This is a genomic window from Vibrio renipiscarius (assembly GCF_000827885.1).
Taxonomy (GTDB): Bacteria; Pseudomonadota; Gammaproteobacteria; order Enterobacterales; family Vibrionaceae; genus Vibrio; species Vibrio renipiscarius.
In genome coordinates this window covers 57,672-115,342 of record NZ_JTKH01000025.1, presented here as the reverse complement: position 1 = coordinate 115,342, position 57,671 = coordinate 57,672, and the positions used below count along the sequence as shown (strand labels likewise).

The 57,671-nt window shown below is 43.4% G+C and carries 43 protein-coding genes and 2 pseudogenes (1 of these 45 only partly in view); 16 read left to right on the top strand and 29 right to left on the bottom strand.

What is annotated here, in order from left to right; genetic code table 11:
• Positions 1 to 280: 280 nt before the first annotated feature.
• Positions 281 to 2,398: an alpha-galactosidase gene (locus tag OJ16_RS18785; protein WP_040992926.1), complete on the bottom strand. Its 2,118-nt coding sequence runs from the start codon at positions 2,396 to 2,398 to the stop codon at positions 281 to 283.
• Positions 2,399 to 2,959: 561 nt separating this feature from the next.
• Here OJ16_RS18785 and OJ16_RS18780 point away from each other — a divergent pair.
• Together OJ16_RS18780 and OJ16_RS18775 are read left to right on the top strand one after the other, a co-directional pair.
• Entirely contained in the window at positions 2,960 to 6,058 is a 3,099-nt protein-coding gene (locus OJ16_RS18780; RefSeq protein WP_040992924.1) for a beta-galactosidase, read from the top strand.
• Between the two features lie 350 nt (positions 6,059 to 6,408).
• Positions 6,409 to 7,419 (top strand): substrate-binding domain-containing protein, encoded by a 1,011-nt coding sequence (locus OJ16_RS18775; protein WP_040992922.1) that lies wholly within the window; start codon positions 6,409 to 6,411, stop codon positions 7,417 to 7,419.
• A gap of 117 nt (positions 7,420 to 7,536) precedes the next feature.
• On the opposite strand, the gene OJ16_RS18770 is transcribed toward OJ16_RS18775, so the two are convergent.
• Positions 7,537 to 9,258, bottom strand: coding sequence for a solute:sodium symporter family transporter (locus OJ16_RS18770; RefSeq protein WP_040992920.1), 1,722 nt, complete (start codon positions 9,256 to 9,258; stop codon positions 7,537 to 7,539).
• A 132-nt stretch (positions 9,259 to 9,390) separates the two neighbouring features.
• The gene (locus OJ16_RS18765) at positions 9,391 to 11,493 is read right to left on the bottom strand and encodes an alpha-galactosidase (protein WP_040992918.1); all 2,103 of its coding nucleotides are present in this window, start codon (positions 11,491 to 11,493) and stop codon (positions 9,391 to 9,393) included.
• A 232-nt stretch (positions 11,494 to 11,725) separates the two neighbouring features.
• Between OJ16_RS18765 and OJ16_RS18760 the strand changes: the two genes are divergently transcribed.
• The gene (locus OJ16_RS18760; RefSeq protein WP_040992916.1) at positions 11,726 to 12,787 is read left to right on the top strand and encodes a LacI family DNA-binding transcriptional regulator; all 1,062 of its coding nucleotides are present in this window, start codon (positions 11,726 to 11,728) and stop codon (positions 12,785 to 12,787) included.
• A 248-nt stretch (positions 12,788 to 13,035) separates the two neighbouring features.
• Here the strand turns inward: OJ16_RS18760 and OJ16_RS20090 are convergent, their stop codons facing one another.
• Entirely contained in the window at positions 13,036 to 13,191 is a 156-nt protein-coding gene (locus tag OJ16_RS20090) for a hypothetical protein (protein ID WP_160289876.1), read from the bottom strand.
• A gap of 313 nt (positions 13,192 to 13,504) precedes the next feature.
• On the opposite strand from OJ16_RS20090, the gene OJ16_RS18755 reads away from it, so the two are divergent.
• Entirely contained in the window at positions 13,505 to 14,824 is a 1,320-nt protein-coding gene (locus OJ16_RS18755; RefSeq protein WP_040992914.1) for an ABC1 kinase family protein, read from the top strand.
• 46 nt (positions 14,825 to 14,870) lie between these two features.
• On the opposite strand, the pseudogene OJ16_RS20160 reads toward OJ16_RS18755, so the two are convergent.
• The 3 genes and pseudogenes from OJ16_RS20160 to OJ16_RS18745 all read right to left on the bottom strand — a co-directional run.
• Positions 14,871 to 15,064, bottom strand: a pseudogene (locus tag OJ16_RS20160) (IS3-like element ISVisp1 family transposase); the annotation flags it as partial.
• A gap of 426 nt (positions 15,065 to 15,490) precedes the next feature.
• A complete protein-coding gene (locus OJ16_RS18750; RefSeq protein ID WP_040992912.1) occupies positions 15,491 to 16,018 on the bottom strand; it encodes a hypothetical protein in 528 nt (175 codons plus the stop codon).
• 143 nt (positions 16,019 to 16,161) lie between these two features.
• Positions 16,162 to 17,922 carry a hypothetical protein gene (locus OJ16_RS18745; protein ID WP_040992910.1) on the bottom strand — a complete coding sequence of 587 codons (1,761 nt, stop codon included), beginning with the start codon at positions 17,920 to 17,922 and terminating at the stop codon, positions 16,162 to 16,164.
• Positions 17,923 to 18,044: 122 nt separating this feature from the next.
• On the opposite strand from OJ16_RS18745, the gene OJ16_RS18740 reads away from it, so the two are divergent.
• Complete coding sequence (locus OJ16_RS18740; protein WP_040992908.1) at positions 18,045 to 19,070, top strand: IS110 family RNA-guided transposase; 1,026 nt, start codon at positions 18,045 to 18,047, stop codon at positions 19,068 to 19,070.
• A gap of 353 nt (positions 19,071 to 19,423) precedes the next feature.
• Here OJ16_RS18740 and OJ16_RS18735 read toward each other — a convergent pair whose 3' ends face one another.
• Complete coding sequence (locus OJ16_RS18735; protein WP_040992906.1) at positions 19,424 to 19,693, bottom strand: DUF6966 domain-containing protein; 270 nt, start codon at positions 19,691 to 19,693, stop codon at positions 19,424 to 19,426.
• A gap of 132 nt (positions 19,694 to 19,825) precedes the next feature.
• Positions 19,826 to 20,107, bottom strand: coding sequence for a hypothetical protein (locus tag OJ16_RS18730; RefSeq protein WP_152613882.1), 282 nt, complete (start codon positions 20,105 to 20,107; stop codon positions 19,826 to 19,828).
• Between the two features lie 238 nt (positions 20,108 to 20,345).
• On the opposite strand from OJ16_RS18730, the gene OJ16_RS18725 reads away from it, so the two are divergent.
• Positions 20,346 to 21,149: a hypothetical protein gene (locus OJ16_RS18725; protein WP_152613881.1), complete on the top strand. Its 804-nt coding sequence runs from the start codon at positions 20,346 to 20,348 to the stop codon at positions 21,147 to 21,149.
• Between the two features lie 297 nt (positions 21,150 to 21,446).
• Positions 21,447 to 24,428 (top strand): tyrosine-type recombinase/integrase, encoded by a 2,982-nt coding sequence (locus OJ16_RS18720; protein ID WP_052810356.1) that lies wholly within the window; start codon positions 21,447 to 21,449, stop codon positions 24,426 to 24,428.
• 98 nt (positions 24,429 to 24,526) lie between these two features.
• Here OJ16_RS18720 and OJ16_RS20020 read toward each other — a convergent pair.
• From OJ16_RS20020 to OJ16_RS18700, 5 genes and pseudogenes are all read right to left on the bottom strand, one after another.
• A pseudogene (locus OJ16_RS20020) lies at positions 24,527 to 24,616 on the bottom strand (IS200/IS605 family transposase); the annotation flags it as partial.
• Between the two features lie 174 nt (positions 24,617 to 24,790).
• Positions 24,791 to 25,711, bottom strand: a complete 921-nt coding sequence (locus OJ16_RS18715; RefSeq protein WP_040992900.1) for an aminoimidazole riboside kinase — start codon at positions 25,709 to 25,711, stop codon at positions 24,791 to 24,793.
• 72 nt (positions 25,712 to 25,783) lie between these two features.
• Positions 25,784 to 26,989 carry a hypothetical protein gene (locus tag OJ16_RS18710; protein ID WP_040992898.1) on the bottom strand — a complete coding sequence of 402 codons (1,206 nt, stop codon included), beginning with the start codon at positions 26,987 to 26,989 and terminating at the stop codon, positions 25,784 to 25,786.
• Between the two features lie 10 nt (positions 26,990 to 26,999).
• Complete coding sequence (locus tag OJ16_RS18705; RefSeq protein ID WP_040992896.1) at positions 27,000 to 28,103, bottom strand: OmpG porin family protein; 1,104 nt, start codon at positions 28,101 to 28,103, stop codon at positions 27,000 to 27,002.
• A gap of 17 nt (positions 28,104 to 28,120) precedes the next feature.
• Entirely contained in the window at positions 28,121 to 30,955 is a 2,835-nt protein-coding gene (locus OJ16_RS18700) for a GH32 C-terminal domain-containing protein (protein ID WP_052810355.1), read from the bottom strand.
• A 275-nt stretch (positions 30,956 to 31,230) separates the two neighbouring features.
• On the opposite strand from OJ16_RS18700, the gene OJ16_RS18695 reads away from it, so the two are divergent.
• The 7 genes from OJ16_RS18695 (at position 31,231) to OJ16_RS18665 (ending at position 38,602) form a co-directional block, all read left to right on the top strand.
• Positions 31,231 to 32,481 carry an extracellular solute-binding protein gene (locus tag OJ16_RS18695; protein WP_040992894.1) on the top strand — a complete coding sequence of 417 codons (1,251 nt, stop codon included), beginning with the start codon at positions 31,231 to 31,233 and terminating at the stop codon, positions 32,479 to 32,481.
• Positions 32,482 to 32,493: 12 nt separating this feature from the next.
• Positions 32,494 to 33,615, top strand: coding sequence for a carbohydrate ABC transporter permease (locus OJ16_RS18690; RefSeq protein ID WP_040992891.1), 1,122 nt, complete (start codon positions 32,494 to 32,496; stop codon positions 33,613 to 33,615).
• Positions 33,615 to 34,508, top strand: a complete 894-nt coding sequence (locus OJ16_RS18685) for a carbohydrate ABC transporter permease (protein ID WP_052810353.1) — start codon at positions 33,615 to 33,617, stop codon at positions 34,506 to 34,508. The genes OJ16_RS18690 and OJ16_RS18685 overlap by 1 nt, the downstream gene beginning before the upstream one ends.
• A gap of 16 nt (positions 34,509 to 34,524) precedes the next feature.
• Positions 34,525 to 36,009, top strand: coding sequence for a glycoside hydrolase family 32 protein (locus OJ16_RS18680; RefSeq protein ID WP_052810352.1), 1,485 nt, complete (start codon positions 34,525 to 34,527; stop codon positions 36,007 to 36,009).
• Between the two features lie 9 nt (positions 36,010 to 36,018).
• Positions 36,019 to 37,098: an ABC transporter ATP-binding protein gene (locus OJ16_RS18675; RefSeq protein ID WP_040992889.1), complete on the top strand. Its 1,080-nt coding sequence runs from the start codon at positions 36,019 to 36,021 to the stop codon at positions 37,096 to 37,098.
• 58 nt (positions 37,099 to 37,156) lie between these two features.
• Entirely contained in the window at positions 37,157 to 38,152 is a 996-nt protein-coding gene (locus OJ16_RS18670; RefSeq protein ID WP_040992888.1) for a LacI family DNA-binding transcriptional regulator, read from the top strand.
• Between the two features lie 234 nt (positions 38,153 to 38,386).
• Entirely contained in the window at positions 38,387 to 38,602 is a 216-nt protein-coding gene (locus tag OJ16_RS18665; RefSeq protein WP_040992886.1) for a helix-turn-helix domain-containing protein, read from the top strand.
• Between the two features lie 542 nt (positions 38,603 to 39,144).
• Here OJ16_RS18665 and OJ16_RS18660 read toward each other — a convergent pair.
• The 13 genes from OJ16_RS18660 to OJ16_RS18600 all read right to left on the bottom strand — a co-directional run bounded on the left by OJ16_RS18660 (position 39,145) and on the right by OJ16_RS18600 (position 52,390).
• Positions 39,145 to 39,381, bottom strand: coding sequence for a hypothetical protein (locus OJ16_RS18660; protein ID WP_040992884.1), 237 nt, complete (start codon positions 39,379 to 39,381; stop codon positions 39,145 to 39,147).
• Between the two features lie 495 nt (positions 39,382 to 39,876).
• Complete coding sequence (locus tag OJ16_RS18655) at positions 39,877 to 40,227, bottom strand: hypothetical protein (RefSeq protein ID WP_040992882.1); 351 nt, start codon at positions 40,225 to 40,227, stop codon at positions 39,877 to 39,879.
• Between the two features lie 32 nt (positions 40,228 to 40,259).
• Positions 40,260 to 41,867: a cellulase family glycosylhydrolase gene (locus OJ16_RS18650; RefSeq protein ID WP_040992880.1), complete on the bottom strand. Its 1,608-nt coding sequence runs from the start codon at positions 41,865 to 41,867 to the stop codon at positions 40,260 to 40,262.
• A 68-nt stretch (positions 41,868 to 41,935) separates the two neighbouring features.
• Complete coding sequence (locus OJ16_RS18645) at positions 41,936 to 43,102, bottom strand: glycoside hydrolase family 26 protein (RefSeq protein WP_160289875.1); 1,167 nt, start codon at positions 43,100 to 43,102, stop codon at positions 41,936 to 41,938.
• Positions 43,103 to 43,232: 130 nt separating this feature from the next.
• A complete protein-coding gene (locus OJ16_RS19650; protein ID WP_052810350.1) occupies positions 43,233 to 44,531 on the bottom strand; it encodes a carbohydrate porin in 1,299 nt (432 codons plus the stop codon).
• A gap of 316 nt (positions 44,532 to 44,847) precedes the next feature.
• On the bottom strand, positions 44,848 to 46,245 hold the full coding sequence (locus OJ16_RS18635; protein ID WP_040992879.1) for a glycoside hydrolase family 1 protein: 1,398 nt from the start codon (positions 46,243 to 46,245) through the stop codon (positions 44,848 to 44,850).
• Positions 46,246 to 47,142 carry an ROK family protein gene (locus OJ16_RS18630; RefSeq protein ID WP_040992877.1) on the bottom strand — a complete coding sequence of 299 codons (897 nt, stop codon included), beginning with the start codon at positions 47,140 to 47,142 and terminating at the stop codon, positions 46,246 to 46,248.
• 60 nt (positions 47,143 to 47,202) lie between these two features.
• Positions 47,203 to 48,111 (bottom strand): ROK family protein, encoded by a 909-nt coding sequence (locus OJ16_RS18625; protein WP_040992875.1) that lies wholly within the window; start codon positions 48,109 to 48,111, stop codon positions 47,203 to 47,205.
• A 1-nt stretch (position 48,112) separates the two neighbouring features.
• Positions 48,113 to 48,736 (bottom strand): polysaccharide deacetylase family protein, encoded by a 624-nt coding sequence (locus OJ16_RS18620; protein WP_040992873.1) that lies wholly within the window; start codon positions 48,734 to 48,736, stop codon positions 48,113 to 48,115.
• Between the two features lie 27 nt (positions 48,737 to 48,763).
• Complete coding sequence (locus OJ16_RS18615; protein ID WP_040992871.1) at positions 48,764 to 50,146, bottom strand: glycoside hydrolase family 1 protein; 1,383 nt, start codon at positions 50,144 to 50,146, stop codon at positions 48,764 to 48,766.
• A 47-nt stretch (positions 50,147 to 50,193) separates the two neighbouring features.
• Positions 50,194 to 50,556: a PTS lactose/cellobiose transporter subunit IIA gene (locus tag OJ16_RS18610; RefSeq protein ID WP_040992869.1), complete on the bottom strand. Its 363-nt coding sequence runs from the start codon at positions 50,554 to 50,556 to the stop codon at positions 50,194 to 50,196.
• Between the two features lie 135 nt (positions 50,557 to 50,691).
• Positions 50,692 to 52,029 (bottom strand): PTS sugar transporter subunit IIC, encoded by a 1,338-nt coding sequence (locus OJ16_RS18605; RefSeq protein WP_040992867.1) that lies wholly within the window; start codon positions 52,027 to 52,029, stop codon positions 50,692 to 50,694.
• Positions 52,030 to 52,087: 58 nt separating this feature from the next.
• Positions 52,088 to 52,390, bottom strand: coding sequence for a PTS sugar transporter subunit IIB (locus OJ16_RS18600; RefSeq protein WP_040992865.1), 303 nt, complete (start codon positions 52,388 to 52,390; stop codon positions 52,088 to 52,090).
• A 357-nt stretch (positions 52,391 to 52,747) separates the two neighbouring features.
• Here OJ16_RS18600 and OJ16_RS18595 point away from each other — a divergent pair, with 357 nt between their 5' ends.
• Both OJ16_RS18595 and manA read left to right on the top strand, forming a co-directional pair.
• A complete protein-coding gene (locus tag OJ16_RS18595) occupies positions 52,748 to 53,452 on the top strand; it encodes a GntR family transcriptional regulator (protein ID WP_040992863.1) in 705 nt (234 codons plus the stop codon).
• Positions 53,453 to 53,543: 91 nt separating this feature from the next.
• Entirely contained in the window at positions 53,544 to 54,743 is a 1,200-nt protein-coding gene (manA, locus tag OJ16_RS18590; RefSeq protein ID WP_408063511.1) for a mannose-6-phosphate isomerase, class I, read from the top strand.
• Between the two features lie 189 nt (positions 54,744 to 54,932).
• On the opposite strand, the gene OJ16_RS18585 is transcribed toward manA, so the two are convergent.
• Both OJ16_RS18585 and OJ16_RS18580 read right to left on the bottom strand, forming a co-directional pair.
• Positions 54,933 to 56,342: a sulfatase family protein gene (locus OJ16_RS18585; RefSeq protein WP_160289874.1), complete on the bottom strand. Its 1,410-nt coding sequence runs from the start codon at positions 56,340 to 56,342 to the stop codon at positions 54,933 to 54,935.
• A gap of 7 nt (positions 56,343 to 56,349) precedes the next feature.
• Positions 56,350 to 57,671 carry the 3' portion of a PTS sugar transporter subunit IIC gene (locus OJ16_RS18580; protein ID WP_040992857.1) on the bottom strand. 10 nt of this gene lie beyond the right edge of the window, so only the last 1,322 of its 1,332 coding nucleotides appear in the window; its start codon lies off the right edge, out of view — the gene reads right to left on this strand; the stop codon is at positions 56,350 to 56,352.

Genomic DNA, 57,671 nt, shown 5'->3' with positions numbered 1-57,671 from the left:
TATTTCGATGCTCATGCTACTCACACACTGGATGGCTTACTGTGATCAATTACCGCTTTATGGAAACGTTTACATCAAAACACTCAAAATGAGACATCAAGCAATGTAAACCCCTCTAACCATGAATTATCACCACAAATAATCACTACATATCAACAACTTAATAAATAACACCTATGGTAACGCTTTCAGTTTTGACCATCAAAGCACGCAAAAAACCGTACAAACAATGCGCTTGTACGGTAGATTAAAATACAATGATTTTTGCCGATAAGGCTCGCTAACGAATCCTTTCGAATGTCACCAACATCGCGCTTTCCGCATCAAGAATGGGCATGGTTAAACCCACGTCTTTACACCATGTGCCCGACAGCTCACAACCAGACTCCGTCCAAGGCGGTTGGTAGTTAACGATGTCATCGTAATTCGACGGCTTGTCGAGTACCGAAACACGATACAGGCCGTTTGGATCTAAGCCTGGCACTCGCAAGTGACCACTTAATGAATTAGTCGGCATGGCCAATTGTGCGATTAAGACCACCGCTTCGGATTGATCATTGGCAACCACCGCATGTATTTGATGCGCGCAATCGTCTGCTGTCACCCGCCATGTTCTACCGCTATGCAGCAATGGGCGCAACTTTTTATGCAGCTGAATATAACGCTCAAAGCCTTGCTTTTCTGCCTGCGCTTCTTTAACCGGATCCAACTCTATTCCCATATGGCCAAATAACGCCGTCAATCCACGAAATTCAATACTGTGGCGACGGCGCGTGCTGTGGCAATGACTCGCCCCAATATGACTGCCCATCACTTCTGGTGGAAAGAAGTAACTCATACCCCGTTGAATCGTTTGGCGTTCTAATGCGTCATTATTATCCGAAGCCCAGAATCGATGAGTGCGTTTTAGTACTTCAAAATCAATGCGACCACCGCCTGCCGCACACGATTCAATGTCAACTTTTGGGTGCTTTTCGCGGACTTTATCCACCAGCTGATAATAACGATGAGTTTGATTATGTGCAGCGGCTTGGCCTTGATGGGCAGGCTGAACGACTTCTCGGTTCATATCCCATTTGATATAGGCGATATTGTAAGTCGACAAGAAATGATCCAATCGCTCAAACAAGAAGTTAAACGCTTCATCGTTTTGCAGATTGATGACATATTGATTGCGACCTGTCGGTTGATTGTAACCATCGACCGCCAGTAGCCATTCAGGGTGAGCGCGGAACAAATCAGAGTCTTTATTGATCATCTCGGGCTCGAACCACAAGCCAAACTCCATCCCCAATTTGTTTACGTGTTCAACAACCGGCTGCAAACCATTTGGGTACTTGGTTTCACAAAGGAACCAATCGCCTAACCCGGCTTTGTCACCATTGCGCCCTTTAAACCAACCATCATCAATAATAAAGCGCTCAACGCCCATCTCCGCTGACTGGGTTGCCATCGACATGATGTATTCAGGATCGTGGTCGAAATAGATACCTTCCCATGTATTTAAATGAATAGGACGAGGCTTATCTTTAAAATCGCTCGGCAAAATCGTGTCACGCACATGAGAATGGAAGTGATGGCTCATGCCATTCAAACCGCTATTGCTGTGGCTCGCGTACAACCAAGGCGTCGCTACACTCTCCCCTTCTTTAAGGGCGACTTCGCCGGGAAGATAAATCACTTCCGCTTGCATATATCGGCGGCCATCGGCTTTTACATCCACACGTAATCGGTGATTTCCACTCCAGGCAAAATGAAAGCCCCAAACATCGCCACTCATTTCATCAAAATGCGCCGTCCCTGCAACTAATGCTGGGTAATGTTCATGAGACGTTCGTCCACGGCGATTCTCTTGCTGGTATCCCCCTTGATATAAGGGTTGACGCACGGTTTGGAACTCATAAACCCATCGTCCATAATATGTCATCAGCTCATTAGCGCGAGCAGGTAAAGGCAATGTGTTGGCAAGGCGATTGACTTGATAAACACCGTCTTTAATATTGGTGAGGGTGTGACGGGTTTTAATCACATCATTCTTATCAAGCTTAAGTTCCGTTTTCAAGCGCAAGCCGGCAATCACGTCTTCACTCTCAATCACGACCCCCTCTTCGTGGAGCTCTTGATGAGTAATAACAAAGACGGGCGCCCAATCTTGACCATCGCGGTGGCCTTCCACGCCAGGACTACTGAAAACACCACGACCAAGCTCAGGATGCAATGTCATTGATACGTCGTTATCTAAACGGCCGTAGGGCACAGGGCGATGCAAAGCCATCCGAAATCCCTCAAGATCGCCACTGACTTTTTGTCCCCAATGTAGGATCTCTGCATATTCGCCTAATTCGACAATCATTTGAGTTTGCTGACCGCTTAGCTCAATCAGTGTTTTATCCGTCATCTTGCCTTACCTTGAAACTGGAAATTACGCCGCATCATAATAGAAATGACAGAATAATCTGTGAGCCACACCAAACTTAATGGAAACGTTTCCATTCAAATTATTGCTACTATTAAAAATTGTGCCACCGACCACATTTTATTGCGCCTCACGTCGCCCCTGCAAAGCCACCCCACTAAATACGCTATAAAATCTTGATTACATCGTAAGAATGAACAACCTCTGCGCCACATCAACCGGCATATAACGCTTTCGCTCAACCTATGGCTGCGTGTCGCCGCGTGAACGACTGAATACGTCGGTTTCAACCTTCACCGACATAAAGGCTGTCAGCCACCCTGCAAAGAGAGCGAAATCACATAAAACAATGACAATTGTATTATTAGCTTAAAATGCCAACCTCATCATGGAAACGTTTCCATGAATTATCTATATTGCTACCAAAGCAAAGGCGCTACGCCACCAATGCCAGCACGAGTGGGAACTAAAACGATGTCGTTCAATCTCTCGCAGCATTGGTCCATAACATTAAATAAGCAACGAACGTTAAGTAGGACAACCATGACGGCATTTTCAGAAATTATCCAAAGACGCGACTGGGAAAACCCGCAATCTGTGAACATTCATTGCCTTAAGGCTCACAGCCCTCTTTCCAGCTTCCGCGATATTGACCATGCCCGCGACGATATTCAGGCCCAACGTCAGTCATTGAACGGGCAATGGAAATTCAAACTGTATGATGCACCAGAGCAAATCGACGGCGAGTTCGTCGAAGCGCCGTTTAATGATACCGATTGGGATGACATTGCCGTACCTTCAAACTGGCAATTACAGGGTTACGACAAACCGATTTATGCCAACGTAAAGTATCCATTTGAAGTGAATCCACCGTTTGTGCCTCGCGATAACCCAACGGGTTGTTACCGTACTACCGTGTCACTTACGCAAGACGATTTAGCCAATACGCAGCGCATTATCTTTGATGGCGTGAACTCCGCGTTCCACCTTTGGTGCAACGGCACTTGGGTTGGTTACAGCCAAGACAGTCGCCTACCTTCTGAATTCGATCTGACGCCTTATCTTATTGCGGGTGAAAACAGCTTAGCGGTAATGGTGATTCGCTGGTGTGACGGCAGTTACTTGGAAGACCAAGATATGTGGTGGCTAAGCGGTATTTTCCGCGACGTTACTTTGCTATCAAAGCCACAACACTGCATTGAAGATGTGTTCATCACACCCGATTTAGATGCCTGTTACCGTGATGGTTCACTATCGATTGTGACGCATATTTCTGCACCAGATACCTATCAGGTCCAAGTACAACTGTTTGATGGTGAGCAAGCGGTGACAGAACCTCGCATCGACCGCCCACACAACCGTCGCATCGACGAACGTGGCACTTGGGACGATGTGGTGTTCCAAACGTTGCACGTGCGCGAGCCAAACAAATGGACGGCCGAAACACCCAACCTTTATCGCTTAGTCGTGTCATTGTTGGATGAAAACGGCATACACCTAGAAAGCGAAGCGTATCAAGTGGGTTTCCGTAAAGTTGAAATCACCGATGGTCAATTGAAGTTAAACGGTAAGCCTTTGCTGCTCCGCGGCGTGAACCGCCACGAACATCACCCAGAGCTTGGTCATGTGATGACAGAAGAAGACATGATCCGCGATATCTGTTTGATGAAGCAATACAACTTCAACGCGGTACGCACTGCGCACTACCCGAACCACCCTCGTTGGTACCAACTGTGCGACCAATACGGCTTATATGTGTGCGATGAAGCAAACATCGAAACCCATGGCATGCAACCAATGAATCGCCTATCGAGCGATCCACAATGGGCGCACGCTTACATGAGTCGCTACACCCAAATGGTGATGCGCGATAAAAACCACCCTTCGATCATCATCTGGTCTTTAGGTAACGAATCCGGTCACGGCAGCACTCACAATGCGATGTACGCTTGGTCGAAAAACTTTGATCCTTCTCGTCCAGTGCAATACGAAGGTGGTGGCGCAAACACCACGGCAACCGATATCATCGCACCAATGTACGCACGCGTGAATACCGACATCGAAGACGAAGCAGTGCCTAAATGGGCGATCAAAAAATGGGTTTCATTACCGAATGAAACGCGTCCTTTGATCTTGTGTGAATACGCCCATGCAATGGGGAATAGTTTGGGCAGTTTTAATGACTACTGGGATGCGTTCCGTGACTACCCTCGCCTACAAGGCGGCTTTATCTGGGATTGGGTTGACCAAGGCTTGAGCCAATGGGATGAAAACGGTCAGCATTTCTGGGCTTATGGCGGCGACTTTGGCGATGAAATCAACGATCGTCAGTTCTGCATCAACGGTTTGATCTTCCCTGATCGCACCGTGCATCCAACTCTGGAAGAAGCAAAACACTGCCAACGTATGATCACGGTGTCACTGCAAGAACAAACCAAACAGGCGTGTCAATTAATCGTAACCAACGAGAACTTGTTCCGCGCAACCGACAACGAGCAATTAAACTGGTCACTGTTGGAAAATGGCCAAGTGATTCAATCGGGTTCGCTCGCACTTAAGGTAGAAGCGGACAGCCAAGCAAGCATTGAGATTACCCTCAACTTCACCCCAAAAGCAGAGGCGCAATATCACTTAAATACCGATATTAGTCTGATAGCAGCAACGCCTTGGGCAGAAGCAGAGCACGTGGTCGCTTCTGAGCAAATGGCGCTGCGTAATACAGCAGGCCTTGTTATGCCAACATTGGAAACGCAACCAGCGCCAATGCTAACGCAGCAAAACAACGCGATTTTAGTGTCTAGCTTGGATGAGAAACATCAATGGCGTTGGGATAGCCAAAGCGGCTTGATGACCGAATGGAGCGTTGACGGCAAAGCGCAAATGCTTGCAGCACCCCAAGATAACTTCTTCCGTGCGCCGCTTGACAACGACATCGGCGTGAGCGAAATCGACAACGTCGATCCAAATGCTTGGATGTGCCGTTGGGACATGGCAGGCATTGGCCAGTGGGAGCGTCAATGTGTCGCTTGTCACAGTGAAACTCTGGCGCATGCAGTGAAAGTAACCTCTACTTTCGCTTACCAGTTTAATGGTGAAGTACAAGCGATTACCACGTGGACGCACACATTGAGCAACGACGGTGAAATGGCCTTGGCTGTCGATGTAAAACTGGCTGATGACTTACCACCCATGCCACGCATCGGCTTAGAATTTGAATTGCCATTGAACGAGCAAAACGCCCCGATCGCTTGGCAAGGTTTAGGCCCATTTGAAAACTACCCTGACCGCTTGGCAGCAGCACGCTTCGGCCAGCACACACAAACACTTGAACAAATGCACACGCCATACATATTCCCAACCGACAGCGGCTTGCGTTGTGGCACGCAATGGCTAAAAGTGAACGAGTTAGAAATGTCAGGCGACTTTCAGTTTAGCGTAAGCCAATACGCTCAGCAGCATTTAGCCACCGCCAAACACACCAATGATTTGATCGCAGACGAGAAGATTTATGTACGTCTAGACCATAAACACATGGGTGTAGGCGGCGATGATTCTTGGAGCCCAAGTGTGCACAAAGCGTTTCAATTAACGAGCAACCATTACCAATACCAAGTGCGTTTTTTACCTACTTGTCATCAATAAAAAATAACAACAACACGTCAGTGTGGCTTACCGCCCCAGGGCAACCTGGGGCATTTTTGTGTTTTACGCCTAGCCATTCACAAAAGTTTCCATTCAAAATCCATTCAAAATCTCTTCAAAAAAGCGTGCCAAATAAACCGTGTGAAACCAATTCTCATTGTAACGCGCTCACCACACGTACGACATTCGTCGCTTGAACCATCAATGCGCCCCCCTCTCCCATCTAAAACCTTGATGCATCGCGGTTATTCACACCCTACTATTTGAGTTTCACGCCGCATCATAGTTAAATAGCGCAATGATCAAAAAGCTGAACGTTAACTGGCTGAAAGTTAAGAAATAGAATCACTATGGCTACAATCAAAGATGTTGCAAAAGAAGCGGGCGTCTCCATTGCTACGGCTTCACGAGTAATCAACAACGCCCCTCACACCAGTGAATCCGCGATCGTTGCCGTTCAAGCTGCAATGGCGAAACTTCGCTATCGTCCCAACGCCAATGCGAGAGCTTTAGTCAGTAAATCGTCTAATGCTATTGGGGTTTTGGTCAATGACGTATCCGCGCCCTTTTTTGGCACCATGGTAAAAGCAATTGACAGCATCGCGTGCGAGCAAGGTAAACAGCTTTTGATCGGCAACGGCTACCATGATGCAGAAAAAGAACGGAATGCTATCAACTTATTAATCAACAGCCGCTGTGAATCTTTGGTGGTACATAGCAAGGGCTTGCCGGATAGCGAGATCGTGAAACTTGCGCATGAAATCCCAGGAATGGTGCTGATTAACCGTATTGTGCCGGAGATTGGATCGCGCTGCATTGCACTAGACAACCGCAGAGGTTCTTACATTGCCACCGAGCATTTAATTCGCAGTGGCCACCAGCATATCGGCTACATCTGCTCTAGCCATGACATTGACGATGCCCACGACCGACACGCGGGATACCTTGATGCTCTGCGTGACAACGGCATCGAAATCCGCAATGACTATGTCGAATACGGCGAACCCGATGAAATGGGGGGAGAGTTAGCGATGATCAATTTACTCGCTAAAAATACGCCTATCACCGCGGTTGCAACCTATAACGACTACATGGCGGCAGGTTGCATGACCTTATTGCAAGAAAATGGCATTCGTATTCCCGAGGATATGTCTGTGATTGGTTTTGATGATGGTCACATTGCTCGCTATATCTACCCTCGCCTCACGACGATTCGTTACCCTATTCAAGTAATGGCAAACGAAGCGGTGAAACTCTCATTGCTTCTGGCCAGTCATGACGATGAAGCAAATCAAGACAAGCAACATAAATTGTTTGTCCCAATCATTGTTAAGCGCTCATCGGTCAGCCACCCAAAATAAAATCCCCCGCGGGTATGCGAGGGATCTTTCCAGTTTAACCTTTCCACTTCTGAACATGTTCAGAACGACCTCAGCAGTCTATCAATTTATGCCGCTGAGGTCGGGACGTGGTGCGGGTTATGGCATATACATATCATTTAATTTAGACGGTGATTTGTGTTTTCTGCGCTTAAGCATGCCATTAAACACCACACCAATAAGCAGTATCACACCACAAAATCCATACACTTGCATGATCGTCGGGTCATTTGAGACAAAGCCTGCATCAGAAAACATAATGTAAGCGCCTAGAACCATGTAGATAATGATCGCTGATGCTTCAAAACGAAATGCCCAAGGTGTCACATCAATGTTTTCGTTCACCGGCATCACATAATCCGTCGCACGAGGCATCACAAAACCGATAGCAAACATGAGCGCCGTACAAACAACAAACAAAATCGCCAATTGATGTAGGAAGTGAAGCGGTGTATCAAAGATCAATTGCATTGCCGCGTAAGAGCTAACAAAGACAACCAACGCCACTTTCGCCGCAATCGCAGGCACTCGTTTTGAGATGTAGCCAACGAATACGATGGTAAAGATCGGCACACTAAAGAAGCCTGCGACCATTTGTAGATATTGGAATAGACCCTCTGGCGCGTACATAATGAAAGGTGCGATACATACAGAAACAATGGCGATCACGACACCGAATATTTGCCCCTTACCCACCAGCTCTTCATCTGATTTATCTTGACCAAAAAGAGGTTTATAAACGTTAAGAGCAAAGAGTGTGGTTGAGCTGTTTAAGACGCCGTTAAAAGTACTCAGAATGGCACCAAACATCACCGCAACAAAGAACCCAACTAATGGCTTAGGCAAGACTTCGTTAACCAAACGCGTGTACATGGTGTCAGGGTTACCCGCATCTGCACCAAACATATGGAAGGCGATAATACCGGGAATAATAAGGAAAAGTGGCGAAATAACTTTAATTGCACCCGCCAAAATAACACCTTTTTGACCTTCTTTTAAGTTCTTCGCACCAAGCGCTCGCTGGATAATAGATTGATCCGTACCCCAGTAGTAAAGGTTAACCAAAAGCAAACCGGTAAATAACGTTGAGAACGGCAGTGGATCGGTTTCGGTGCCGACCGATTGCAGCTTTTCAGGCGCAGCCGTCAGCATGATGTCTAAACCACCCATGAAATTGCCACCACCTAGCGCCATCAGACCAAAAACGGGAATCATTAAGCCACCGATAATTAAGCCCACGCCGTTAATGGTATCGGCAATGACCACCGCTTTCAGACCACCATAAATGGCATAGAAGAAACCCAGCAATCCTATCGTGGCAGAAATCAACGCAATCGAACTGAACTCAGAAATACCCAGTAAACCTTGTACATCAAAGATTTCGCCAAGCACCACGGCACCAGCGTAAAGAGTGGTAGGAAGAATGTTGATGACGTACTGGCACAAGAACAAAAACGTGACGAATTTCTTAACAGACATATCATAACGACTTTCTAGAAAATCTGGGATCGTCGTGATTCCTTGCTTTAAATAGCGTGGAACCAAAAGCAAGGCAATGATGACCAGCGTCACACCGGATGCGACCTCCCACCCCATCACACTCATGTTATGTGTATAGGCTTGGGCACTCATACCCACAAAGCTGGTCGCACTGAGGTTAGTTAAGATCAGGGAACTGGCAATCAAGCCACCGGTTAAGCTTCGGCCCCCGAGGAAGAAGCCATCTTGAGAGGTGTCTTTGTCATTTTTTACTTTGTTATAAGTGAACACGACAACAAAGCCGGTGAACAACAAAAATGAAAGTAGTACTGTAATTGACATTTTGTTTCCTTAACATATTAAGCAATGATTACTTGCTTTTTAGTTGTAGGGTACGCCTCTAGCGTATAGAAATTGGTTTAACGAGACCCTTCTGAATCAGGCGTCTCGTTGCTAGAGGTCATACTTAGTGGTTTACATTTTTTTAAGGTGAACAATAAGCGCAGATTCCGGGTCAAGAATTGGCAGTGTGACACCAATTTCTTCTAGGTTATCGCCGCTCAACGTTAGCGTTTGATCCAGCCACTGAGGGCGCTGTTTCATAAGCTGGAAGCTGGTGTGTGGCATCTCGACAATTTTCACTTCGTACGTTGCCTCTTTCTCCACACAACGAACACGAAGCGGCGCAGGCAAGGCATGGTTTGGCATCGCCAATTGACACACAGTGATCAACATCTCTTCGCCATTTTCGACGCCGTAGATATTTTGGCTTTGATCCGCCGGATCGATGCGGAAAGAACGCCCAGAGTGCAACAAGTCACGATATTGCTTATGCAGCTGAATATAATGTGCAAAGGCTTGCTTCTCTTCTGCACTTTCTTTTACCGGATCAAGCTCAACCCCCATGTGCCCACTGAGCGCTGTCACGCCACGCATATTAATGGCATGACGTCGATTGGTTGAATGACACTCCGCAGGACCGATGTGCGCCCCCATGACTTCCGGTGGGAAGAAGTAACTCATACCACGTTGAATCGCTTGGCGCTCAAGTGCATCGTTGCAATCTGAGGCCCAAAACCGATGAGTACGTTGCAAGATCTCAAAATCAATACGGCCACCACCGGATGAGCACGATTCAATCTCGACGTCTGGGTGTGCTAAGCGCAATTCATCAAATAGACGGTAAAGCGCTTTCGTTTGTCCATGAACGGCCGGCTTGCCATGGTGACCAGGCTGAACCAATTCACGGTTCATATCCCATTTGAAGTAACCGATGTTGTAGCGGGTCAATAAATCGTTTAAACGATCAAACAAGTAACTAAAACAATCTGGGTTTTGCAAATCCAAGACATACTGCCAACGACCAGAAGGCTGCTGATAACCAGGAAGGCTCAATACCCAATCAGGGTGCTGGCGGTAAAGATTCGAATCTTCGCTCACCATTTCAGGCTCAACCCACAGACCAAATTCCATGCCTTGCTCATTCACATGGTTGATCACAGGCTCTAAACCATTCGGGTATTTTTTTTCATCTAGATACCAGTCGCCCAATGCGGCACGCTCACCATCACGACCAATAAACCAACCATCATCAATAATAAAACGCTCAACCCCCATCTCGGCCGCTTCGGTGGCCATCTGCATGATGTATTCCGGTTTGTGATCAAAATAAATACCTTCCCACGTATTCAGATGCACTGGGCGCGCCTTTTTCGTTGGGAATTTAATGATATTGGCACGCACGAATTCATGAAAACGTTCTGAAATACCATTTAAGCCGGTATTGCTGTAGGTCGCGTAAAGCCAAGGCGATTGATACTCCTCGCCTTCTTTAAGGTGCACTTCGCCAGAAAGCAGTAATTCACCTGCTTGAACAAAACGACGGCCATCACTACGCACATCAGCACGCAGTTGGTGGTTACCACTCCAACCGAGATGGAAGCCCCACACTTGCCCCACCTGCTCACTAAAACCTTTGCTCCCCACAAACAAACCTGGGAAGTTTTCATGAGACGTGCGGCCACGGCGGTTCTCTTGCATAAACCCGCCATGTTCAAAACTTAAACGCTGAGTTTGAAATTCATGACACCAGCGTCCGTGGAAGGTCATCAGTTCATTGGCATGATTGGGCAGTGATAACGTAGAAGACAGTTTGCCTAGGCAATATTCTTTATCCGCCACATTCTTAACCGTGATGCGTTTTTGTACAACATCACTATTAAAGTCGAGCTTCACTTCAATAAGCAATTCCAGCTTGGCAACGGTATCTTCTAATGTGAATGATGCACTCTGTTCATCGCAAGTCAGCGCTTTCATTTCAAAGACTGGCGCCCAATCTTCACCATGGCGATGCCCTTCAATGCCAGGGGCATTAAAATGGCCACTGCCCAATTCAGGACACAGTGACAGCGGCACATCAACATCAAGACGAGCTTGAGAAATAGGACGCTCTGTTGACAGAATCAGGTCAGGGTCGATCTTCGCAATGTTCGCCCCCCAATGAAGAATTTCTGGAACACGACCCACTTTGATGATCATGCTGTGTTTTTTTGATTTTAAGTGAACTATTTTCTGCATTTCTATTTCTCTGTTTTCGCAAACAACACATTTGTTAGCAATCATGCGCTTGAGCGCGGTCAAAGCGATAAAAACGGCAAATAAATGTGATTAGACTCGATCTTTTTCTGGAATTTTGTGTGCTAGATCTTGTGTTTACGGAAACAATTTTTGGTGTTTTTTACGACATTACTCACGGCAATACTCTTCGCGTTTTGATAGATTTATCACAGGAAACATACAGGGGAAAAATGTGGCTATTACCTTTAAAGAAGTCGCCAAATTAGCAGGCGTCTCTACCCAAACCGTCTCTCGAGTCACGAATGGCTCGGATAACGTTGCCGAAGAAACACGTAAACGCGTAAACGATGCGATCAAGAAATTGGGGTATGTTCCGAATAAAGGGGCGCAGATGTTAAGCCGTGCAAAATCGCGCCTCATCGGCATCATCTCTCTTGATATTTCGCTGCACGGAGTCGCCTTGATTGCCAATGGCGTGCGCAACCAAGCCCATGAAATGGGCTACGCCACCGCACTCACCGTTCTCGGCGATAATTCGGTAGAGGAATTTCGTCGAGCAATCCGAGAGTTAATGGCACAACAAGTCGACGCTGTCGTGATCAATGCGCCCTTAACGAAGGAAGTCGCTGAAGGCTTTGTCGAACAGTTTAACCGGCTAACATTTGTGTTTATCGATGTTCCCCACGGCAGCGTCGTAAACCAAGTAAGTTGCGATCACAAAACCGGAGCGAGCTTAGCGGCCCGACATCTTATAGAACAAAAGCGTGAGTCGTTTATTTGTATTTCAGGCCCTAAAGACTCTACCGCCTCCGTCATTCGTTACGATCAGTGGCAAGCGGACATTCGTGCCCATAACTGCAAAGAAGTCGCGTATTACGAAGGAGATTGGCAGGCAGCAAGCGGTTGCACCGCGATAAAAAATGCAATTCAAACTGGCGTGTCTTTTGATGCTGTGCTTGTCGCTAACGACCAAATGGCGCTGGGGGTTCTATGCGCGCTCGCGGAAGCAGGCATTAAAGTGCCAGCCAGTGTTTCAGTTGTTGGGTTTGATGGTATTCAAGACAGCCTATATTTTTCACCACGCTTAACCACCATCAAGCAAGACTTTAATGAATTAGGGCGCAAAGCCGTAAAACTAGTCCTTAATCAAATGGCAAGTGAATCAGCACCAACGACTGAAATATTGCCTGTACATCTTATTACAAGAGACAGTACCGCAGAAAAAGTCATCACACTCTACGACAAGCAAGAAGTGCTGGCTCAACTTGACCATATTCGCAGTCTTTTGCCTTAGCGCTTAAACTAATTTTACTTTCCGAATTTGTGCCTTTTCATTTAACGCTTTCATAAGGTGCTGTGTGAGAAAAACAGCACCTCATTTTCTTAATGAAGCTCACCAAACTCATCTTCAGCTACCAATAGAGCTTGGGAATAGAAACGAAATAAAGAATCACAAAAGACCCAAAACAGAGCAGCAACATAATTAACGTGACTAACCACTGTTGTGAAGCACTTAATTTGGGGCGGTTGTATGGATCTTTTCTATATCGTCACATCCAAACGAAACCTTTCCCCTGCCAGTTCTGACTCGTCAGTGATAGTTTTAATGACTTCGTTCAGTTGTCTTGTGCAATACAACTGAATCGCTTCTTTTTTGATTTCGCAAAAAACTTTCCAATCAGACTCTTTGATACTCATGCAACCCCCTTAAAGTTTTCATTTTCAGCATAGAGTCTAACGCCCGCTTCTCTCTACAGCGAAACCCACAATGACAGTATCGGATCACTGAGTTAACTGATCTACCTACTCGGTGATTGCGTATAGTTGGAGTAGATAAAAATACTTAGGGAGCCAATGACTTCATTAACGACATTTTTACGATGGTATATGCCCGTTGTGCACAAAAGAAGTAGACTTACTGTTTAGCTCGACACATTTCCCCACCAAACATCCGGTTGTGTCATGATTTATGAAACGTTGTAGTGAACCTTGATTCCCAGAGAGAACCTTTATGTCGGCAAGAGAAAGAAGTCTACCTACCCATCGCATTTCAAGATTCAGTAAGTTCGCGTCGCTCGCGACTCGAGTAGCCGGAAGTGTCATCACGGAAGGCACGAAACAGCTCGCGCAGGGAAACAGACCCAAAGCAAAAGACTTGCTATTAACGCCCCAAAATGTTGCTCGACTCACTGATCAACTGGCGCATTTACGCGGCGCGGCGATGAAACTCGGTCAAATGCTGTCGATGGATGCAGGTGATATTCTTGAACCCGAGTTAGCTAACATTCTCGCCCGCCTGCGCTCAGACGCCGACCCGCTGCCAGCCAAACAGCTCAACCAAGTGTTAGAAAATTCACTCGGAATGAACTGGAAGGCGGAGTTTATCTCCTTCAACTTCAAACCCATCGCCAGTGCGTCCATCGGTCAAGTTCACCAAGCCTACAGTGACGCAGGTGATAAATTGGCCGTCAAAGTTCAGTATCCAGGGATCAGAAAAAGTATCGATAGCGATGTAAATAATGTCGGTACTCTGCTCAAAATTGTTGGCTTGATTCCGGAGTCTGTCGATTACAAAAGTTTGTTGGAAGAAGCGAAAAAACAGCTCCACGATGAAGCGGATTATGCTCGAGAGGCCGATTACGCGACTCGCTATTATCATGCACTAAGCGGAAACTCTCACTTTGTGGTTCCGAAAGTTTACCTACAAAGCTCATCCGAATCGGTGCTCGCGATGGATTTCATCGAAGGCTGTTCTATCGAAAAAATCGAAAACGACGACCAGCAGACACGTGACTTTGTCATGCAAAGCCTGCTCGAACTAATGTTCAAAGAGCTGTTTGACTTCAAGATGGTGCAAACCGATCCCAACTTCGCTAATTACTTGTATGTAGAGCAAACACGTCAAATTGGTTTGTTGGATTTTGGCGCTACTCGTGAATACAGCGATCGGTTCAGTGAGGGTTATCGTAAGGCTTTCACTTCTGTAGTTAATCATGATGAGCAGGGACTAAACAAAGCCCTAGAGCAAATTGGATTTTTTAGCGAGACCATTCTCCCAGACCAACGCCAAGCCATTCTCAACTTAGTAAAAATGGCGTGTGAACCCATGCTTGTCGATGAAGATTACGATTTCAAAGCCAGTGGTTTAGCGCAAAGGCTTCGTGAAGCAGGAACCATACTGAGCATGGAGCAAGAGTATTGGCACACACCACCAGCCGATGCCCTATTTCTCCACCGCAAGATAGGAGGCATGTACCTACTGGCATCTCGCCTTGGAGCCAAGGTGAATATCAGGCGCTTAGTAGAGCCCTATTTGCTCACCAATAGCTGATTTTAGAGCGATTTCGGTCTTTAAAGTGTTCACTTCAAATCTATCGCGAGTAGTGGTTTTGATACTTGGCTATGAATCGGAGTTTTGCCGACTTTCTTGGGCAACGAATCGTTGCCACTTTTTTAGCAAGTCATTCTCGAGCTTAAATTGTTCGTTCTGACGTTCAAGCTCTGCAATCCGACTAGACTCAGTTTTCTGACTCGGGATCTTAGTCCGTTTCTTACGTTTATCTTCCATCATTTATAAATAACCCCTTGGGAATATTTAGCCAAATATGAATCCGGAAAAATATCTAATTTAAAGTGTCACTAAAACAGGGGGTGGTTACATTATTGGCTGATTGAGAAATACGCCTGAAGCGACTTTGAGCCAGAGAAACAAGACGACCAAACCACTCGAAAACTTGAATGAAGCAACCCGTTAACCTTGGCATGTTTTACGGGTTAAGGGATTTAAGAATGGATCGATAATAGTGATTTGCTGAGTCTACTCCCAACGAATAGCCAAAGGGGCAAAGAACGACTCAAAGGCATTTAAGCCATTGACATCCCATTAAAACATAACACCACCACCTGACCTAAACCATTGTGACATAAACACTTACCCCAAAGTAAGCCGAAAATGCCAAGCGTTGGGAATCCGTCTTGAACGCTTGTTATGTGCGTACTAAACTTTCTGCTCTAATTTGCAATATGCACCAACTACTTCTTTCATATTGGCTGGTAAGTTTTTCATATTATCAATGATACATTTTAACAACTTTAGCCTTTGCTGTTCTTTAGCTGTCTGTTGAGTCTCCTCGTAGTTTCGTGCATTAACGACCTTATCGAGTTCACTACTAGCTACTTTTGAATTATGTTCATCAGCATAGGCTTTAGTGATGTCAGAGTTTAGCTTGCCAGCTTTGAATTTAGACAAGGTTTGCTCAAAGGACATCGATTTTACTGATGCAACTTCAGACAAATAAATTGCTAATATGCTACGCAATACGCCTAACTTATCTACATTGCTCCATTCCTCTGAGGCTAAGCTGGCATCAATTTGCTGAAATATTGGTCTTACTACGTCCTTATTTTTTGGAGTCACAAGTTCTGAGTACGAAACATTTTCAAAAAATAACCGATTGAAAAAGCTCTCGCTATCCGCAAACACTGAAGACGACACCAACAGTAAAATTAAGATGATTTTGTTCATTTTTCCTCTAAGCACATAACGCCTGCATAACACGTTTACTACTATGCAATTATACTTAAAATTGATGCCTTAAAACGAGAAACACCCGACAACCCGAAATGCCGAGTGTAGTAAATCGTGTTGATGCATTTGTTAGCACATACTTATGGAGCGCAATAGATTATTGGTATCGCATTCATATCTCTAACCGCATGTGCAAAAGACGAAATGATCCATAAAAGCTGAGTAATGTGTCCAGGAACATTTTCTCCATTTTGTATTCTCCTGAATTGTGCCTCTATTTCTGATTTAGACATAAATGAACAACTAAGAATACATTTTCTATGAAGCTGGTAATTTTTTAATAAATCACCTAAATCCGTTTCAACGTTTGTCATATTACCTTGACGAACACGTCTAATTTGCGTTTGTGTACCATTGTTAGAATATAGATTATTAAACTTATCTTCTATTCTTTGCACAAATTGTTGTTGAGTAAAAAACATATTACCTAAGTTCTTAATCCCTTGCCCAACAACATCGTGTAATTTACTTGCTGATGTAGTCAGATCTCCATGCTTTGAGTGTATAAAGGATATACAACCCTCATCAATATTAAATGTTATATGATCAGCCCACTCGATCCCTAAATCATCACAAAAGACATAGTTATCTTGTTCATGTAATCGCTCTATTAGTTCAAACATTGAACCACTTTCAAATAGCTCTTGGTCTGAACTAAAATTACCTTTTTCCGATGTTATTTGTGTCATATCTCCGATTGGTTTCAGAATATCTAAAATACTATTTATCTCAGAAACACCAGATGAATCCTGAAAACAAGCCCCCATAAAATACATATACTTAGGATCAGAAAAAGTAATACTATAAAAACCATTCTTAACAATATACCTTTGTAAGGTTATATCTTTTCCATTTTCTACAAGCCTATAGTTTGTTAATTTTTTCGATTGCAATGTAAGAGTTTTAGGATTACGCCTTATTTTCGCATCCGTTGAATGACCAACAATTTCGTAGTTCTCGTTTATTTCATACGTTTTTTCAAGCTCTTGATACAGCTTTTGCTTAACTCTATTTGAAACTGTTATTGTTTTCCCACGTCTTGATTTGTATTTAATTATTAAGCTGTCTTTCTCTATTCTTTCAGACAACTGAGTACTTTCAATCAAGAGAGCATTTGGTGAGGTTATCGCTAAAACATCAATTAACTCGACTTTCTTAGCAAATGCTTCAAGAAATTCGTTATCAGTTGCATTCGCTAGCAAATTTACTTGTTCTTTAACCCATAAAGCTATGTCATCAATTGATATTCTTTGAGATGCTTCGACAATTCGACCAGTGCCTGAAATAGACTTAATCGAAGCACCTTGACGAATTTTTAAGTAATATGGAATTGAACGTCCAGCCGAATGCGTAGAAAGTAGACCTTTCAGGTCTGCTGCTTCATAAGATCTAGCTCTCATAGCTCGATCAGAAATAGTCATATTTCTTAAAGCCATTTTCTGATATTCAGCATCATGATTAAACGTACGGCTTAACTCTGAACTTCCAATTAAATCAAAATTTTCTTTGATTAATTCAGTTATATTTGAACAACTTTTTTTAAGAAAAGCATAGTGACCATCATATTCAATAATAATTATATATGCATGAATTCTATCTTCAATTTCATCATCTAAAAAATATACTGGTTTAACTGAAGGAAAAACCTTAACTGAATAAACATAGTTTAAATCATTTTCTTCACTCACCTTTTCTTGTCGGAAAACATCAATTAAGTAGCTTCCCCCTTCCTCGATGTTATCTGAAGCACCTTCCATTATTCCACGAATAACATCATCTGTTATTTCTGTTTTAGGAAGATAAAAGTGTGCATTTTTTGTTAATTCTAATCTTTCTGGCATTGATTCTCACCCTAGTAACTAAACGCTGTTTCTAATTATATGTGTGTGCTAACGAATGACATGGATTCCCCCTCCCGAGGATCTGCCACACTTAAGTGGAATACATTTGCACCGGAGGCACCATGTCTGATTATTCTTATTTTTGCGGTATCGACCTGGCTAAAAACCATTTTAGTCTTCATGCTGTCGACCAAAATGGCAAAGTCCTACTTCATAAGTCGGTTACTCGCTCTAAACTGCTGACTACAATAGCAAATATGCCGCTCATGCGTATAGGCGTTGAAGCGTGTGGTGGTGCACATTATTGGGCAAGAACACTCAATAAACTCGGGCATGATGCGCGTATTATGGCCGTTAAATACGTCATCCCTTATCGAACCAAAGGAAAAAACGACCTTAATGATGCCGTTGCTATCTGTGAAGCCGTTCAGCGTCCATCAACTCGCTTTGTACCTATAAAATCCCCTGAACAACAAGCCATCTTATCAGTGCATCGAATGAGAGAGCATTGGGTTCGCGAACGGACCGCGCTAATGAATCGGATGCGAGCCCTACTATCTGAGTTTGGACTCATCATCCCTGTTGGTCGTTCATCATTAATGAAGCAAGTGCCGTTAATGCTTGAAGATGCTGAGAATGAACTACCATGCCTCGCAAGGACCGTTATTTCCGATGCGTATCACCACCTCGACGAATTAAATCAACGTATCGCAGATACAGAACAAGTCTTCGATGCTTGCGCGAAAGTCAGCGACAATGTTCGCCGAGTCATGACGGTTAGAGGGATTGGGCCTCAAACCGCCACGGCAATACTGGCTTCGATAGGCAATGGGTCACAATTTGATAAAAGCCGCGACTTCTCTGCTTGGCTCGGCTTGGTACCAAAGCAATATTCCACAGGCGGTAAGCCTCGGTTAGGCCGAATAACCAAACACGGTGATAAATATCTCCGAACGTTATTGGTTCATGGCGCAAGAACGGTCATTGCAAACCTTGGTGACAAGCAAGATAGGTTAAGCCAATGGTGCAGAGGCGTTCTTGAACGAAGAGGGATGAATCGAGCCATCGTGGCACTCGCGGCGAAAAACGCACGAATTATATGGTCACTTTTACACAATCAAACCGAATATGAAAACCATGCCGCTTAAGTAAAGACATAGGCAGCATAAAGAGTTAAACCCACCGGGTCATTGCAGACGCTAATGATGGAGATAGGTTAAGACCACTTGCGGAGAGCCTGTTAATGCGGCGGACACATTAGATGTCATCTAACGAATAAGGCACCGCAGTCGCGCAAAGTCATCAGGGCCACGATGTATATGAATCATCGATAAATAGGCCGAATGTAGAGCGGCAGTCCAAAACCCATCGTCATAAGTTTAGCGGATGTTTGACAACCGGGGGAATCCATGTAGCCGCGTTAAGCGGACTAAAATTGTGGGTTATAATGTGTAGCGAAGCGAAACCTAACCCACTGTTTTAGTCCCGTTTAAACGCCTTGTTAGCTTTTTGACGACAAAGTTGCGCATGCTTGCCGTATATTTTCCAAATGGTTTCGAAAATCACCGTTCACAGATAACTCATCAGATTTCTCAATGTTATGTCCGTTACTTTTACAAATATATAAATCATTGATGCTTCCCATGCCTGCAAACTTTTGTAATACACGAGTTGCATCATTACCATCATGAACAGTAGGTAATTTATATTTCTTTTCTCGATACTTAATCAAGATGCAATTTAGTGCCGATATTTCATCATTTAAAATCATAAATCACCATGAAAGCTAACGCCCGCTTAAGTGGTGAGCAACGCAATACGATGTTTCTGCACACCACCTAAATCACTAAACTTAACGCATGGTAAAAATGCCACGCGTTGTGAATCCGTCTTAAAGCGTTTGTTAGCTCTCTGGCGACTCTTGTTCAACTAACCCCTTTTCTAATTGAATTCTTCGAAGGTTTTTAAGCACAGTTGCGCCTTTATCAGATAAAGCCCAGTATTCATTTTTATCACTAACCGGATGTTTTCTCGAACTTGGAGTGATTAAATCCAATGCTGCCAGATCAGCTAACCAGTGACTTAAATGGTTATTGGGAACCGGCGCAATTTTTCGATAGTTCGTCACTCCAAAATAAATCGCTATATCTGAACCAATTTTATCGAATGAATTTTCAACCATCAAATTTGGCGCTCACATAACGGATACAAAAACTCTCGGCTTGTTATACATCCCAGCATTCCTTGCGTCCGATCTGGTGCTAACGTCTTACGATCATAATAAATTCGAGCAGTACAAAGCCCTTACTCTCGTGTCTGTAGCTCGCTTAACTTTTATTGGAAAACATAAATCAAGAATTGAAAATATCTGTAACGATGTCCGATTATTCTCAAGAGGTGACCGTGAGAGCTTAGCGGCCTACATGCCCGACATCCAAGTACTGGACTTCCCTCAACTCGTCGCCGCATTCCAAGAGCTCGTGAATGAAGAGGACAATCCCGATTTGCCGCCCCCGTCCATCGTAAATCAACTTAACCATTATCGCAGGCCCTACGAAGCCACTTTAGATTATAAAGATGGGTATTCACGGCGATCCAATACCACAACATTTACGGGTTCGAGTAAACTGGAGACGAGTGAAATCAAGTTTCTTGACGATGATAGCGGAGACTCTCTCGTTGAACTGCGTGAAATCGCCTCACATCCAACCGTTAGCAAGCAGGTTTGGCAAACTGAAGACATATCGTCCGACGTTAACCGCACAATCAGCATTGTTTCGACACTATCAACGTCTTCTAATGACTATGCCGCCAACGCGCTTCACGCCAGAGCTATCAATGCTCGGATACAGAAAAAAGAAATGTCTTTGGCTTGTGACATTGAAAGCATGACTAAATTTGAAATTGGGGCCGTCATCAATTATTGCGTCACGTCCATTTTGGCGAGAGATTGCATTGAAAAGCAGGCTAAAGCACTACTCATTATGCTATTTACGGGCAACCCATTTCATTTAATCAAAAAACTAAAAGCAAGGAAAAATAACAAACATCAAGTCATTGGCTTTCAACGCCATCACCGCGTTCCTTCCCAAAAACAACGCGCTGAAATCCGCCCTCTAGTAGCCAATTCACTGTCTTCATTTTGGCTACCATTACCAGAGATGGTTTGCGAACGCCTGCAGAGTTGCGCCAAGGTTGAGTTCTCGTTATCAACACACTTTGAATAGTGATGAGCACCTTTTTTTCTATCGCGATCATAGCCAGGTTTTAGAGTGTACACCTTCTGTTTACTCACAACATATCGACTCTATATTTCCAATTCAGCCTAACTGGGCCAGACACCAAATTAGAACACTTTTTCTGCGCGAAAAAATCGACCCTGCTTTAATTTCAGCATGGATGGGACATTACAATCAAAGGAAGCGCGCTTTGCATTCACACAGCCTCCTCAACAGAAAGCAATTTGAACAGGTTGCCACTGTACTTAATAATTATATTGAGCACATTGGCATTGAGGTCTCCCCATGGGAAAAATAGGTGTACAGGCCCGTAAAGAAAGCCGCGATAAACATATCGAAAATGTAAAAAACAAGGCTAGACAACTCTTTGAAAAATCCTTTCCAAATCCCTCGGTCGTTCCAAGCAGTGCTGCCTTTATCAAAAAGTGGCAGGTGTATCTAAACGACATTGGGTTGGTTTTTGGTGGGTTGGGAGATTACCGACGGGCATTCAATCAAGGGGTGACTACTGTCCGTAATTACAATGAACAATATCAGTGGGGTATACAACCGCCTTCTCACATCGTCACCAATAAGCCGATAGCTCAACTCAGAACACTCACTTGGCTTAAGCGCGCTTGGCAGGTTAACACCCTCTATAAGCAGTGGCACAAGCAGCTGATTAATCTCGAGCCCCCACACAGCCGTGACATGGCCCATAGAGACTTATTACTCTCTTTTATTTTCCACAGCGGGCATTGCGTACCAGAGATCGTGAAAGCATTTAGCGACCGGTTATTCACCACTCCCCTAAGGCTACAAACATGGAATGAACAGCCGTTTATGACGATCACGATCGACAACCCGGCTTATAACACCAATGTCACTGATAGTGAGGCCGCCATCACTCAGTTTTGCTGCTACTTACACCCTGTCACACTCGGCTTGATCCGTCATTGGAAAAAATGGCAAGGCGTTGAAGGCAATCCTCCGCCCAAAGATTGGAATGCACTCATGTATCTTCTTGCGGGGCCATTAAACACGATGACCTCAGCTCAATTTTGCTCCGCCGCGGCTTATACCTGTGAACAACATGATGGCGTTGAGTTAAGCCAAGCACTCGTGGAATATCAAATAGGCCACAATAAATCCTATAGCCTTCCACTGGATAACTTAGCTCGGTTACATCGCCCGACAGTCACTCGACTCAACACTTCCCTTTCATATTTTCCGGTCACCACTGCGAAGTCGATCAGATCACCACTGCCAAACTACCCCCAAATGGAAGCATACCCAGCCATCAAAGCATGCTTCAAAAAAACGGGCGTCAAAGAGCTTTCAAAAACCATTGTTTCCGACAGGTTAAATAGACTCATTCTAGCGTTAGAAGCTCAGAAACAAACCGACACTTTGGTTCTCGTCAGTTGGTATCGGCATAAGTTGAAATCGTGTGCTGTCAACTCCGTACGCTCATATCACGCAAACCTATCGCGAAATTGGTTATACCTCAGCGCAAAATACCCTCTGCACCAACTGAGTAGTGAAAACCTGGAATCGTTGTACATAGAGGCGATTGAAGGGCAAGCGAGTGCAAAAGCACAGCGCTACTTCGCGTCCCGACTTAAAGATGTACATCAATTTGCGGTTACCCACTTTCAATACGCCAAAGTATCTAGCCAATACCTCCACGCCGATCCCACACAATCGCATACTCGAGCTGGTTTTGTTGACGAAGGGCTATTTTGCGCGCTCATGAATGCAATTGACCGCATCACAGATTTAAATGACGCCGATAAACTGTGTCTAATGGCGTTATGTATTACATCGTATCGATGTGGGTTGAGGTTAAGTGAACTAAGAAAATTGCGTATCAAAGATATTGAGAAATCGACGGTAGGTTGGCTACAGATCCGAGAAAGCCAATATGGTAGCAATAAGACCGCTAGTAGCTTACGAAAAGTCCCCTTTTTTCCATTACTGCTCGAGGATGAAACTGAGATAGTCGAACAATTTTATAGACTCAAACTCGAACAAACCGAAGAGCACGCGAACTATCCTTTTTTTACGATAGGCTCTGAACTGAAACTGCCGATTACATCGCTGCAGATTTCGGCGCTGGTTGGGGGGCTATTAAAATCACTATCTGGTTTGGATTACCTCGTCTTTCATCACCTAAGACACAGTTGCCTGAGCAGAATGCAATTACTACTCGAGTTAGGTGACGATGTAACAGAGTTTCCTTCGCTTACCGCTTATCCAATAAACCAAATACATAAGATCAAACATCTCGTGTTCGGGCGATCGCTAAGGAATGGTTACGATCAAATTGCCGCATTCGCTGGGCATGAGTCAGCAGCAATGACATTTCAACACTATTTCCACTTTTCAGATTGGATTGTTGCAAGGAAATTGCTCAATGCCAATTTCAACCTCACCAAAGCACAAACCGTGCGCCTTGGGATCAATTCACGTGCGAACATTCGTCTGCAAAAACATGTTGAAGGTAAACAGGAATCACTTGACTACTTGTCACGAAAATTACAGGTAAAAGTACTGAGTAATCCCATAGTCGATGGATGTGATCCTGTGACATATTCTTATCATCCAAGTACAGAAATTCTATCCATCCCCATCTGCTACCAAGCAATATCGCTATACGAGCAAGGATTTCAACACGAGGACATCTGTAACAGGCTAAGAATTAAAGAGCAAACCCTGAGCGATTGGATCGCCAGAGCAAAGGCAATTAAAGCACTAACCGTCACTAACGCAGGGAAAGTAACCTCACGACATTTTAGTCATGCTCGCTCAGATAAGCTGTTGCCTGCAAAGCTAAAAAGCGAACAAGAAATCGTATTACTTAACCAATACATAGCCAGTATAAAGCAACACTACCCGGCCAATCGCGATGCCTTTAAACAGATCATTAATTATGTGCTGCACCATAGCAGCGTCTCTCGTTCAGGGATCTACTTCAATTCGCCGCAAGAATTACAATCGTTCATCAAAACCAGCTGGCTATTTATCCCTAAATCCCATTGGCGCGCGATGACACACTTCATGAATGCAAGTACTCAAAAGGACGAATGGGCACTCAGCCTAAAAGGCATCAAGCAAGTTGTTGAGCGCAAGCAAACAGGACGAAGCAAGAAAAGTTATGGCGCCGTTCGGCTAGAGCTGATTGACCCGCACCATAAACATACAGGAAAGACGGAAAAGCAAAAAAGATCCTCACCAACCCTGATGTATTTGTTCCATATGATGGGGATTATGATGTCAATTGTTTAATCCTAAACGATCTACATTGTACCCCAGGAGCCCGATTCATCGAGCTAAAACTACGAAACTAGGTAAATGCCCACTAAAAGAGGTGCTCTGTTAATTATCGAACCCCAAAGCTTTTGCGTTTTTAAATACGGAAATCTAATCGCTGTCTGTCCTTTGACAAAGCCCATATACTTCGAGGTACTTAAACTAAGTGATCGGGGTAATTAACCTTTCTCTTTCCCTTAAAAGATGCCATATAAAATCGACGGAACTGTTACCTCATAAGTAGAATATGGTTCTAAATGACGCCCAGTTTGTAAAGATGGGGATTCTGAGAAAATTGGGCTGAACGGAAAAGCCATCAGCCCATAATGAGATAGGTTTTAGCTCAGTACATCAAGACTTTCTGGTGTAGGCAAAGCAGTCATTGCACCTTTTTTAGTTACGGCTAAAGCACCGCATTTATTACCACATTTTACTGCGGCAATGATGGTTTCTTGATTCTTCCACTCGCTATGACGAGAAAGCAGAGCAAGAAGCCCAGCGACAAACGCATCGCCAGCACCTGTAGTGTCAACGACCTTTGTGACCGCTTTTGAAGGCACTATGGTTTGTGTTCCTTGGTATTGTACCAGTGCACCTTTAGATCCTAGTGTGATTATAATAGCTTTATCTTCCCAGCCAGGGGTTGCTAGTGCTTCATCAACGCTATTTTTGCCTGAAAGCAGAAGTAATTCTTCTTCTGAAAATTTAACAATATCAGCCAGTTCAACTGCTTTACTTACGTTTTCAACCATCTCTTCAACACTGTTCCAAACTTGTTCACGTAAGTTAGGGTCAAAGCTGATGTAACCGCCTTGGCTCTTTAGGCGAGTCATCATATTAAAAGTGGCTGTGCGTGAAGGATCATTTGCTAGGGCAATTGAGCAGCTATGCAACCACTGGTTTTCAGCAAAGTCTGGCTTGTCTGCCGCATCAAAGAACTGGTCGGCGCTTGGGGTTACCATAAAGGTAAAGGTGCGCTCACCCTCGTGGTCAAGATCAACGACAACCGTTGAGGTGCGATAGGCTTCATTGAATGCTAAGAACTTGGTTTCCACGCACTCAGCTTCTAATATTTGTGCAATAAAGCGCCCAAAAGGGTCATTACCCACGTTACCGACAAAGCTGGTATCTCCGCCCAAGCGTGCAATACCAACGGCTACGTTGGCTGGTGCGCCTCCAGGGCATTTCAGATAGCTCTGACCACCCTTGTGTGGAATGAGATCGACGACCGCATCACCTGTTACCCATACTTTATTCATATTACTCTCCCGATAAACTAAATAAAGGCGTGGTCCCTAGACAGCACGCCTTCTAAATTGTTTATATCTAAATTATTGAGTGACTCCAGATTGATGTATTTGATCTACAGCGATAAATCCGCAGCCGTTTGTTTCGTTATCAATGATCTCAAATTGAGCCTTTTTACCTTTAAATTCAGAAACAGGCCAACTTACCCATACAGGTTCTGACCATGCTCCACAGGTATTCGGACTTTCTGAGCGCTGCTCTGTGAATGCGCCATTGCCATCCAAATCTACGCTGAGCTTTACAAACACTTGTTGCCCATCATTCCCCCCTCCGATAATCGCGAAGTTGATAAAGTCTTGCTCGATCTCGAATGCATCACTGGTCAGTGTACCTGTGGTAGCATCACAAGCTCCGGCTATGCAGGTGTTAACCGCTTGACCAATCATCTGTGGGCTACCTTCAGTATTACCAACGACATTTGCTGTGAAGGTTGAGGTCCAACCCGGAGCCGTGTGGCTGACTGGGGCGAGGTCGAAGCTGCCAATCATCTTCTTATCGATAACTTCGACTTCTCGTACTAGCTCGTCAGAGCGATAGACGTTATCGATGATAGTTTGTCCCCAACCACTAGTGTTTGCATCGATAACACGGATACGAGCGTAGCGAGTGCCATCGTTAAACGCAGATACATCAAACGCCTTCCATGCGAAGTTGTTAGAGTTCTCACCCGATGCCCAGCCAATCACTTCCGCAGGCTCAGAGAGCAGAGAAGTCGCTGAAGCGCCAATAGGTAGTATTTCAACCAGAACGCCGGTCATACCCTCTTTTGCTAGGATAGAGTAGTTACCACCTGCCACTTGCAATTGCAGATAGTTGTTTTCAATCAGAATTGGCGGGGAAACTAGCTCGCCCGTCAGTGCGTCTGTGATGCGGTCTTCGGTTTGGCCAATGGTTTGGATAAGGCTGGTGCCGTTGTACTTGTCTTCCCAATTACCAATTTTTGCACTTTCCCAGCCACCAGTAGGTGTATTGACTAGTGTTTTTGCCGTCCCGAACAAAAATGCATCATCATCAACATTGGCGCTCTGGATAACATTCCAACCCGCCCAGCAGCTAGTTGTATTCTCACAGTCGCCAGTTACTGTGGAGTCATCAAAGCTTGCAACCTGCTCTCCAACAGGGATCACAGGAGGAATACCTGGATTATCAAGATCTGGCCACTCTTGATCACAGCCAGCAAGAAGAACAGCAGCCGCAAGAGGCGCCAATGCAAATTTAGTCAGTTTCATAGAGCCCCTCTTAGAACAGGAAGTTAACGCCAATCATCGCAAAGTTATGGGTACGGTCGCGCGTTTCATAAAAATTAGTATTGGCGTACGTCTCTTTGACACGTCCTTCACGGTAGTTTGCTTCGCCAAAGAGAATGATATTGTCATTGATTGGATAATCCATGAATACCCCATACTTGCGGAACCATTCTTCGTAAAGGTCATAAGTTTGCCCTGATGCGAGCTCAGTTGTTTTATCTTCGTATTTACCAATTTCACCGTACAGCGTTACACCTAGCCCATTATCAAAACGGTAATGTACTCGAGGCTTCCAGATCAGCTCAGAAAACTTTCCAAATTGCTCATGTTTGCTGCCATCATCATATATACGAGAATGATCATCATCGATATTTTGACCAAATTTAGCAAAGTAGCCAAGCGCCACATTACCGCCGTCAAAGTGATAAATCAGTGCCGAATCTGTTTCTAAGATGTTTTTGTCAGTATTACCTTCTTTGTAGAACATCTCTTTGAAAAACATCCATGAAGTAAACACTTCAACGTTGTCGGTAATTCTATAGCTACCAAATGGGCGAACTCGTGGTTTAAACAGACCGCCAGACAAGCTCTCATGAGTAATGCCTACGTTGATGCCCCAATGACCCCACTCTGTTCCTTCAACATAATGAGGCTGCAATTCCATGATCGAGTTACCAATTTCACCATTCTCAAACTGCTCGCTATAAGGCTTCCCTTGATAAAAATCTTCGCGAGCCACATGATAAAACATGAACCAATTCCCCCAGGACTCTGGACGAACGGTCCCCTCACCAAGGACATACTTTACTTTTGACCAGGTCGCATCACCTTCATCGTTATATTCAATTTCAGTCTCGATCTTAGTAGCGTAATTGCCGTGAATAGTTGATCTTGCGGGCTGATGATAAGTAACCTCAACTTCAAGGTCGTCGTACTCTTGATTTTCCTCCAGCAAGGTAGCGTTTTCGAGAATAGAAAGGTGATGCGGTTGTATCCCAGTCTTACCGCCTCCGTTCGGGCTGGTATGATTACTCGACCAAGCCGCCTGACTGACACATAGCGCCAGCAGGCTAGGTATAATTAGTTGTTTTTTCATTTGTTTTACCACTGTTTTTATTTTGATTTCGTTGCTATAGGTACATGGATATCATCTAGGTTGATGTGACCCCAACCACCGGTATGATTGTCTACGACTTTGAGGTAAAGCTTCTCACCGACATATTCCGATGCATCCCAGAACACTCGTTGATACTCTTCATAGTCGATGCCGGTTGCTTTAATGAGCTCTTTACCATCTGACTTTCTCACCAGTGTGATGTAGAGTTTTTCGATGTCTTCGCCGCCAGCTAACAGGAAGTTAATTTGACCATTTCCACCTAAGATAAAGTCTTCGCTTTTCATAACGCCTGTACTTTCATCACCTCCGGCTTTGTGGCCGAAGAAATGACACTCGCCAGGAATACGGGTAGATGGGTTAAAGAAGATGTTGCCCCAGAATTTGTTTTCCTTGGTTACCGCTTCATCCGTAAACGCATCGCCTTCTAACACCGTCCAACCTGTCAGGTCGCACGTCGCGAAATCGTGATTGGTTAAACCACTTTCGTAGTTTTTAGTGGCATCAAAATTGTCTGGGTACCAAGCAGGTTTAGTTTCTCCCGATGCGGCGGCCATGGGCCATATCGTGAGGCTTTCGACCTTAATATCACCATCAGAAAACATCTTGATCCCTGTTGAGTCTGAGCGCAGGGGGTACGCTCGTGTCGTCAAGCTATTGCGCTCGTTAACATATGCTTCAATTAACGAACGGTCGACAAATAGGCGAAGTGACAATTTGCCATCCTCAAGTGGGACCACCCCCTTCTGCAGGCCAAATGAACGAACATCTGGATCAAGTGATGTTTGACTGCGGTCCATGTTTAGCGACTGTTCTTTTGTGTCGTAATACATCACCGTCTTCTCTTCGCCATCTGAGCTGCGGCGGAGTTCTAGACCAAAACGTGCCGCATCTTTCGAATCAATAACCATCTCTAGCTCGTACATATCAGCAGTAAATGATCGCAACGCTTGGTTTACATGATTTACCGACACATCGGTCAGTTTCACTGCTGCAGTTTGACGAAGTTTCTCAAACGCTTGTAATGGTGCAATACGTAAGGTGTTGTCGTCACCGAGCGTTAGCTCAAGTGGCATACCCGCGCCATGTGCCCAGCCCGAGTCAAAATCAAATTGTGGCGTTCTCATACCCTGTGCAATGGTAAACAGAGTGGCCTTACCCGTTTTCGGATCGACAAAACCGCTTGGACCGGTAAAGTGACCACCACCAAAATCAAGTAGGGTTGGCTCTTCACTGTCAGGGATAAACTTGATGTTCTCGCGGTCAAACTCGCCAATCCAGTAGAACACGTCAACCTGAGCACCATGACCGTGTGGGTTAATCAAGAACACGTATTTTTCGGTGCCGTTTTCGTCTTTACCAAGTGGCATAAACACAGGCAGTTCCCAGATAGTGCCCAAGAATGGATACTTATCATGGTCAGCCTCAAATAGGTTGCCTTGGTGCTCCCAATTAACGAGGTCGGTAGATGTGTATACTAATGCTGTGCCACCCTCTCCAGGCACACCCGACGTAACAAGCTGGTACCAAAGCTCCTTCTCTGGATCTTTAACTACAAACGGGTCACGGAATTGACCAAACACACCCACGCCTTCTTCTTGAAGCGTTACTGGTTTCTTGTAGTACTGCCAATCTTTCAGCTCTGGGTCACTCGTATCAACAGGGAACGCAAGGCCGGTGCGTTGATTTGGCTTCTTGCTGTCATTGCCCGCCGTAAAAAACAGAACAGGATCGCCATTCTTATCGTAAGTAGCACTGCCGGACCAAACACCATCGGGAGTTAAACTGTCCGCTTCTGGAGCAAGGGCAACTGGAAGATTTTTCCACGTAACCATGTCATCGCTTACCCAGTGACCCCAGTGAATTTGATGCCAAAATGGACCATGTGGGTTGTGCTGATAGAACAAGTGGTACTTACCATTGTAATAAATCGGTGCGTGAGGCTCATTCATCCAATGTGAAACCGCCCCTAAGTGAAATTGTGGACGGTGTCGATCTTGCGCATAAATTGCGGGATCGATACGAACATCTTCGTAAGATAACTGCGGAGGTGTCCCTGCCATTTCAAAGATTTTGCTGACTTGCATCTCATGTAATGGTTCCCCAAAAACAGCAACATCGTCCATCAACCCCTTGAACATATTGAATTTAAATATGCCCGCAATACTCAAACCTTGAGTGTGTCGACCTAACTGCAAATCGGTATCTGCTGCCACAAACGTCACATTATCATCAAGCTTAGCTGTTGAGACTTTCTCTCCATTGAGGAAGAGTTCGACGCAGTGTTTTTCGGCGTTATAACTAACAGCGACATGTGACCATACGTCTTTTGGAAGGCGTTTACTTTTAACAAGAATATCCGCTTTAGTATCGCCAAAGCCCATTGTGATACCCCAAGTACCATGCCGATACACTCCAACCGTGAAACCTTTTCGACCGTCGTCTGACGCTTGGCTTAATACCGCTGACAGTTTTTTACCATCCCCCCATTCATAAGCATTAGGAGCTAACCAGGCAGAGACTGTGAAACCAGACTCTAAAGATTGGACGTCGAGACCAGGCGCTTTAATAAAGTTTGAGTAACCATCAAAGAGCAAAGCGCCGTTATGTACACCGTTTTCACGCCAATAGGGATCTTGGCTTGGTGTGTAGCGACCTTGATTAAACACGTGATGAATAAGAACCCTACGGTGAGAGATTTCTTCATGTGCGGTGTTGCCAGAGCCTTCGTTAAAGGTCCAATGTGCGAGTATGTCTGGTTGTGCTGCATATGCTGGATATAAAGTCCCCAAGCATAAGGCTGCGACAGTTGTAAGTTTATAGATAGCGTTCATAGTTTCACATACTTAATGTTATTAGAGAGTGGTATCACTTGTGCGGTGATTTATATGCATTGTTTATGACAACATTGTCATTTCAATTGGTGAGACTTTGAAATGTGACAATTATCATCCAAGAGAGATAAATGACGTTATTTTATTTGATCTAGCAATCAAAAATGGACTTAACAAGACTTAACTGACTAAAAAACACTACAAACATCAAATTCACAGGTCTAGAATTACTCAACGATAAAAATGACAACATTGTCTTAGGTAGATACATAAAAATGAAACAAGCAACCCTAGCAGTCTCACTCTCGATACTCTCTGCATCTTCACTGGCGGCTCCTACTGAATTAAAGATTTGGCGCCATCAAACCGGTGACATTGAAATGCAAGCCAGCGCAGCAATGGTCGAGCGCTTCAACCAATCACAGGGCCAATGGAATGTGGTTGTAGAGTCTATTCCAGAAGGCGCTTACAACGAATCAATTACAGCGGCAGCGATGGCAAACCAACTGCCATGCGCCATGACAATAGATCAGCCTACAGTGCCAAACTTTGCATGGTCTGGCTTTATTCAGCCACTTGACAAATTACTGGACAAAAAGGATTACGACACCGTACTAGCAGGAGGTAAAGGCACTTACAAAGGTCAACTGTACTCACTTGGTCAGTTCGACGTCGCATTGGTGATGTTCTCTCGTTACTCAACGTTAGAGAAACACGCCATTCGCGTTCCAACAGTCGACAAGCCATGGAATGAAAAGGAGTTTGCCGATGCACTCGCAAAACTTAAGACATCCGGTGACTTTAATTACCCACTCGACCTAAACGCGGCATGGGGCGGAGAGTGGCCGAGCTACGGCTGGGGGCCAATGCTGCAAAGCTTTGGAGGAGACCTTATTGACCGTGATAACTATGTTTACGCAGATGAGGTGTTGAACGGTGATGATTCAATCGCGTTTGCCAAATGGTTTAAGAATCTTGTTGATAACAATTACATTGATAAGAAGCCTGCAAATGACAAAGGCTTTGTCTCAGGCCGGGTAGCAATGCATTACACAGGTAGCTGGTCAGCCGAAAATTATTTCGACGCTTTCGGGGAGGATTTAGCCATTCTTCCACCACCTGATCTCGGTAACGGGCCAGTTATTAGTGGTGGTTCTTGGCAATGGTCTGTAACTAAAGCCTGTCCGCATCCAGAAGGCGCAGCTGAATTTATCTCTTTCATCATGCAGCCAGAAGAAATCGCTCAGTTTGTTGATCAAACTAGCCTAGTACCGACGAAACCTGAAGCTGCAAAGCTTTCGAAGCTATACAAAGAAGCAGGTCAGTGGAATATGTTCTATGTATTCGCAAGCCTGTACGGCCAAACTCGCCCAGCAACGCCTGGCTACCCTGTCATTTCTACCTCTTTCGACAAAGCGATGCGCGACATCATCGATGGCAAAGATCCACTGGATGCCCTCGACATGGCGGTTGACACTATCGAACTGAATATTGAAGCAAACAAGGGTTACGGTTTCAAACTGTAATAAAGAAAGAATATGAGTACAGTGACAATATCCGCTCCTAAAACTTCATCAGCTAAAAAATACAGCTATGAAGCGCAGCAAAAACGTTATGGTTGGATGATGGGAGCCCCAGCCTTCTTTGGTCTTATCATGTTTATTGTGGTGCCATTCGTGATGGCAATCACCATGACTTTCACAAACCAACGCATGATGTCACCAAACCCAACCGAAATGGTCGGGCTTAGTAACTATGAACGCCTATTAAGCGTTAACTATCTAATCGTTGGACCTAACCGTAATGAAAATGGAGAATCTAAACTCAATCGCAAAGGTGAAGTGGAGTATCCACGTTTACGCACTCTGATTCGTACACTGCACCCAGAGCTAAAAGGCTATTACGAACTCATCAGTTTCACCAAAGCCGATGACAGCAAGCTGATGATTTTGGCGAAGGATCCGATCTTCTACAAATCGCTCTGGAATACCCTTCTATTTGCGTTGATGGTCGTTCCACTACAAGGTGGTACAGCACTAGGTCTAGCGTTATTAGTTAACCAAGGCTTAAAGGGAACTAACTTCTTTCGAACTGTTTACTTCGCTCCCGTAGTCACTTCGATGGTGGTGGTATCGATTGTTTGGATATTCCTTTATCACAAAGATGCGGGCTTGATTAATGAATACCTACGTATTCTGACCTTCGGTGCTATCGGCCCAATTGATTGGCTAGGGGATAAAAATTGGGCAATGCCATCGGTTGTCATTATGTCGTCATGGCAAGGCGCTGGTGTGCAAATGCTGATCTTCTTAGCAGGCCTGCAAGGTATTCCGAAAGATCTGTATGAAGCTGCGAGCATCGACGGTGCAAATGCATGGCAGAAATTCCGATACATTACGATTCCGGGGTTAAAGAACACCATGGTGTTCATTGTTATCTCGACCACGATTGCTGCATTCGGTCTATTCACCCAAGTGGATGTGATGACAAATGGTGGTCCACAAGATTCAACCACAACCGTGATGTACCACCTTGTTCAAAAAGGCTTTAGAGAGATGGATACTGCTTACGGTTCCACTATCAGTGTTATCTACTTTGTGATTATTCTCTCGATCGCCATGTTCCAAAAACGAATCTTCGACAAGAAGGATGCGAAATAATGATGAGTCAATCTGTCGACCCTAAAGCGGGCTACAAGAAAATGCTCACCTACGTGGTGATGTGCATACTTGCTTACATCTTTGTGTTCCCACTGCTGTTTATGATTTCTTCATCATTTAAACCAGAGAATCAGATATTTACCGACTTGTACTCTGTTAACGCAGTACTGCCCGTTGGGGACATCTCATTTGATAATTATCTAGCCATATTTGATAAAAGCCGTATCGGTAAGTTCTTTATGAACTCGATCATTATCACTGGTACCAGTGTTGCGGTGGGCTTAATCATCAACTCAATGGCTGCGTTTTCCCTTGCACGCCTTGAGTGGAAAGGCAAAAAATTAGTATTAAGTGCGATTATTTCGCTGCTGATTATCCCAGGTGAAGCGATCATGATTCCACTGCTGAGCTTAGTTGCAAAATTGCCATGGATTGGAATCGAAAACGGTGCGTTAGAAATCACGAGTTCGTGGCTCAACAGCCTGCATGTTCAGATCATCCCTGGCCTTGCCAACGCATTTTCTATCTTCCTGTTTTACCAGTTCTTTAAGGATATCCCTAAAGACTTTGATGAAGCAGCAGCGATTGACGGTGCTAAACCGTTTCAAATTTACTGGCGCATTATTGTGCCGATGAGTGGCCCGGTATTCGCCACCGTTGCCATCTTACAGTTCCTTGGCAACTGGAACGCTTACCTGTGGCCGGTGATGGTAACCCAGAGTGAAGACGTGCGTCCTGTCATGCTTGGTATACAGCAGTTCTTTGGTAACGCTACCTCTTGGGGCGAAGTGATGGCTTACGCCACCCTGATCACACTTCCTGTTTTAGCAGTTTTCTTAATTTTCCAACGCCGCTTTGTTCAGAGTTTGGCAGGCGCTGGTATTAAAGGTTAATTTTGGAGTTTATGAGATGCAACAACTAGCAACAGATATCTTTCGACCGACGATGCACTTTACACCACCGTTCGGTTGGATGAATGACCCAAATGGTCTGGTATACATCAATGGTGAGTACCACCTCTTCTATCAGTACTATCCTTACGGCAATAAGTGGGGGCCAATGCACTGGGGGCACGCAGTAAGCTCTAACTTGCTCAATTGGGAACACCTGCCTCCGGGCCTAGTTCCTGATGAGACAGGTATGTGTTTCTCTGGTAGCGCTGTGATTGATTGGAAAAACTCAAGCGGCCTGTTTAACGATGCTGAACAGCCAGGTGTCATGGCATTCTACACCGCATGTATTGCACCTTCTAATGGTACCGATGGCGTGCAGATGCAAAGCCTTGCCTACAGCCGTGATGGTGGGTTTAGCTGGGAGAAGTTTGAGCAAAACCCAATCCTTGCCAACCCGGGATTGAAAGATTTCCGGGACCCGAAGGTGATCTGGCATGATGAGTCTCAGCACTGGATCATGGTTATCACTGAAGGCCAAGAAATCGGTTTCTACCGCTCAGCGGACCTAAAATCCTGGGAAAAGAGTTCGACCTTTGGTCATGAGGAGGGGGCACACGACACCCTGCCGTGGGAGTGTCCAGATCTGTTCCCAATCCAATTAGAAGGCAGTTATGAGACTTACTGGGTACTTATTGTTGGCGTTCAAGGCGGTAGCTTTGCTGGTGGCTCAGGCACTCAATATTTTATCGGTCAGTTTGATGGTGAGAGCTTTGTTAACCACCATGAACCAGAAACCGTTCTTTGGCTTGATTATGGTCGTGATTACTATGCAGCTCAGACTTGGTCTGACGTAGCAGACGGCAGCCGTGTGGCTATCGCTTGGATGAGCAACTGGCAGTACGCCAACGAAGTGCCAACTCGTAACTGGCGTAGCGCAATGAGCGCACCTCGTAGCATGAAGTTATGCAAAATGGACTCAGGCCTACGTCTACTTTCAGAGTTCCCGAAAGAGTGGGGATTAGAGACACAAACTCATCCTTCATCAGGCACTAGCCTTAATCAAGGGCAGTTCCTCAAGCTAAGCGATTCGTACCAAGCGGGCGTGGTGAATGCTACCTTTACACTTGAAACTGGCTCTGAGCTGAAGATCGCGCCATTTGGCAATGAAAGCCTAGTCTACATCGTGTGCCGCTCGGAAACAGGCTACCTCCTGACGACTAAACGTGTGATTGCTGATGAAGGTGAAGAGAACTATCAGAAGACTTTCGCATCAAATGTGACGCTAGAGCTGCCAAAAAACGATGAACTAAACCTAGTTGCACTTATTGACCGTTGCTCAAGTGAACTGCTGCTACAACAAGGTGAGTTCTGCGTGACAGACCTGTCGTTTGACTCATACGTCTCAGGCTATGAGCTAACCTGCATCAAAGGTACCGTTAAGCTAGCGAGTCTGAATTTTTGCGCACAATCAGCTGTCAACCCAATTATCAAAGCAGCATAAGGAAACATCATGGGAAGTGTAAAATTAACAAATGTCATCAAACGCTTTGGTGATACCCAAACTATCCACGGTGTGGACATTAGCATCAAAGACGGCGAATTTGTCGTATTTGTTGGCCCATCAGGCTGTGGTAAATCAACGTTGCTGCGTATGGTCGCCGGCCTTGAGTCTATCACTGATGGTGAGATCGCTATCAGTGATGAGCGAGTCAACGAGCTTCAACCGTCGGATCGCAGCATTGCGATGGTGTTCCAATCCTATGCTCTCTACCCACACATGACGGTGTACGAGAACATCGCCTTCAGCATGAAACTAGCTAAGGTCGATAAGCAGCAGATGGATCACAAGGTGATGCTAGCGGCTAAGTCGCTGCACCTAGAGAAGCTGCTAGAACGTAAGCCATCCGAGCTTTCTGGCGGTCAGCGTCAGCGTGTGGCGATTGGCCGTGCAATTGTTCGTCACCCAGAGGTGTTCTTGTTTGATGAACCGCTATCTAACCTAGATGCAGAGCTTCGTGTGCAGATGCGTATTGAAATCGCTCGCCTACACAAAGAGCTGAAATCGACTATGATCTACGTTACTCACGATCAGGTTGAAGCGATGACGTTAGCAGACAAGATAGTGGTGCTTAACGCGGGTCGAGTTGAGCAGATCGGTACGCCACTAGATCTATACAAAAACCCAGACAACATGTTTGTGGCAGGCTTTATCGGCTCACCAAAGATGAACTTCATCAAAGGCCGAGTAGCTGTACAAACACCAGCAGAAATCACTGTCGATCTAGAAGGAAATACCCGTGTAACCCTTCCTCGTATCAACAGCGGTGTTAAGGAAGGCGATATGGTTACTGTAGGTATTCGCCCTGAGCATCTGCAAGTTGGTGAAGGGGAAGGGTTTAAACTGACTCTAGAGCCACAAGTGGTTGAAAATCTAGGAGGTCACAGCTTCCTTTACTCGCAATTCGGTGAAGCGAATGTTTCCGTTGAGCTAGAAGGTGTGTATCATAATGACGATCTGACGCCAATTTCGGTATTTGCCGACATTAATAACGTTCACCTCTTTGATGAAAGTGGTAAATCTGTAAAATAAATTCAAACAACGGCATAGCGGTTTTTATGCCGTTGTTTCATCGAAGAATAAGGGAATTATGGTCACCATCAAACAAGTGGCTGCTCGCGCAGGCACCTCCTTTAAAACCGTTTCTCGGGTGATTAACAACGAGCAAAACGTTAAAGCTGAAACGAGACAAAAAGTCGAAAAGGCAATCGCCGAGCTTGGTTACCGACCAAACGGCGCGGCCCGTATGATGCGGAATGCTAAGTCTGGTGTTATTGGTTTTATTGCGGATCAAGTATCAACCACACCAGCAGCGATCGAAATCATCAAAGGCGCACAAGAGCTTGCATGGCAACATGGTAAGCTCTTAATGGTATTGAACATCAAGTCAGATGATGACTCAGTAGAAAAAGCGATTGAACAACTGTTGCAGTTTCGTGCCGAGGGTGTGATCTACGCCAGTATGTATCACAAGCCTGTTAACCTGCCCAAGGATTTACACAACCTACCAACGGTATTGGTGAACTGTTTTAGTCCAACACAACGTTTAGCCAGTGTAGTGCCTGATGACTACATGGCAGCGTATGACTTGACCAACCGAATGATTGATAAAGGCTATAAGCGGATCGCACTGCTTAACCTTAACCGACGAATTATCGCCGCCTCTGAACGTCAGCGTGGTTATTTTGATGCACATTATGCAGCTGGCTTTCAGGTCGATGATGCTTACGCTCGTAACGCTGTTATTGAAGAGAATGGTGAGGAGAGATCTATCACCGAAAGTGTGGTAAGCGAGCTGCTTGCACTACCAGAGCCGCCGGATGCCATCATCTGCGGTAAGGACCAGCTTGCGATGGAAGTCTATTTCTACCTATCGACCCTTGGCATCGAAGTGGGCAAAGACATAGCTTTGGGTAGTTTCGATAATATGAACCCCATTCCGCAGACATTAAAGCCAGGCTTATCTACAATGGCGCTTCCTCACCTTGATATGGGTAAATGGGGGCTTGAGTATTTGTTGGAAGAACAGACACACACAGATCAGGTAAAGTTGCCATGCACTTTCGTTGGTAGAGAGTCTTTTTAGACTGTTCACGTTTTTTGGTTAAAGTATTAACGCCCGCTTCCAGAGCCTTTACGGAAGCGGGTGTTTTTAGGCAGTACCATTGTCAAATTTTGCAAATTTAGTAGGTGCGCTAAAACACTTTTGTCTAATAATGAGCTAGCGACCACCGCTAGCTCATGTGGCCACCAAACAATTCTGTCGCACTCAACAAACACCATTATATGTCGATAGAGAAACATTTGAGTGTTTTAAGACATGATAAAGTGTCACTTATCGAAATTACTCGGTGCTAAAAAATTAAAAATAGCTGACGTGGTGAGAGAGACTGGCGTTAACCGCAGTACCGTTAATCGTTTATTTCACGAGACAAATCATCGCATCGATTTTGAAACGTTAGAAAAAATATGCCTGTATCTTGAATGTACTGTCGGAGAGTTGTTGGAAGTTCAAGTGGAATCAGAAGCGGATTAGCATTTCTAATATTGAGCTGATAATTTGGGACCATACCAAGTGAATTTAACGTAAATAGCGTTACAAACTGGGTATCTGAAACATTGTTACAAGCTCTCTAACTGACAGCCAATCTTTACTTTCTGTCTATTTTGAGCACAGGGAAATAGAAAACAACTATGGCTAGATAAAGCATGACATGCTTGAAGATGAGTTACTTCATATAGTTGAAGGGGTTAAATAGGCGATATGAGAGTGCTCATAGCCTATAATCTTATTCGGCTAGAAATAAATCGTATTGCGAAAGAAGCACAAGTAAGTCCATTCCGGATCAGCTTTGCGATGGCTCATCAAGATATTCGAGATGAACTCATGCCGTGCGCGATAGCGACACTGGGTTCAATCCCGAAAAACTAAGTGCAATGAGAGAAATAGTGAAACGTTACATAGCTCCAGAAAAGAAAAAACGGCCCAAATCAAGAACCGTTAGTATCAGTAGAAGCCATTATCCAGTTCGTTCTAAACACCTTAAGTAACAAGAGTTACCATCATAGGGATTATTTTTATGGATATACCCTATAAGTTAAGTTTGGCATTTGGGATAAGTCATAGACTTCAATTCTATTAACATGTTCAAATTTAACTAAATAAAACATGCCACATTGGTAGTTAAGCTTTCCGCTCGGTATTATTTCATTTAATTCAGCATAAGTAAAATCGCTTAACCCATCACATTTATTTGATGAAGCCATAGACACTGTAGATACAAATGAAATGGCAACTATTAATAATAACTTCATACGCCCTCCTTTTTATAATAAAACTAGGAGGGATTTGCACACATATCAATATGATATTTAAAATTAATTACCATTTGCATTTAATTATTAATCTATACATTTAGTTTTTTATTGTTGACGCTGTCGGAATAGCAGTTTACGGTTCCGTACGTACGCCAGTATCATTAAAGTATAGACGCTATGATTTAGGGCAGGAGATCAGCATAACCTCTAATCGCAACTGATAACACAGCTGTTGTGGTGTAGATCTCATCCATCGACACTTCAAATGCTGGATTAGCCCAAGACTCAAGCAAGCTCTCTGGCTCATAAAAGGTCTCCCTATCCCTAATAGTGCACGTGCATCTTTAATCGTTGTGACAAGCGGTGTTAAGAAATTATCGATATAACTTTGACGTGCAATTGCGTCACTCAATAACGCATGGTTGTTCCTATCAACTTCTGAAACACCACTTTGATCGCTACGGGGCATATCAAATGACCAGAGCGAAAGCATCACCTTAACGCCGACATCTTCAGCAATAACAAGGCTGATTTCATGCCGGCAATGATATTGGCTTGCGACGCTCCACAGGAAACTAGACCTCCGTCCCATGCAAGGGTTTTAGTAAGATTGGTGTGAGCCCACCAGCGAACTGTATTACCGCCAGCATCAACTACCCGTTGCATTAATTCACCAGCTTTGGTTTCATCAAGGCCGTTAACATAAAAACCTGCACCATCAACCATTCGGAAATTAGTAGAAGCCCCCTGCCCGGCTTGTATTTCGCGAGGTTGGTTGCTTGGGTCAACAGAACCATCACCGTAGTAGCCAGAATCACGGCCCAGTACCAATGCGGTACTCATAGCAAGAAGAGATAGTTTAAATATTACATCCCTTACTTAATGAATTTAATATCGTCGATAATAAATTCACCTTTGAATTCACCACCGTTTGGTTTGCCGTAGAATTGGAAACCCAACTCTTTAATGTCTGTCAATGGTGACGTTAATTTCCAAGTGACCGTTTTCCATTTATTAGGTTTGATATTGGTCCACTTAGCGTCGTTCCACTGCCATTTGGCATCTTTCATATAGAACTTACCGCCGGTGATTTTTGAGTCACGGGCACCTTGTGGTAACATCACTTTAAACGACACTTTGTTCGCACCTTCGGCTTTGTCTACCGGTAGCTTTAAGTAAACCTTTTTCTCACCCGCAGGCTCATCAATTTTCAGAGTAACTTGCTCGTCACCCTCGATACGGTTTAGGTATTTTGACTTACCAAAATCCGAACTTAACTTCATACCATCAAGGAATGCCATTCCCGGATAAACAAACTCAACCACGTTTTTACCCATGGCTTTTGCTGCCTTGTTGATACAATGCAGTGACTTATCTGAGTAGTCGAAAATCTGCCATGCCATACCGCCGGCATAACCGTTGTTAACCAATCGTGGGCATAGGTTTTGCTGCCCAACCGCATTATCAAAATAGTTGAAATCTGCCGGTTTATAACCATAAGGATCGACATAGAATTCGCCCATCACGATGGGTTTATCCAAATTCCAGAACTTAGCGTTATGGTAGAAAGGCGACCAAGTGCCTTTCTTATCCATATCGTCGTAATAATGCGGAGAATAAAAATCAAGCGGTGCATCTTCGCCGCCGTAAGCAATCATACGTTCATCTGAGTAGTAGTTAGTACCACCGTAACCATCAACCATGAACATAACTAAAGACTTAGAGCCCGTTGTAGTCATGACTTGCTTATCAAGCTGTTTAGATTTTTTATGTACGGCAGCACTTAGAACTGCTGTCGTTCTATGAATATCTTCATAAGTGACTTGATATTGACCTTTTAGGTTTTCTCGCTCAACAAACCAGCCTTCCGTCATATTTTCTGGCTCGTTGAATAGATCGATAGCAATCAGTGCAGGATGGCCAGCAACGCGATCGAGCAAAGGGTTTAGGAAATTATCAATATAGCTTTGACGAACGGCATCATCCGTTAAAAAATTGAAATTGTTGCCAGCTACATCATTCACACCGTGTTGGTTCAATGACAGCATATCGAACGACCATAACGTCGGCATAATGTATAAACCACGCTCTGCCGCTAGATCCAAAGCGCGTTCAATGTCATCAAAAGTTTGCTTTTGCTTGTCAGCAGAAGCGATTTTACCCCCATCCCAAAGTGGTGTTTGTGTGCCGTTCACGTGAATCCACCAACGGACCGAATTACCACCGTTCTTAACGATTTCATCAAAGATCTCAATGGTACGCGCTTCATTCAAGCCGTTACCGAAATCACGCGCATAATCGATCCAAGCGATATTGACTGCGTTTAAATAAACATCTTTACCTTGATAAGTCAGATAAGGTTTTGATGTACCTTGCCCTGTCGGCGCATCAAAAGATTGATATGGTTTAGGCGCAATGTCAGCCATTGCAATGGCTGATATCAGCGCTAATGAAGTAAGTGTAACTAGAGTGATTGGTCTCATATCATATCCGTTCAAAAATCATAAAAAAGGACATAGCTCTTTGTTACCAAAGAGCTATGTATTCACAATTACTTGTACATCTCTGGTATATTATTGATAAATAGAGATTTTTTATTATTATAAAACTCTACGAAGTTTGCGGCGTTCTTCTCTTGAGGATAAGCACCATAGTAATGGCCTTTCTTACCGTTCTCTTCGTTGTTGTTACGCCAAACTAATGCGTAGGAGATACGTGAGGTCTTTTCATTCGCCCAGATACCAGCAGCAAATCTCTCAGTCCAGAAGTTGTCTTCACGTACGCCCTCTTGCCCCCCCTCAGATAGCGCAGACACTTTACCTTTCTTGTCAGCAAGGTCAGTTAACTTCTCAAGACCTTCAACAAACAGAGCTTGCTGTTCGGCAACAGACTGGGTGTTCGATGGATGACCTAAGTCCCAATAGTTGTCGTAACCAATGATGTCGACATAAGCATCACCGGCGTAGCCATACTTGTAAGAGTTGTCGAAATCACTCATGTCTAGGCGTGAACGGTCCGGTGAGAATGCGTAAATCAGGTTGTTTTGACCTTTCTCATTCAGGTAGTCAACCGTGAATTTCCATAGTGCGATGTAGTCAGCTTCTGTTGTGTGGCCTTTACCCCACCAGAACCAGTCTCCGTTGTGTTCGTGCCATGGGCGAAAGATAATAGGGATCCAAACCTCTTTGCCATCTACGTCGACTTTAAGAGTTTCGTTGAAGGCAATGTATGAGTCCAAGTACGTCTTAAGCTTGTCGTTATGGTTACCTCCAGGGATCAATTCACGTACATAGGAGGTTTTTGCCCATGAGTGATGCTCATCAATTGGGCTGTACATGTGCCATGAAACAGTATTCACACCGCCCATTTCGAATGTTTCTTTAATGTAGTGTGCGTAATCAGAGAATTTCACACCATCTAAGTTCTTTTCGTTACCTAAACCAATACCCCCCATATCCGCACCAAACACGGCTGGGAAACTGCCGGTGACTTGTTTGATATCAGATTCAAGCGCGCCTCCTTCTGCGTAACCCCACCATTTAGCACCGTAGGCTAAAGAGTCTTCGTGGCCAAATAACACCTTATCGCCAAGGTTTGCAAGATTTTCATATAGAGCTTTAGTTTCAGTAGTCGCATTTTCATTGATTAATCCACCAGCCGCGAAAGCTGATAATGGAATAAAACCAAGTAGTGTCACAGCAAGTTTTTTTAACTTCATATTAGTACCGTTGTTATTTAAATAGCTATTTAACATCAAATTTAGTTTGCACTTATCCCTGGCAATAAAGCCATATCAAAAAATCAATCAAAAATAGCTATAGATTATTATTAGGTTGTTTGGGGTTTATTTAAAACCAAACTTCTGCTTGAACGCCAAATGTGAAAGCATTTTTCTCACCAGAAAATGAAGCACCGCCAGGTCCTGAATTACCTCCATATTTACCATTAACGTCGACCAATTCATCATCCCATGTTGCATATGTTGCAAATAAACGTAATTGTGGACGAATCCAATAGCCAGACTCGAGATGCAAAGTTGGTGCAACAGTAAATTTATGGAGACTACCTTTTGTATCAGCGTTGGCACTTGAGTCTTCATCTAGATATTCATAACCGTACTCTGTCTGTATCGAGAAGTACTGATTGACTTTGTACACAGGGCGTACACCAGCAGCAATCCACTTACGTTCGCCACCCTCACTGAGGTAATCATCATCTTGATGGAAAACAAATACTGGCATAAATGACCAGCTTTCAGTTTCCATCAAACCTGTGGCCATTACACGCATCGATGTATGGTCTTTATAGTTCCACTCACCCCACGCAAACTTAGAGAGGCTCGAACCCGCACTTAAGCCACTACCATATTGCAATGTAACTTCGCCATAGCCATTGTCACCAAAGCCAAAGAAATCTCCCCATCTAACCCAACCTAAGGTTGTTGCAAAGCCTTTATCAGCAGAACTCTCGCTCGTGTCCGAATTATCACGAGAAAGTGAGAAAAACTCTGCATAAATATCACCTTTACCATCACCTAAATCTATATCAAACCGGGGCTTTACGATAAAAGTATCGTTATAGCCCTCGCCTTCAATCATTCCGCCATTGCTGATACCACCGTCACGCCCCCAGGATGCAACATCGATATCAAACTTTACGTTTTCAAATAAAGGTATACCCCAGACTCCACCACCAGTACCATTTGCTTGGTGGTAATCCCAATCAAGAATATTAGACCCTCGGTTTTTCATGTAACGTTTACCAGCCCAGAAAGTCACTGAATCCGACAATGCTGGAATGCCCCCCATTTCCACATACGCTTCTCGAACAACAAAACCAGAGCTATCTGCGGCCCAGTCTGATGTATTTCTAGTTTCACTTTGGAAGCGTGTTGCAGCTTTTGCCCAAGCACCATCTTCATGTTCAAAGAGAATACTTGGATTAAGATCAACTTTTGTTTCGTTTTCATTACCTAGGCGGAAACGTCCCATATCAGTCAAGCGGATGCTATCTACACCACTAGTGCCATTTCCCCATAATGTTCCAGATTTAATATAACCATTAAACTCTAGCTCAGATATTTCGACTTGTGCCACTGCAGGAGTAGCCATAATAGCAAGGGCTAAAAAAGTACGTTTGATTTTCATAAATTTCTACTTAACCTTATATTTATTTATAGAAACAAATACCGTATAAACAAGTCGACTTGAAAGTATGATTTTAATCATACAGAAGTTAAGCGCATCCAATTTCATACCTATAACTTCAACATCGACTCGAAACAAATAATATACATATACTTAAGCATTTAAAAGTATATAGTTTTATTTAATTCGCTTTATGTGACATCAGTTAAGGATTTAATTGCATTTATTCCAAGCACCATATTTTTTTATTTATAAAAGTTAAAAATAAAAAAACGCCACACGAAGTGGCGCTTTTTATTTTTTAACTTTTCCCGATTTAAACGTTGAAACTTCCCGAAATTGATAACTCCTTAAACCACAAGCCGTGCTTCTTCGGTATACGATTACCTGTCTCTAAGTCTAGGCGATAAAATCCATAACGTCGCTTAAAGGAATTAGTCCACGACCAGTTGTCAATAAAGGTCCACTGGTGGACTCCAAAGCAATTTGCTCCATCTTCCAGTGCACGATGCAACTGGATTAAATGCTCCTTCATTAAGTCTGTGCGGAATGTGTCGTCAATAATCCCGTCACTTCCAGGCTTACCTTCAGACTCTTCATCCATCGCTATTCCTATTTCCGCAAGGAACCAAGGGATGTTTCCGTAGTTATCCTTAACATTTATTGCAATATCATGGATAGCCGTTGGTAAGATCTCATTGTTATCACGGTATGGATTAAAACGTCCTTCAGGGTTAATGTAATTCTCAAAGTAATACTCTGGCGTGAAGTAATCTAAATCATAGGCCACTTCACGAGCTTTAACCCTTCGAGGTACATAATAGTTTACGCCTAAAAAGTCAATTTTCGCTGATGTAATGTAATCTATCTCTTCAGAAGTCGTTTCTGGAGTAACACCATGCTCAGCAAAAATCTCACAAAGCTCTTGGGGGATCTCGTTCTTTACCATTGGGTCAAGAAAACTGCGATTAAATAGGAGGTCTGCATACCACGCAGCTTTTTTATCTTCTTCTCGTTCATCACGCGTGTATGATGGAGTTAAATTAAGCACAACACCAATTTTTGATTCTTTAAGTTCAAGTTTATGAAACTCTTTTACCGCTTTCGCATGCGCTAGAATGATGTTGTAACCCACTTGTACCGCAAGTTTACCGTCTTTTTTGCAAGGGTAGTGGAAGTCGTACAGATACCCCCCCTCTACAGGGACAATCGGCTCATTGAAGGTAATCCAGTACTTTACTTTGTTACCAAAAATCTGGAATGCCTTAACCGCGTAATCCACATAAAGATCAACTACTTTTTTTGATTCAAAGCCACCGTATTTTTTCTGTAGCTCTGCAGGCATATCAAAGTGATAGAGATTCATCATAGGTTCTATACCATTTGTAATCATCTCATCTAAGTAGTTGTTATAAAATTGGACCGCATCTTGACATACTTCGCCAGTTTCATAATCTTTAATCAGCCGTGACCACTGAATTGAAGTACGGAATGAGTTGAAGCCAACTTTTTTCATCAGCTGCACATCTTCCTCATAACGGTGGTAAGTATCGGTGACTTTATCAGATCCGATACCACGGAAGAAACGTTCCGGAGACTCACGATGCCAAAGATCCCAAATAGAATCATTAGCCTTATTCGTACGACCCTCGGTCTGAATGCCAGATGCTGCCGCGCCCCATTTAAAATCTTTGGGAAATACATATTTTGTCATTTAAGAACCTTGCCTATTCAAATAATGTTTCAAAGCTCCAACTAAGTTTGCATCATTGCCAAACTCGGAAACTTCAAGATTTGGACGGATACGCGCAACAGGAAGTACTGCGAGCATGCTGTCGAGTGTTTTGTTTAAAAGGTCGATAAGGTCATTTCGTTGGCTAATTGCACCACCAATAATAATTACTTCTGGATCGACGCTATATTGAATGTTGTAAATCCCTGTAGCTAAGTATTTCAACCACTTATCGACGACAGCGATGACTTCACTATGATTTTCATCGTACATCTCGAAGACTTTTAGCCCGTTCAAAGAATCTACTGGAACTCCCAACTTGTCTGCAGTCATTACTACAAGCGCATGTGTAGATGCTAAATGACCTAAAATTACAGGTTGATCGTCTTGGTAATCCATTATCATGTAACCAAACTCTCCTCCATGAAGGTGGTGACCTTTCATAACGGAATGCTGAGTAACAATCGCGCCACCAACGCCAGTGCCAATGACTAATAGACAAAAATGATCGGAGTGCTTGCCCTTACCGATCCAAGATTCAGCAAGTGCTGCACAGCAAGCATCATTTTCCAATTCGACTGGCACATTGAAACGTTCGTTGTATAGGGCCTTGACATCTATGTCGTGAATATACGGAAGTGCGCTTGAACCATGGATGATGCCGCTATCAACATCAACTGCCCCACAACTACTAATGGCGATTCCTTGAACATTAAATTCATTTCGATATTTATCGAAGTGTGGGGCAAACATATCTAGCCAGCTATCGTATGAATCGACTTGGCTTGACAATGAAAATTGCCTCATTATCTGAGCGTTGCTATTCATCACCGCACATTTGACAGAACTGCCACCGAAATCGAGTACAATATAATTCATAAATAAATATACTTAAAAAAAGATAACCATATGGTTTTTCGTCGTTATAACAAAAATTTTTTATAGCGCATTCAAAAATGCTGCGCCTCGAACTCCGGAAGAGTCCCCATGGCAATTTTTAACAACTTTTGTCGTAACAGACTTTGTGAATGTATATGCGTGCAGCTTGTCTTGAACCTTTGCATAAATCTCATCAACATTCGACATCCCTCCCCCCAGAACAATAACCTCTGGGTCTACGAAATTGACAATAGAACCAAGTGTCCGCGCTAGTTGATCGCAATAGACGTCAAAATGCTCTTGCGCTTTACTATCGCCAGCACGAACCATTTCGATAATCTGTTTAGAGTCAGCTTCAAAATACTTTTGACTGAATGTACGAGCAAAGCCAGTGCCTGAAACAAAACTCTCTGTACAGTTCATCGACCCGCAGTAACATTTCACTGCTTTACCATCGATGTCAGGATTGAAATTTGGAAGGGGGTTATGACCAATTTCGCCTCCTAGCTTATTCGATCCGGTCACCAATTTCTGGTTTATCACGATACCAGAACCGCAACCAGTCCCAATAATAACTGCCATACAAGATTGCTCTGCATCTATTGCTGCACCATCTTTAAATTCTGATAGCGCTAGACAATCCGCATCATTTGCAATGGCGACATCAACGTCAGTTCTTGAACGTAAGTCGCCAATAAAGTCTTGACCATTTAAAACTGTGACATTGGCCCCTTGCATTAGTCCGTCATGCCCAACTGAACCACAACATCCAATGCCGATAGATTCAATTTTCCCGTGCGCCGCTACTTTATCAATCACCAACATCACTGAATCTATAAAAGCCGCATAACTTTCTTTGTTTGTTGGCTCTCTATGTTTAATAACGGTTTCATATACGTCCGAGCCTGCAAGCTTGACTAGGCCTATACCCTCTATTTTTGTACCACCAATATCTAAACCTACAATCATTTTAAACCTCAAAAATCGCTTGGCGAGAAAAGCCGTTCAACTGATTGGCCTTATGCGAGTTTATTTCATTCAGAGTGACAAATTCATAGCCACATTGTTGCAGCATAGGAATCACTATCTTCAATGCCCTCAAAATACTGTTTGACTTTTCATTCCCGTCTAAGTGACAACGAATAACACTGTTAGCAGTAACATTCGTCATTATTCTCCCAACAATATTCTCTACCTTTGCTGACTCGGTACTACTGTCTGTTGAATCTACATTCCAAAAAATAGGAGTCAGACCATAGTCGATAAGATATGCACATTGCTCATTGCAAATTGAACCAAATGGAGGACGGTAATAATTAACCATTTGTCCAGTTACTGCTTTTAAAGCTTCTGTACACCTATGAACTTGTTCGATAAATTCACTAAAGTCGAGTAACGTCGAATCGAGGTAGTCATAATGATTACCACCGATGAGATGCCCACCTCTTTGTAAACACTTAATCACGTCTTCCGCTTGCTTTATATATGAACCTAAAACAAAGAAAGAGCCTTTAGCTTTGTGCTGATTTAGCAAACCTAAAAGCTTAATGGTTAACTCTGGTTCACAACCGTCAAAAGTAAGTGCTAGCTTCATCTGACTCCCCTAAGAACATATTAATAGCTACTCGAATCCATTATCGTTTGAAACTTGAGCAAACCACTGACCAGACTTTTTCATTCTACGAGCCTGTGTTTCGAGATCGAGTTCAATCCATCCATAGCGATTCTTATATGCGTTACACCATGACCAGCAGTCAATAAACGTCCATAAGTGATAACCTTTACAGTTAGCCCCCTCATCAATAGCTTTATGTAACCATGACAGATGTTCTTTCACAAATTCAATACGATAATCATCTTGTATCTGAAAGCTTTCAGCACGGAATTTTTCTTCTCCCTCTACCCCCATGCCATTTTCTGAAACAAACCACGGGATATTGTTATAGTTATCTTTCAGATTAATAGCGATGTCATACATGGCCTCCTCATATATCTCCCAGCCACGATGAGGGTTCATCTTTCTACCCGGCATTTCGTAAGGCTCAAAGAACCACTCTGGCATAAATAATGCGTCAGGGTGTGGGGCATATCGAGGTGCTTGCACGCGCCGAGGAAAGTAAAAATTAACCCCTAACAAATCAACTACACCTGCTTTGATTATCTCCAGATCTCCATCGTGGCACCCAGGCAATTGCCCGTATTCACTGAGTAACGTAACAAGTTCGCTTGGATATTCGCCTTTAGTCACAGGATCTAAAAATGAGCGATTAAATAATAAATCTGCACGTTCTGCTGCTAACAAATCAGCTTGGTTTTGTGATCGTGGGTATGATGGTGTAAGATTTAAAATAATGCCTATCTCACCTTTCAAACCTAAACTACGATATGCGATAACAGCCTTTGAATGAGCAACCAAGGTGTTGTGTGCCACTGTTGCAGCACGTTTAAAATCGACAATATTTGGGTAATGGAAATCATAGAGGTAGCCGCCTTCTACAGGAACAATTGGCTCATTGTGTGTAAACCACTTCACCACCCGATCACCAAATAATACAAAGCACGTCTTGGCATAGTTAGCGTAAGCATCAACTACCTCTCTTGACTCCCATCCTCCTTTTTCTTGCATGCACAATGGCATATCAAAGTGATAAAGGTTGATAAACGGCTCAATTCCCTGCTCTATTAATTCGTCAATTACATTGCTATAAAAATCGACAGCTTCTTGATTAATTTCACCATCACCGCTTGGTATAAGTCGAGACCATGCTATAGATGTTCTGAAAGAGTTGTGGCCAAGCTCTTTCATTAGAGCAATGTCGTCTCTCCAATTTTCATAGAACGTCGAAGCGTCAGCGCAACCAACACCATTATGGAAACGTTCAGGTTGAATTGCATGCCAATGGTCCCAAATACTCGCTGACTTCCCACCTTTTAGGGAGGAACCTTCAGATTGCGCAGCCGATGTTGCAGACCCCCACCAAAAGCCTTGAGGAAATATCTTCATATATGTAACCTTCTGATAGCTATTAAAAGCCTCTACTTACGCTTGATTTATGACCTTAACGCTGCTCTAAGCTCCGCCATTTCTTCTCTAATAGAGATAATTTCGAATGCAATTTCTTTTGCCAACATACCCGTCATAATATGATCTTGAATGTGCGTAAGAATAAGAGTCATTGGCACCTTTCCTTCACCTTCATCGAAGCCAATGAGTGCTGTCTGGGTCTTATGTACTTCCGTGAATGCTTCCTCTGCTTGCTCAATAAGCTGCTTAGCAACTTCAAATTCACCTTGTCGTGCTTTTATCATTGCTTCTTTTGAAGCCGATTCTCCCATTGCGGCTTGTGTTAAAAGCATCATTAGAAATTCTTCTGAAATATCTTCGACTGCATTAATTTCAAATTGTTCTGACATCTTGAGTCCTCTTTTTCAACCGTAATAAATTTTACTTAAAACATCCCCGTGACCTCAATTATCTGAGGCCCAATGTTTTAAATAAAAACTATCAAGTTATAGGAGAGGGAAAGATATTCCCTCTCCTCGCTTAGATTACGCTGTTAGTGGTTGAGTCGTTGATTGTGCCTGCTGTTGGGCAGCGGCCATTTTCGCTTCTTCTTCGAGTAACTGCTTTTCATGAATCTTCATGAATGGGTACCAAATTGCAGTCGCAATGACATAGTTTACTAGCACTGTAACAACAGCAATTACTGACCAGTTAGTCGCCCACGCCGCACCTAATGGTGTCGGGGCAGTCCATGGTGGAATAGCAATAATACGATGCATTAGCTCCAGCTTGAACATTGCCCATGTGAAGATACCGCATGCCTGGGGCACCAAAATCCAAGGGATAAAGTATGTCGGATTCATTACTATTGGTGTACCGAAAGAAACCGGCTCATTGATATTGAACATACCTGGAATCAAGGACATTTTACCTATCGCTCTTAAGTGAGCTGCTTTTGATCGCAAGAACATCAGAACGAGAACAAATGTAGCACCAGAGCCTCCGGCCATCATAAAAAAATCAAGCATTGGCTGAGCAAAGATCGCTGGTAATTGAGTGCCTTCGACGCCAGCTGCAAGCGCTTCTTGATTAGTAGTAAGATTAGCAAGAACGAACGGCGCGATAATTCCACCTGTAATTAGAGAGCCATGCACACCTGCCCACCACAAAACTTGGGCAATAAATGATACAAGTAGCAATGCTGGTAGCGTGTCGGATGCAGATACCAGTGGTTTAAATAACTCCATAATTGCCTGTGGAATAATAAAACCGGTTTGAGACTGGACATATAAATTCAGAGGATAAATCGTCACAATAACGATTAAAATTGGAATGAATAGGTCAAATGACTCACGTACTTTTTCAGGTACTTGAGTAGGTAATTTAAACCCAATGTTATGCTTTTTAAGAAAATGCATCAGCTCTGGAACGAAAATACCTACAAGAAGTCCAGTAAATATACCAGCCCCCCCCATATATGCCATTTCAAGTTTTCCTTCAGTCACAGGTGCGGAAATCATTAAAAATGTCGATAATGAGAGCACACCCGCTAGCAGAGGACTCTTGATTGTCTTATCATAGGACTTCGCTAGATTGTAACCCAAACCTGTTACAATCCAGAGAGTCATGATACCCATTGTAAAATTAAACGGATGTAGGATTTCATCTCGATAGTCACGCGCAAACGTCGCCCATACGTTTGTTGCATTCTCTCCAAATGGAGGAAAAGCGATTACAAGCAGAAAAGATCCTACAATAATAAAAGGAATTGCGGTCACAAAAGCATCACGTATTGCACATATATGACGTTGAGCGCCGACTTTTCCAGCAATTGGAGCAACAACATTCTCTAAGAATGTAAAAAATTTATTTTGATTAGACATAGCCTGTGTCTCAATTAATTTATTATTAAAAGCTGCTCCCCACGAGCAGCTTTATTTTTTATAGCGCCAATGCCGCATCTAGAACCGCTGCACCATTCAACATCCCGTATTCCATCATACCAATCTGCCCGCACTTAACGCCTTTCTCGGCGCAGATACCACTTAAGCGTTCAAACTCGTATTTGATTTGTGGCGCAACCATGCAAATCTCATATTGATCCACCACATCTGCAAACTCAGAGATAGAATAAGCTTTAATTTCCGCCTCCATGCCTTTGTTATTCGCAGCGTCGCGCATTTTGTTCACAACCATTGATGTCGACATACCAGCAGAACAAACTAGAAAGATTTTTTTTACCATTTTGATTTCCCCTATTTTCGTAATTCATTTGATTATTGAGAACGCATTCTTGGTTCTAGTGATTATCTCAATAACTTCATATTTCGATTGTAATAGACCAGATCTCATCTCTTAGGTGAAGCTAGATTCTGCAAAAACATTACCTTCGTCACACTAAAAATATAGTTTTAAAAATAAAACAGCATAGTTATTGATTTAAAAACCATATGGTTTATTATTTAGGTTAACAAATGAGCCATATTGAGCAGAATGGGGATCGGTGTCATATAAACGCGGTTACGTTATTCAGGTTTGAATGGACAAAGAGTTTAATATTTGTTAAACGCTATAGTAGTAAACCTAATAACGGGAAATGGCATGGTCAAATACCTTGAAATATATGAAACCATCAAAGATCGAATTTTACATGGTAAGTACGAAAGCAACGTAAAGTTACCAGACGGTACTTCTTTAGCAAATGAATTTGGTTGTAGTGAACTTACCATCAAAAAAGCTTTAGATATCTTGGTTCATGACGGGTTCGTTGTGCGCAAAAGAGGCTCGGGATCGTTTGTTAAACGTCCACTGAGCACCCAAGCGCCGAAACACCTTTACGGAACCAAAGCTAATGCTGCAGCGACAGGACAAAAACTCGAAACTAGAGTACTAAATTACTCCGTTGAACCTGCAACTGATTTTCTTGCTGACAGACTCAACTGCATTGAAGGTGATATGCTTTACCACATCATTCGAGTTCGAGTTTCTGATGGAGAACCTAATGTTATTGAAGACACCTATATGCCAATCAATATCATCACGGGACTTTCAAAAAAGCATGTAGAAAATTCAATATACGAATATATTAACTCTTCTTTAGGGTTAAAAATTCATAGTTCAACAATGGAAATCACTATAACTAAAGCTGGTGAAATTGAAAGTGAAAACCTCTTATTAAAACTTGATGATAGTGTAGTTAATGTTGAACAGGTTGTTTATTTAGATAATGGTGAGATATTTGAATATTCAAATGTCAAACATCGTTGTGATATGTTTAAATTTGCAACAAATTTCATAAAAATATAACATCATCTTTATTTTGCTCCAAATATAGCTTAGTAAAATTTCAATATATTCTGGCTCTGTCATACCCCCGTATACAGAGCTTTTTTTATCTTTGGAGATTATTATGTACAACTCTAAATCTTTCTTTAAACTAACAAATTCAATTCAAAACTACCCTTGGGGTAGCAACACATCAATCCCGGAACTTTTTAATATTCAAAACCCTGATGATAAGCCATTTGCAGAAATTTGGATGGGAGCACACCCAAAGGCTAGTTCTGAAATCAACATAGACCAAAACGCCCTACTACTACGCGATTTCATTACTGAGAATATCCATAGTTCTTTAGGAGAGCCCACAGCAACACAATTTGGTGAGTTACCATATTTATTCAAAGTATTATCAGCAAAACAAGCCTTATCAATTCAAGTCCACCCTAGTAAAAAAGACGCCAAGCTGGGATTTGACAGAGAGAACCAGGCCAAGCTACACATCGATGCGTTTGAGCGAAACTACAAAGATGCAAACCATAAGCCCGAACTTGTTTACGCACTAACGCCTTTTCTTGCAATGAATGGATTTAGATTGTTTGAAGATATTGCTCAGCAATTCCGAAAGGTCAACATTGAAGAACTTAAAAATGAGCTTAGCGCATTCGAAGAATCAAAAAATGACCGCGGACTATGCTCTCTATTCACTCAACTATTGAGTTTGGAAGGCGAACGGAAAGAACTGGTTCTAATTGAGTTATTGCAATGGTCAAAAAATAACGATGATAAACTCGCTAAAATCATTTTAGAACTTAATGAGGTCTATCCAAATGATGTAGGTTTGCTAGCGCCACTATTTCTAAATGTAATTTTATTAGCGCCTGGTGAAGCAATGTTCCTTGATGCAGGTACTCCTCACGCTTATTTAAAAGGAACCGCCCTTGAAATTATGGCTAACTCAGACAATGTTCTAAGAGCTGGCTTAACTCCCAAATATATTGACGTTACTGAACTGGTAAGTTCTTGCCTGTTTGTACCACTCAAAAAAGAAAACATTTTAACTCAAGCTGTCATCAATAATTGTGAGTATTCCTTCCCTATTCCTGTCGATGACTTTGCTTTTTCTATTTATAAATGTCCCAAAAATCATACTGTAAACATGGATCGCGCAGAAATACTCTTTGCTATCGACGCCGATGTTACGGTGACTGATACAAATAACCAATGTATTACTATCGGAAAAGGAGAATCTATTTTTATCCCATTTTCCACAAACTCCTACTCGATCACGAGTCGAGGAGATATCGCACGCGCTTACTAGCAAATTATCGTAAATGTGAGACATCTGCTCATGTTCTTTAGCTCCTTGATTGCTGGTCACAAACTTGGATATATTGAACATGAACCTTCTTCGAGCATAGCCTTAATACTAGAAGATGTTTTTTTGGGGAAAATAAAATGATAAAAGTCGATGCTATCGCATCGACTTTTATCATTTTAAAAAAGCTCGCTAATATGCGAATATTTTCTCTACATTAGGATAGGCCACTTGCTGTATCTTTTGCAGCATCTTGAACCTCATCATAGACAGTATCTCTGAATAACTCGGATCTTGAGCGACACTTTCCAATTCATCAGGATCCACTTCTAAATCAAACAAAAGTTCTTTTCCTTCGCTATCGCTGTAGTAACGGAACTTTTCATCTCGAATGGAGACTTGACGTAACCCATAAGGCTCAAATTGCTCTGTTAAAATCAATGACTTATGGGTATCAACTCGACCGCTCATTAACGGTGCTAAAGATTCTCCCTGTATATCCTGAGAAAGTGGAATACCTGCCAATTCCAACATCGTCGGCACCCAATCGACACTCTCAACCAACTGTGTGTAAGCTTGCGGTTTAATCCCCTTCGGATAGTGGATAATGAATGGGACATTGGTGATGACATCTTCTCCAGGCATACCTTTCTGCACTCGGCCATGATCACCTAAATACTCTCCATGGTCGGAAACAAAGACAATAATAGTATTATCATATTGTCCAGTATCCTTTAATGACTGAACTACCCCGCCAACACAATCATCAACATGACTTACAAGCGCCATATAATAACGACGGATCTCGCGCCACTCGTCATCACTAAAATCTTTTAGTTTCGCCATTATCGCTTCTGACTTACCAACCTTTGGCAGTGGCATATCTTCTGTTTTATAAAGATCTAGAAAGCGCTTTGGCGGGTTCACTGGCGCATGTGGCGCATAGTAACCAGCTATACAAAAGAACGGATCATGGCTCTGTTCTTGTCTTTCAATAAAGTCACGAGTCAATTCAGTGACAAAACTGCTATGAGTTAACGACTCATCTCCTTCAAATGAGAACGGTGTTTCTGGATCTCGTTTTCTATCACTATACTCAGGCCGGCCAAATCGGCGAGCTTGTGAAGGAAGCGCTGTTCGAACTGCATCCAACTGCTCTGGTGCTTTTTGCTTAACCCACTCAGTGTATGGGTCATCATAACAACCAGGCTCATCTGAAATTACATACTCATCAAACCCATACGACGGGTGATGTTCACGATGATCCCTAAATGAATGAGGAAGAAAGTGGAGTTTTCCAAAGTTGGCTGTTTTATAGCCATACGGCTTCAGTCTCTTCTGAATTGTCAAAAGCTCTTCCGGTACAACAGGACCATTAGCACCTATGCCATGTGAGCTACAGTAACGACCGGTCAGCAGTGAAACTCGGCTAGGTCCACATATAGGGGCTTGAGTAAAGAAATGCTCAAACTTTGCTCCTTGATTAGCCAAGTCATCGATATTTGGTGTCACAGCAATATCATTGCCATAACACCCTAAAGAGTCCTTACGTTGCTGATCGGTAAATAGTAAAAGAATATTAGGGCGTTTAGTCATCATCATTTCTCGCTTACTTGGCATCTGCAGTTGTCAAACTTCTCGCTTCTTCTGTCGAAGCACTTTTTTCATTTCCCATAAGCTCTCCGGGTTCTGCCGCTCTATTTGCCAACTTAACAAATGGAATGTAAACCATTATTCCGATAACCAATGTACAGAGAGCTAACACACCTGCTTGCCAAGAACCACCTGAAGCTAAAAAAGCACCAACTCCAACAGGCGTCGTCCATGGAACAAGAATACCAAGTGGCGGAACTAAACCGAGAGAAGTGACAAAGCCAGCAAAACCCAACATCAATGTAGGGGCTACAACGAATGGAATAGCAAAAATTGGGTTGAGTATAATTGGTAGGCCGAACACCATCGGCTCGCAAATGTTAAACAAACACGGTATCAAAGCGATTTGTGCTACTTTACGATAATGAATTCGACGAGAAGTGAGTAGAATTGCAATTAATAAGGCCAGTGAAGCACCTGCACCACCAACGTTTGCATAAAGGTCATATGACAGCCAAGTCATATCATGTGGTAAATCCCACATTGAGGCCCCTTCGGCAACTGCACGCAAGTTATCATCTTGCATTGGAGCAAAAAGCATTGACTTGACACCACCTAAGACGGCACCACCATGTATACCAAAGATCCAAAGCATGTTTTGAATAATATCAACTGTCATCAATCCCCATATATTACCCGCTAAATTAGATAATGGTGCTTGAATAAGCTGGGTAATAATAAGAGGGACAGATGTTTCATACATCTTGAGTAGCGCCGCTATAACCGAAAATAGCACCAGTGTAAATGTCGCAGGTAACATTGCTGCAAAAGAAGTAGCGACGGCAGGAGGTACTTGGTCCGGCATTTTTATTTTAAGCTTTTCACTTGCAGATAAATAATGAAAAACCCTTGTTGCTAAGATAGCAACCAATACTGCAGCAAATAGTCCCTTTGAGCTTACATTTGCTACAGAAAAGTCAGGTGTAATAATATAAAAAGCCGCGAGAGCAACCAAACCAGTTCCTACTGGGTCTTTTCCCTCTTTTGCGGCTAAAAGTGACGCTAATTTAAAGCAAGCAAATAGTGCAAACATATTCAGCGTCCCTCCTACTAAAAGGTTAGAGACCTCTGCCATAAATCCTATCGCAACATGATCCTCTCCCAGCCATACTGGTAATCCGAATAACGGATTTAGGAACAACTGACTAAAAAGAATAAAAAAAGAGGCGGGCATGATAATTGGTAGTGTACTAATAAATGTATCTCTAATCGAAGATACATATTTATTAGTAGCAAACGCGTTTATCTTTGCACTATGTTTATTAAAAAAGTTTTCTA

Coding starts and splice junctions, on each gene's coding strand:
- OJ16_RS18625 (WP_040992875.1), bottom strand. CDS start 48,111: ATGATTGTAGGTTTAGATATTGGTGGTACAAAAATAGAGGGTATAGGC.
- OJ16_RS18690 (WP_040992891.1), top strand. CDS start 32,494: ATGAGTACAGTGACAATATCCGCTCCTAAAACTTCATCAGCTAAAAAA.
- OJ16_RS18735 (WP_040992906.1), bottom strand. CDS start 19,693: ATGATTTTAAATGATGAAATATCGGCACTAAATTGCATCTTGATTAAG.
- OJ16_RS18700 (WP_052810355.1), bottom strand. CDS start 30,955: ATGAACGCTATCTATAAACTTACAACTGTCGCAGCCTTATGCTTGGGG.
- OJ16_RS18765 (WP_040992918.1), bottom strand. CDS start 11,493: ATGCAGAAAATAGTTCACTTAAAATCAAAAAAACACAGCATGATCATC.
- OJ16_RS18600 (WP_040992865.1), bottom strand. CDS start 52,390: ATGGTAAAAAAAATCTTTCTAGTTTGTTCTGCTGGTATGTCGACATCA.
- OJ16_RS18775 (WP_040992922.1), top strand. CDS start 6,409: ATGGCTACAATCAAAGATGTTGCAAAAGAAGCGGGCGTCTCCATTGCT.
- OJ16_RS18635 (WP_040992879.1), bottom strand. CDS start 46,245: ATGACAAAATATGTATTTCCCAAAGATTTTAAATGGGGCGCGGCAGCA.
- OJ16_RS18670 (WP_040992888.1), top strand. CDS start 37,157: ATGGTCACCATCAAACAAGTGGCTGCTCGCGCAGGCACCTCCTTTAAA.
- OJ16_RS18630 (WP_040992877.1), bottom strand. CDS start 47,142: ATGAATTATATTGTACTCGATTTCGGTGGCAGTTCTGTCAAATGTGCG.
- OJ16_RS18660 (WP_040992884.1), bottom strand. CDS start 39,381: ATGAAGTTATTATTAATAGTTGCCATTTCATTTGTATCTACAGTGTCT.
- OJ16_RS18685 (WP_052810353.1), top strand. CDS start 33,615: ATGATGAGTCAATCTGTCGACCCTAAAGCGGGCTACAAGAAAATGCTC.
- OJ16_RS18615 (WP_040992871.1), bottom strand. CDS start 50,146: ATGAAGATATTTCCTCAAGGCTTTTGGTGGGGGTCTGCAACATCGGCT.
- OJ16_RS18695 (WP_040992894.1), top strand. CDS start 31,231: ATGAAACAAGCAACCCTAGCAGTCTCACTCTCGATACTCTCTGCATCT.
- OJ16_RS18595 (WP_040992863.1), top strand. CDS start 52,748: ATGGTCAAATACCTTGAAATATATGAAACCATCAAAGATCGAATTTTA.
- OJ16_RS18605 (WP_040992867.1), bottom strand. CDS start 52,029: ATGTCTAATCAAAATAAATTTTTTACATTCTTAGAGAATGTTGTTGCT.
- OJ16_RS18680 (WP_052810352.1), top strand. CDS start 34,525: ATGCAACAACTAGCAACAGATATCTTTCGACCGACGATGCACTTTACA.
- OJ16_RS18745 (WP_040992910.1), bottom strand. CDS start 17,922: ATGCCAGAAAGATTAGAATTAACAAAAAATGCACACTTTTATCTTCCT.
- OJ16_RS18725 (WP_152613881.1), top strand. CDS start 20,346: ATGCCCGACATCCAAGTACTGGACTTCCCTCAACTCGTCGCCGCATTC.
- OJ16_RS18665 (WP_040992886.1), top strand. CDS start 38,387: ATGATAAAGTGTCACTTATCGAAATTACTCGGTGCTAAAAAATTAAAA.
- OJ16_RS18705 (WP_040992896.1), bottom strand. CDS start 28,103: ATGAAAAAACAACTAATTATACCTAGCCTGCTGGCGCTATGTGTCAGT.
- OJ16_RS18610 (WP_040992869.1), bottom strand. CDS start 50,556: ATGTCAGAACAATTTGAAATTAATGCAGTCGAAGATATTTCAGAAGAA.
- OJ16_RS18710 (WP_040992898.1), bottom strand. CDS start 26,989: ATGAAACTGACTAAATTTGCATTGGCGCCTCTTGCGGCTGCTGTTCTT.
- OJ16_RS18770 (WP_040992920.1), bottom strand. CDS start 9,258: ATGTCAATTACAGTACTACTTTCATTTTTGTTGTTCACCGGCTTTGTT.
- OJ16_RS18780 (WP_040992924.1), top strand. CDS start 2,960: ATGACGGCATTTTCAGAAATTATCCAAAGACGCGACTGGGAAAACCCG.
- OJ16_RS18645 (WP_160289875.1), bottom strand. CDS start 43,102: ATGAAGTTAAAAAAACTTGCTGTGACACTACTTGGTTTTATTCCATTA.
- OJ16_RS18620 (WP_040992873.1), bottom strand. CDS start 48,736: ATGAAGCTAGCACTTACTTTTGACGGTTGTGAACCAGAGTTAACCATT.
- OJ16_RS18785 (WP_040992926.1), bottom strand. CDS start 2,398: ATGACGGATAAAACACTGATTGAGCTAAGCGGTCAGCAAACTCAAATG.
- OJ16_RS18715 (WP_040992900.1), bottom strand. CDS start 25,711: ATGAATAAAGTATGGGTAACAGGTGATGCGGTCGTCGATCTCATTCCA.
- OJ16_RS18755 (WP_040992914.1), top strand. CDS start 13,505: ATGTCGGCAAGAGAAAGAAGTCTACCTACCCATCGCATTTCAAGATTC.
- OJ16_RS18585 (WP_160289874.1), bottom strand. CDS start 56,342: ATGATGATGACTAAACGCCCTAATATTCTTTTACTATTTACCGATCAG.
- OJ16_RS18720 (WP_052810356.1), top strand. CDS start 21,447: ATGGGAAAAATAGGTGTACAGGCCCGTAAAGAAAGCCGCGATAAACAT.
- OJ16_RS18655 (WP_040992882.1), bottom strand. CDS start 40,227: ATGAGTACCGCATTGGTACTGGGCCGTGATTCTGGCTACTACGGTGAT.
- OJ16_RS19650 (WP_052810350.1), bottom strand. CDS start 44,531: ATGAAAATCAAACGTACTTTTTTAGCCCTTGCTATTATGGCTACTCCT.
- OJ16_RS18740 (WP_040992908.1), top strand. CDS start 18,045: ATGTCTGATTATTCTTATTTTTGCGGTATCGACCTGGCTAAAAACCAT.
- OJ16_RS18750 (WP_040992912.1), bottom strand. CDS start 16,018: ATGAACAAAATCATCTTAATTTTACTGTTGGTGTCGTCTTCAGTGTTT.
- OJ16_RS18650 (WP_040992880.1), bottom strand. CDS start 41,867: ATGAGACCAATCACTCTAGTTACACTTACTTCATTAGCGCTGATATCA.
- OJ16_RS20090 (WP_160289876.1), bottom strand. CDS start 13,191: ATGAGTATCAAAGAGTCTGATTGGAAAGTTTTTTGCGAAATCAAAAAA.
- OJ16_RS18675 (WP_040992889.1), top strand. CDS start 36,019: ATGGGAAGTGTAAAATTAACAAATGTCATCAAACGCTTTGGTGATACC.